The sequence below is a fragment of the Methylobacterium sp. XJLW genome (genome assembly GCF_003254375.1).
Classification (GTDB): domain Bacteria; phylum Pseudomonadota; class Alphaproteobacteria; order Rhizobiales; family Beijerinckiaceae; genus Methylobacterium; species Methylobacterium fujisawaense.
In genome coordinates this window covers 2,106,761-2,163,508 of the sequence record NZ_CP016429.1, presented here as the reverse complement: position 1 = coordinate 2,163,508, position 56,748 = coordinate 2,106,761, and the positions used below count along the sequence as shown (strand labels likewise).

The 56,748-nt window shown below is 70.9% G+C and carries 48 protein-coding genes and 1 pseudogene (2 of these 49 only partly in view); 28 read left to right on the top strand and 21 right to left on the bottom strand.

The window, feature by feature from the left end:
• From A3862_RS09965 to A3862_RS09950, 3 genes are all read right to left on the bottom strand, one after another.
• Positions 1-2,754 carry the 5' portion of an MdtB/MuxB family multidrug efflux RND transporter permease subunit gene (locus A3862_RS09965; protein WP_043759610.1) on the bottom strand. The gene continues 372 nt to the left of window position 1, outside the view, so 2,754 of the gene's 3,126 nt are visible here — the first part of the coding sequence; its start codon is at positions 2,752-2,754; the stop codon falls past the left edge of the window.
• 274 nt (positions 2,755-3,028) lie between these two features.
• Positions 3,029-4,423 (bottom strand): MdtA/MuxA family multidrug efflux RND transporter periplasmic adaptor subunit, encoded by a 1,395-nt coding sequence (locus A3862_RS09955; protein ID WP_111473559.1) that lies wholly within the window; start codon positions 4,421-4,423, stop codon positions 3,029-3,031.
• Between the two features lie 298 nt (positions 4,424-4,721).
• Positions 4,722-4,898: a hypothetical protein gene (locus A3862_RS09950; RefSeq protein ID WP_236952745.1), complete on the bottom strand. Its 177-nt coding sequence runs from the start codon at positions 4,896-4,898 to the stop codon at positions 4,722-4,724.
• A gap of 341 nt (positions 4,899-5,239) precedes the next feature.
• On the opposite strand from A3862_RS09950, the gene A3862_RS09945 reads away from it, so the two are divergent.
• The 4 genes from A3862_RS09945 to A3862_RS09930 all read left to right on the top strand — a co-directional run bounded on the left by A3862_RS09945 (position 5,240) and on the right by A3862_RS09930 (position 9,257).
• Entirely contained in the window at positions 5,240-6,409 is a 1,170-nt protein-coding gene (locus A3862_RS09945) for an aminotransferase (protein WP_236962069.1), read from the top strand.
• Between the two features lie 81 nt (positions 6,410-6,490).
• Positions 6,491-6,979, top strand: a complete 489-nt coding sequence (locus A3862_RS09940; protein WP_043346332.1) for a DUF4112 domain-containing protein — start codon at positions 6,491-6,493, stop codon at positions 6,977-6,979.
• A gap of 130 nt (positions 6,980-7,109) precedes the next feature.
• Positions 7,110-8,324 carry an ABC transporter permease gene (locus A3862_RS09935; RefSeq protein ID WP_043759614.1) on the top strand — a complete coding sequence of 405 codons (1,215 nt, stop codon included), beginning with the start codon at positions 7,110-7,112 and terminating at the stop codon, positions 8,322-8,324.
• Between the two features lie 393 nt (positions 8,325-8,717).
• A complete protein-coding gene (locus tag A3862_RS09930) occupies positions 8,718-9,257 on the top strand; it encodes a MucR family transcriptional regulator (RefSeq protein WP_043346338.1) in 540 nt (179 codons plus the stop codon).
• A gap of 142 nt (positions 9,258-9,399) precedes the next feature.
• Here A3862_RS09930 and A3862_RS09925 read toward each other — a convergent pair whose 3' ends face one another.
• Complete coding sequence (locus A3862_RS09925; RefSeq protein WP_043759615.1) at positions 9,400-10,833, bottom strand: FAD-linked oxidase C-terminal domain-containing protein; 1,434 nt, start codon at positions 10,831-10,833, stop codon at positions 9,400-9,402.
• 228 nt (positions 10,834-11,061) lie between these two features.
• On the opposite strand from A3862_RS09925, the gene A3862_RS09920 reads away from it, so the two are divergent.
• Positions 11,062-12,087, top strand: coding sequence for a KpsF/GutQ family sugar-phosphate isomerase (locus A3862_RS09920; protein ID WP_043759616.1), 1,026 nt, complete (start codon positions 11,062-11,064; stop codon positions 12,085-12,087).
• Positions 12,088-12,210: 123 nt separating this feature from the next.
• Here the strand turns inward: A3862_RS09920 and A3862_RS09915 are convergent, their stop codons facing one another.
• The 3 genes from A3862_RS09915 to A3862_RS09905 all read right to left on the bottom strand — a co-directional run bounded on the left by A3862_RS09915 (position 12,211) and on the right by A3862_RS09905 (position 14,949).
• The gene (locus A3862_RS09915; RefSeq protein ID WP_111473558.1) at positions 12,211-13,032 is read right to left on the bottom strand and encodes an SHOCT domain-containing protein; all 822 of its coding nucleotides are present in this window, start codon (positions 13,030-13,032) and stop codon (positions 12,211-12,213) included.
• Between the two features lie 156 nt (positions 13,033-13,188).
• On the bottom strand, positions 13,189-13,788 hold the full coding sequence (locus tag A3862_RS09910) for a nitroreductase family protein (protein ID WP_043346351.1): 600 nt from the start codon (positions 13,786-13,788) through the stop codon (positions 13,189-13,191).
• A 93-nt stretch (positions 13,789-13,881) separates the two neighbouring features.
• Positions 13,882-14,949: a GSCFA domain-containing protein gene (locus tag A3862_RS09905; RefSeq protein ID WP_043346353.1), complete on the bottom strand. Its 1,068-nt coding sequence runs from the start codon at positions 14,947-14,949 to the stop codon at positions 13,882-13,884.
• 74 nt (positions 14,950-15,023) lie between these two features.
• On the opposite strand from A3862_RS09905, the gene A3862_RS09900 reads away from it, so the two are divergent.
• Positions 15,024-16,058 carry a WcbI family polysaccharide biosynthesis putative acetyltransferase gene (locus A3862_RS09900; RefSeq protein ID WP_111473557.1) on the top strand — a complete coding sequence of 345 codons (1,035 nt, stop codon included), beginning with the start codon at positions 15,024-15,026 and terminating at the stop codon, positions 16,056-16,058.
• A 69-nt stretch (positions 16,059-16,127) separates the two neighbouring features.
• Here the strand turns inward: A3862_RS09900 and A3862_RS09895 are convergent, their stop codons facing one another.
• Entirely contained in the window at positions 16,128-16,532 is a 405-nt protein-coding gene (locus tag A3862_RS09895; RefSeq protein WP_043759618.1) for a response regulator, read from the bottom strand.
• Positions 16,533-16,884: 352 nt separating this feature from the next.
• Here A3862_RS09895 and pal point away from each other — a divergent pair, with 352 nt between their 5' ends.
• The 6 genes from pal to glmM all read left to right on the top strand — a co-directional run bounded on the left by pal (position 16,885) and on the right by glmM (position 24,008).
• Positions 16,885-17,379, top strand: coding sequence for a peptidoglycan-associated lipoprotein Pal (pal, locus tag A3862_RS09890; RefSeq protein ID WP_043346359.1), 495 nt, complete (start codon positions 16,885-16,887; stop codon positions 17,377-17,379).
• A gap of 112 nt (positions 17,380-17,491) precedes the next feature.
• Positions 17,492-18,478, top strand: coding sequence for a tol-pal system protein YbgF (gene ybgF / locus A3862_RS09885; protein ID WP_043346361.1), 987 nt, complete (start codon positions 17,492-17,494; stop codon positions 18,476-18,478).
• On the top strand, positions 18,466-19,638 hold the full coding sequence (gene tilS, locus A3862_RS09880; RefSeq protein ID WP_442919061.1) for a tRNA lysidine(34) synthetase TilS: 1,173 nt from the start codon (positions 18,466-18,468) through the stop codon (positions 19,636-19,638). The genes ybgF and tilS overlap by 13 nt, the downstream gene beginning before the upstream one ends.
• Before the next feature lie 3 nt (positions 19,639-19,641).
• The gene (gene ftsH / locus A3862_RS09875; protein WP_043346363.1) at positions 19,642-21,564 is read left to right on the top strand and encodes an ATP-dependent zinc metalloprotease FtsH; all 1,923 of its coding nucleotides are present in this window, start codon (positions 19,642-19,644) and stop codon (positions 21,562-21,564) included.
• Between the two features lie 223 nt (positions 21,565-21,787).
• Positions 21,788-22,534 (top strand): sulfite exporter TauE/SafE family protein, encoded by a 747-nt coding sequence (locus A3862_RS09870; protein ID WP_043346365.1) that lies wholly within the window; start codon positions 21,788-21,790, stop codon positions 22,532-22,534.
• Positions 22,535-22,667: 133 nt separating this feature from the next.
• Positions 22,668-24,008, top strand: coding sequence for a phosphoglucosamine mutase (glmM, locus tag A3862_RS09865; protein WP_043384857.1), 1,341 nt, complete (start codon positions 22,668-22,670; stop codon positions 24,006-24,008).
• Positions 24,009-24,012: 4 nt separating this feature from the next.
• On the opposite strand, the gene A3862_RS09860 is transcribed toward glmM, so the two are convergent.
• The gene (locus A3862_RS09860) at positions 24,013-24,351 is read right to left on the bottom strand and encodes an MmcQ/YjbR family DNA-binding protein (RefSeq protein WP_043346378.1); all 339 of its coding nucleotides are present in this window, start codon (positions 24,349-24,351) and stop codon (positions 24,013-24,015) included.
• Positions 24,352-24,628: 277 nt separating this feature from the next.
• Between A3862_RS09860 and A3862_RS09855 the strand changes: the two genes are divergently transcribed.
• From A3862_RS09855 to A3862_RS09845, 3 genes are all read left to right on the top strand, one after another.
• Entirely contained in the window at positions 24,629-25,603 is a 975-nt protein-coding gene (locus A3862_RS09855) for an outer membrane protein (protein ID WP_043346381.1), read from the top strand.
• A 252-nt stretch (positions 25,604-25,855) separates the two neighbouring features.
• Positions 25,856-26,800, top strand: a complete 945-nt coding sequence (locus A3862_RS09850) for an outer membrane protein (RefSeq protein WP_043759620.1) — start codon at positions 25,856-25,858, stop codon at positions 26,798-26,800.
• Between the two features lie 31 nt (positions 26,801-26,831).
• Positions 26,832-27,074 (top strand): hypothetical protein, encoded by a 243-nt coding sequence (locus A3862_RS09845; RefSeq protein WP_043759621.1) that lies wholly within the window; start codon positions 26,832-26,834, stop codon positions 27,072-27,074.
• A gap of 16 nt (positions 27,075-27,090) precedes the next feature.
• Here the strand turns inward: A3862_RS09845 and A3862_RS09840 are convergent, their stop codons facing one another.
• On the bottom strand, positions 27,091-27,639 hold the full coding sequence (locus A3862_RS09840; protein ID WP_043346385.1) for an HNH endonuclease: 549 nt from the start codon (positions 27,637-27,639) through the stop codon (positions 27,091-27,093).
• Positions 27,640-28,148: 509 nt separating this feature from the next.
• Here A3862_RS09840 and A3862_RS09835 point away from each other — a divergent pair.
• Entirely contained in the window at positions 28,149-30,896 is a 2,748-nt protein-coding gene (locus A3862_RS09835) for a DUF3772 domain-containing protein (RefSeq protein ID WP_043759622.1), read from the top strand.
• On the opposite strand, the gene A3862_RS09830 is transcribed toward A3862_RS09835, so the two are convergent.
• The gene (locus A3862_RS09830; protein WP_043759623.1) at positions 30,897-31,919 is read right to left on the bottom strand and encodes a diguanylate cyclase domain-containing protein; all 1,023 of its coding nucleotides are present in this window, start codon (positions 31,917-31,919) and stop codon (positions 30,897-30,899) included.
• A 204-nt stretch (positions 31,920-32,123) separates the two neighbouring features.
• On the opposite strand from A3862_RS09830, the gene A3862_RS09825 reads away from it, so the two are divergent.
• Positions 32,124-32,618 carry a CAP domain-containing protein gene (locus tag A3862_RS09825; protein ID WP_043384797.1) on the top strand — a complete coding sequence of 165 codons (495 nt, stop codon included), beginning with the start codon at positions 32,124-32,126 and terminating at the stop codon, positions 32,616-32,618.
• Between the two features lie 36 nt (positions 32,619-32,654).
• On the opposite strand, the gene A3862_RS09820 is transcribed toward A3862_RS09825, so the two are convergent.
• Together A3862_RS09820 and A3862_RS09815 are read right to left on the bottom strand one after the other, a co-directional pair.
• The gene (locus A3862_RS09820) at positions 32,655-33,488 is read right to left on the bottom strand and encodes an OmpA/MotB family protein (protein WP_043759624.1); all 834 of its coding nucleotides are present in this window, start codon (positions 33,486-33,488) and stop codon (positions 32,655-32,657) included.
• 42 nt (positions 33,489-33,530) lie between these two features.
• Positions 33,531-34,304 (bottom strand): motility protein A, encoded by a 774-nt coding sequence (locus A3862_RS09815; protein WP_043384792.1) that lies wholly within the window; start codon positions 34,302-34,304, stop codon positions 33,531-33,533.
• A gap of 283 nt (positions 34,305-34,587) precedes the next feature.
• On the opposite strand from A3862_RS09815, the gene A3862_RS09810 reads away from it, so the two are divergent.
• A complete protein-coding gene (locus A3862_RS09810; protein WP_111473555.1) occupies positions 34,588-36,363 on the top strand; it encodes a glucan ABC transporter ATP-binding protein/ permease in 1,776 nt (591 codons plus the stop codon).
• A 60-nt stretch (positions 36,364-36,423) separates the two neighbouring features.
• Here the strand turns inward: A3862_RS09810 and A3862_RS09805 are convergent, their stop codons facing one another.
• Positions 36,424-37,296, bottom strand: a complete 873-nt coding sequence (locus tag A3862_RS09805) for an alpha/beta fold hydrolase (RefSeq protein WP_043759626.1) — start codon at positions 37,294-37,296, stop codon at positions 36,424-36,426.
• Entirely contained in the window at positions 37,275-38,147 is an 873-nt protein-coding gene (locus A3862_RS09800; RefSeq protein ID WP_043384854.1) for a YihY/virulence factor BrkB family protein, read from the bottom strand. The genes A3862_RS09805 and A3862_RS09800 overlap by 22 nt, the downstream gene beginning before the upstream one ends.
• 254 nt (positions 38,148-38,401) lie before the next feature.
• Between A3862_RS09800 and A3862_RS09795 the strand changes: the two genes are divergently transcribed.
• From A3862_RS09795 to A3862_RS09775, 5 genes are all read left to right on the top strand, one after another.
• Complete coding sequence (locus tag A3862_RS09795; RefSeq protein ID WP_420845335.1) at positions 38,402-39,286, top strand: DMT family transporter; 885 nt, start codon at positions 38,402-38,404, stop codon at positions 39,284-39,286.
• A gap of 85 nt (positions 39,287-39,371) precedes the next feature.
• Complete coding sequence (locus A3862_RS09790; RefSeq protein ID WP_236961925.1) at positions 39,372-40,937, top strand: FAD-dependent oxidoreductase; 1,566 nt, start codon at positions 39,372-39,374, stop codon at positions 40,935-40,937.
• Positions 40,938-41,065: 128 nt separating this feature from the next.
• Positions 41,066-41,272: a hypothetical protein gene (locus tag A3862_RS09785; RefSeq protein WP_043357188.1), complete on the top strand. Its 207-nt coding sequence runs from the start codon at positions 41,066-41,068 to the stop codon at positions 41,270-41,272.
• Positions 41,273-41,505: 233 nt separating this feature from the next.
• Positions 41,506-43,188: an acyl-CoA dehydrogenase family protein gene (locus A3862_RS09780; protein ID WP_043759631.1), complete on the top strand. Its 1,683-nt coding sequence runs from the start codon at positions 41,506-41,508 to the stop codon at positions 43,186-43,188.
• A 94-nt stretch (positions 43,189-43,282) separates the two neighbouring features.
• On the top strand, positions 43,283-45,778 hold the full coding sequence (locus A3862_RS09775) for a putative bifunctional diguanylate cyclase/phosphodiesterase (protein WP_111473554.1): 2,496 nt from the start codon (positions 43,283-43,285) through the stop codon (positions 45,776-45,778).
• A 29-nt stretch (positions 45,779-45,807) separates the two neighbouring features.
• On the opposite strand, the gene A3862_RS09770 is transcribed toward A3862_RS09775, so the two are convergent.
• Both A3862_RS09770 and A3862_RS09765 read right to left on the bottom strand, forming a co-directional pair.
• Positions 45,808-45,987, bottom strand: a complete 180-nt coding sequence (locus A3862_RS09770; protein WP_043357184.1) for a hypothetical protein — start codon at positions 45,985-45,987, stop codon at positions 45,808-45,810.
• Between the two features lie 249 nt (positions 45,988-46,236).
• Complete coding sequence (locus A3862_RS09765) at positions 46,237-47,502, bottom strand: glycosyltransferase family 4 protein (protein WP_111473553.1); 1,266 nt, start codon at positions 47,500-47,502, stop codon at positions 46,237-46,239.
• 124 nt (positions 47,503-47,626) lie between these two features.
• Here A3862_RS09765 and A3862_RS09760 point away from each other — a divergent pair, with 124 nt between their 5' ends.
• The 5 genes and pseudogenes from A3862_RS09760 (at position 47,627) to A3862_RS09740 (ending at position 54,345) form a co-directional block, all read left to right on the top strand.
• Positions 47,627-48,892: a glycosyltransferase gene (locus A3862_RS09760; protein ID WP_111474329.1), complete on the top strand. Its 1,266-nt coding sequence runs from the start codon at positions 47,627-47,629 to the stop codon at positions 48,890-48,892.
• Positions 48,893-49,229: 337 nt separating this feature from the next.
• Positions 49,230-49,586 carry a phasin gene (locus tag A3862_RS09755; RefSeq protein WP_043357179.1) on the top strand — a complete coding sequence of 119 codons (357 nt, stop codon included), beginning with the start codon at positions 49,230-49,232 and terminating at the stop codon, positions 49,584-49,586.
• Between the two features lie 197 nt (positions 49,587-49,783).
• On the top strand, positions 49,784-50,359 hold the full coding sequence (locus A3862_RS09750) for a phasin family protein (RefSeq protein ID WP_111473552.1): 576 nt from the start codon (positions 49,784-49,786) through the stop codon (positions 50,357-50,359).
• Positions 50,360-50,483: 124 nt separating this feature from the next.
• Positions 50,484-51,743: an N-acetylmuramoyl-L-alanine amidase gene (locus A3862_RS09745; RefSeq protein ID WP_043759637.1), complete on the top strand. Its 1,260-nt coding sequence runs from the start codon at positions 50,484-50,486 to the stop codon at positions 51,741-51,743.
• Positions 51,744-51,913: 170 nt separating this feature from the next.
• A pseudogene (locus tag A3862_RS09740) lies at positions 51,914-54,345 on the top strand (penicillin-binding protein 1A).
• Between the two features lie 475 nt (positions 54,346-54,820).
• Here A3862_RS09740 and purQ read toward each other — a convergent pair.
• The 4 genes from purQ to A3862_RS09720 form a co-directional block, all read right to left on the bottom strand.
• Positions 54,821-55,501, bottom strand: coding sequence for a phosphoribosylformylglycinamidine synthase subunit PurQ (gene purQ / locus A3862_RS09735; RefSeq protein WP_043350073.1), 681 nt, complete (start codon positions 55,499-55,501; stop codon positions 54,821-54,823).
• Positions 55,501-55,740, bottom strand: a complete 240-nt coding sequence (gene purS / locus A3862_RS09730; protein WP_043350071.1) for a phosphoribosylformylglycinamidine synthase subunit PurS — start codon at positions 55,738-55,740, stop codon at positions 55,501-55,503. Before purS ends, purQ begins: the two co-directional genes overlap by 1 nt.
• Positions 55,741-55,918: 178 nt before the next feature.
• Positions 55,919-56,152 carry a hypothetical protein gene (locus tag A3862_RS09725; RefSeq protein WP_043350069.1) on the bottom strand — a complete coding sequence of 78 codons (234 nt, stop codon included), beginning with the start codon at positions 56,150-56,152 and terminating at the stop codon, positions 55,919-55,921.
• A 104-nt stretch (positions 56,153-56,256) separates the two neighbouring features.
• Positions 56,257-56,748 carry the 3' portion of an ActR/PrrA/RegA family redox response regulator transcription factor gene (locus A3862_RS09720; protein ID WP_043350065.1) on the bottom strand. Its footprint extends 108 nt past the window's final position, so only the last 492 of its 600 coding nucleotides appear in the window; its start codon lies beyond the right edge, outside the window; its stop codon occupies positions 56,257-56,259.

The window sequence follows — 56,748 nt, the reverse complement described above, 5'->3', positions numbered from 1 at the left end:
CACCGCGATGATGTCGAGCGACAGGCCGAACAGCATCAGGCCGAGCAGGGCCCCGATCCCCGCCGACGGCAGGGTCGACAGGATGGTGATCGGGTGGATGAAGCTCTCGTAGAGCACGCCGAGCACGATGTAGACGGTGACGATCGCCGCCAGCACGAGGAACAGCTCGTTGCCGAGCGCCGACTGGAAGGCGAAGACCGAGCCCTGCGGCACCACCCGGAACGAGGGCGGCAGGCCGATCTCGGCCTTGACCGTGTCGATCGCCTCGACCGCCTGACCGAGGGCGGCGCCCGGGGCGAGGTTGAACGACACGGTGGTGGCCGGGAACTGGCCGAGATGCGAGATCAGGAGCGGCGCCCGCCGCTCGCTGATCCGCGCCACCGCGGAGAGCGGCACCTGCCCGTTGGTCGCCGTGGAGGAGGGCAGGTAGATCGCGTCGAGGCTGCGCAGGGTCGTGTGCAGCTTCGGATCGGCCTCCAGGATCACCCGGTACTGGTTGGACTGGGTGAAGATCGTCGAGATGATGCGCTGGCCGAAGGCGTCGTAGAGGGCGTTGTCGATCGTGGCCGGGGTGATGCCGTAGCGGCCGGCGGTGGGCCGGTCGATGGTCACGTAGGCGGCGAGCCCCTGGCCCTGGTGGTCGCTCGCCACGTCCGCCACCACGGGCGACTTCGCCAGCGCCGCGGTGAAGCGCGGCACCCAGGTCTCGAAATCGTCGATGTTCGGGCTCTCGAGGATGACCTGGTACTGGGTCGCCGAGACCGCCGTGTCGATGGTCAGGTCCTGGACCGGCTGCATGTACAGCCGCATGCCCGGCTCGTTCGCGACCGCCGCCGAGATCCGCCGGATGATCGCGCTGGCCGAGGCCGTGCGCTCATCCCGGGGCTTCAGGTTGATCAGCATCCGGCCGGAATTGAGCGTGACGTTCTGGCCGTCGACCCCGATGAACGAGGACAGGCTGGCCACGTCCGGGTCCTTGAGGACGATCTCGGCCATGCGCTGCTGGCGCTCGGCCATGGCCGCGTAGGAGACGGACTGGTCCGCCTGGGTGATGCCCTGGATCACGCCCGTGTCCTGCACGGGGAAGAAGCCCTTGGGGATCACCACGAACAGGTAGACGGTGAGCCCCAGCGTGCCGAGCGCCACCAGCAGCGTCAGGCCCTGGTGGTCGAGGACCACCCGCAGGGAGCGCCCGTACGACGCGATGGTGGCGTCGATGGCGCGCCGGCCGAGACGGGAGAGCACGCCCTCCCGGCGGCGGGTCTCGGCCTCGGGCACGTGCTTCAGGAGCCGCGCGCACAGCATCGGCACCAGTGTCAGCGAGACCACCGCCGAGATGATGATGGTGGCCGCCAGCGTGATGGCGAATTCGTGGAACAGCCGCCCGACCACGTCGCCCATGAACAGCAGCGGGATCAGCACCGCGATCAGCGAGACGGTGAGCGAGATGATGGTGAAGCCGATCTCGCGGGAGCCCTTGAGCGCCGCCTCCAGGGGCGAGTCGCCCGCCTCCACGTGGCGGGCGATGTTCTCGATCACCACGATGGCGTCGTCGACCACGAAGCCGGTGGCGATGGTCAGTGCCATCAGCGACAGGTTGTCGAGGGAGAAGCCGTAGAGGTCCATGACCGAGAGGGCGCCGATCAGCGACAGGGGCACGGACAGGCTCGGGATCAGGGTCGCCGACAGGCTGCGCAGGAACAGGAAGATCACCAGCACGACGAGCGCGATGGCGAGGCCCAGCTCGAACTGCACGTCCTCCACGGAGGCGCGGATCGTGGTGGTCCGGTCGGTGAGCGGGGCCACCGCCACGGCGGCCGGCAGGCTCGCCTGGAGCTGCGGCAGCAGCGCCTTGATCTTGTCGACGGTGGCGATGACGTTGGCGCCGGGCTGGCGCTGGATGTTGAGGATCACCGCCGGCGTCGCGTCGGCCCAGGCGCCGAGCTTGGTGTTCTCCGGCCCCTCGACCACGTCGGCGACCTCCGAGAGCATCACCGGGGCGCCGTTGCGGTAGGCGATGATCGCCGAATTGTAGGCCTTCGGGTCGCGGATCTGGTCGTTGGCGTTGATCGCGTAGGACTGCGTCGGCCCGTCGATCGTGCCCTTGGGGGTGTTGACGTTGAGGTTGGTGATCGTGGTGCGCAGGTCGTCGATGTTGAGCCCGTAGGCGGCGAGCGCCCGGGCGTTGAACCGCACCCGCACGGCCGGGCGCTGGCCGCCCGAGATGCTCACGAGGCCGACCCCCGCCACCTGGCTGATCTTCTGGGCGAGGCGCGATTCGGCGAGGTCGCGCACCTGGGTGAGCGGCAGGGTCTTCGACGTCAGCGCCAGGGTGAGGACCGGCGCGTCGGCCGGGTTGACCTTGGCGTAGATCGGTGGCGCCGGCAGGTCCGAGGGCAGCAGGTTGCCGGCGGCGTTGATCGCCGCCTGGACCTGCTGCTCGGCGATGTCGAGGGACAGGTCCAGGCTGAACTGCAGGGTGATGACCGAGGCCCCCGCGGAGGATTGCGAGGTCATCTGGTTGAGGTTGGCGAGCTGCCCGAACTGCCGCTCCAGGGGCGCCGTGACCGAGGAGGTCATCACCTCGGGGCTGGCGCCGGGATAGAAGGTCTGGATCTGGATCGTCGGGTAGTCGACGGCCGGCAGCGCCGAGACCGGCAGGTTCAGGTACGACACGCCGCCGACGATCAGGATCGCCAGCATCAGCAGCGTCGTCGCCACCGGGCGCAGGATGAAGAGGCGGGACGGGTTCATGGGCGCGACCCTTCCGCGCCGGACAGCCTGCGCTGCAGGGAGGCTTGAATCGGGGGGCACGGACGTCCCATCCGCGCCCTCATCCTGAGGTGCCGAAGCGCAGCGCAGGCCTCGAAGGAGCCCTCCAGCCGGGCGCGCGATCCCTGAAGCCCTCCTTCGAGGCGGTGTCGCCGCACCTCAGGATGAGGAGGAGACTGGGACTGACCTTCCAGATTCTCCCCGACTCCGCGGAAGGGGGAGGGGAGGCCGCGGGTCCCGCGCGCCAGACCCGTCCTCACTGCGCCTGACGGCGCCGGTGCCGACGACCGCCCTCCGCTGTCCCTTGAACATCCGCCGCCGCGTCGGTCGGCGCGCCGGACTTCACCTCACCCTTGCCGTCGGGTTTGGCCTCCGCGGCCTTCCCGTCCCCTGCCGCCGCCTGTGCGCCCTCCGTGATCCGCACCGGGGCGCCGTCCTTCAGCCGGTCGGTGCCGTCGGTGACGACTCGATCCCCGGGCTTCAGGCCCGAGACCACCACGGTGTTGGTCCCGTCGGTCTCGCCGGTCTTGATCGGCCGGACCGTGACCTTGTTGTCCCCGTCCATCAGGTAGACGTAGGTGCCGGGCGTGCCCTGGAGCAGGCTCGCATTCGGCACGAGCGCCGCGCCCCGCACCGTGTCGACGGTGAGCTTGGCGTTCACGAACTGGTTCGGGAACAGCTCCTCGTCGCCGTTGTCGAACAGCGCGCGCAGCTTCACCGTGCCGGTGGTCGTGTCGATCTGATTGTCGACCGTGTCGAGCCGGCCGGCGGCGATCTCGTGGGCGTCGCCGCGGTCATAGGCCCGCACGGTCAGCTTCGCGCCCGCCCGCACCTGCCGCATCACCCGCGCCACGTCGTCCTCCGGCAGGGTGAAGATCACCGAGATCGGGTGGAGCTGGGTCACCACCACGATCGCCGTGGATGCGGCCGAGATGTAGTTGCCCTGATCGACCTGACGCAGGCCGACCCGCCCGTCCACCGGCGACGTGATGTGCGTGTAGGCGATGTTGAGCTTCTGCTGGTCGACCAGCGCCTGATCGGCCGCGACCGTGCCCTCGTTCTGCTTCACCAGGGCGCCCTGGGTGTCGACGTTCTGCTTCGAGATCGAGTCCTGCCGGTTCAGGGTCTGGTAGCGCTGCAGGTCGAGCTTCGAGTTCTGCAGGAGCGCCTGATCGCGGGCGAGCTGGCCCTGGTACTGGGCGAGCAGCGCCTCGTAGGGCCGGGAATCGATCTGCGCGAGTTCGTCGCCGGCCTTCACGGTCTGGCCCTCGCGGAACTTCACCTGGGTGAGATAGCCGCTGATCTGCGACTTCACCGTCACGGTGGCCAGCGGCGTCACCGTGCCGAGGCCCTGGAGCACCACCGGCATGTCGCCGGTCGTGACCGCCGCGACGCCCACCGCCTGCGGCATGTCGGCGCCGCCGTGCCGGCCGCCGCGGCCGCCGCCCTTGTGCGCCGTCGCGGGCTCCGCGCCCTTGTCGGTGCGCGCCTCGTACCAGCGATGACCGATCGCCCCGGCGCCGGCGAGCAGCATCAGGATCACGAGCCAGCGGATCGGCCGGAAGCGCCGCGTCCGGACCTCCCGCGCGGGCGCCTCGCCGGGCTGGTAAGCCCGGGCCGTGTCGGTCCGGATCGGTGAACTCTCGTTCATGCCTGACTAGAGCACATGCCGGTCGCCTGCGCGACCGGCGGCACCCTATCCCTCGCTGTCGAAGCCCCCACTCCGCCTCCGGAACGCCGCGTCCCGAAGACCTGTCCTGAAGCCGCCCTGTCCCTCGGGAACCGACGGCTCCGATCCCGTGTGCGGGAGCATACGCCCATAAAGCTGTCCGGGCCCCGAACGGCTCCTTACCGCGGCGACATGTTCACCTGCGGGTTCACCTACGGGGTCACCTGTCGGTGCACTTACCGGTGCCCGGCCAATGCGCCGTCACTAGGGCGGCGACGTTTCAGTCGTGTTGCTGGGTCCCGCCGGCTGCATCCGGCGCCGCATAGGCCCGCAGCACCGCGCGGAAGGCGTCATCCACCGGGGTGACGGTCACGGCGCGGCGCAGGCCGATCCCGACGCCGCCGATCAGCAGCGCCAGGATCAGGCAGCCGAGGACCGTGCGTGAGGAAGGCCGCATCGTCGTATCCGGAAGACCCGCCCGACGATCGGAGCGGCCGCCTCCGGACATGCCGAAAGGGCCACCGACCCGCAAGTCGATGGCCCTTCTTGGGGACCGGAGCGGAATCCCGCTGACGGAGCGAGGGGGCGAAGCTCCGTCGGCGTGTGCGCCGCTCCGGCCGTGATCCGAATCTAAGATACGGGTGATGAATGTCAACATTCGTCAGCCGGTGCGTGCGCGTCGGAATCCGGGTCTGTGCGACCGCGCACATTCCGCAACGCGCGGCGCCCATGCTACAGGCCGGCGATGCCGACACCCTCGATGCCCGGCGCCCACAGCCGCGCCCCCTGCCGCGCCGCATGACGCCCGCCTTCATCAACCCCGTCTTCGACGCCCTCCCCACGACGGTGTTCGAGACCATGTCCCGGCTCGCGCGGGTCCACGGCGCGATCAATCTCGGCCAGGGCTTCCCCGACGATCCCGGGCCGGAGGACGTGCGCGAGCGGGGCGCGCGGGCGCTCCGCGACGGCTGGAACCAGTATCCCCCGATGATGGGGCTGCCGGCCCTGCGGGAGGCGGTCGCCGCCCATTACGCGCGGCACCAGGGGCTCGTCCTCGACCCGGAGACCGAGGTGATGGTCACCTCCGGGGCCACGGAGGCGCTGGCCGGCGCGCTCCTGGCGCTGATCGAGCCCGGCGACGAGGTCGTGCTGTTCGCGCCCATGTACGACGCCTACCTGCCCCTCGTGCGGCGGGCGGGCGGCGTGCCGCGGATCGTGGCGCTGCAACCCCCGGCCTTCCGCCTCGACGAGGCCGCGCTGGCGGAGGCCTTCGGGGCGCGGACCCGCGTCGTGGTGCTGAACAATCCCCTCAACCCGAGCGCCACGCTGTTCGCCCCCGAGGATCTCGACCTGCTCGCCCGCTACTGCCAGCGGTTCGACGTGACCGCGCTCTGCGACGAGGTCTGGGAGCACGTGGTGTTCGACGGTGCGCGCCACCGGCCGCTGATGGCGCTGCCCGGGATGCGGGAGCGGACCGTCAAGATCGGCTCGGCCGGCAAGATCTTCTCGCTCACCGGCTGGAAGGTCGGCTTCGTGATGGCCGATGCCCGGCTGATGCGCGGGCTCGCCAAGGCGCACCAGTTCCTCACCTTCACCACGCCCCCAAACCTCCAGGAGGCGGTGGCCTACGGGCTGGGCAAGCCGGCCCCGTGGTTCGAGGCCATGCGCGCCGGCTATGCCCGGTCCCGCGACCGGCTCGCGGACGGCCTGCGCGGCCTCGGCTTCACCGTGCTGCCGGCCCGGGCCACGTGGTTCCTCAACCTCGACGTCGCGAATCTCGGCTACGCCGACGACGCGGCATTCTGCGAGGCGCTCGTCACCCGGCACGGCGTCGCGGCGATCCCCGTGAGCGCCTTCTACCCGGACGCCGCCGTCCGCAACATCGTCCGGCTGTGCTTCGCCAAGGACGACGCCACCCTGGATGCGGCCCTCGACCGCATGAGCGGTCTTGCCGGGAGGGCGGCGTGACCCGTGGCGGCCCCGTCCTTGCGGGGATCCGACCGGGGGGCCACATCGTTGCGGACGATGGCTTCCCGACGGATCCCGACCATGGACTTCACCCAGGCTGCCCAGGCCGGGCGTTTCGCCCGTGCCGAGACGTTCCCCGGGGGCGCGACGCCCTCCAACCCCGCCTTCCTGAAGGCGGATCTCGGCCGGGAGGCGAGCCTCGCCCGGCTGGAGACGCTGGCCCACCTGATGGACACGGCCTTCGTCATCCCGGGCATCAACCGGCGGGTCGGGTTCGACGCGCTGATCGGCCTCGTGCCGGTGATCGGCGACGTGGCCGGCATGGTGATCTCCTCCTTCATCGTCTACGAGGCGAAGCGCCTGGGCGCGCCGCGCTGGCTGCTGGCCCGGATGGGGATGAACGTCGCCTTCGACGGGCTGATCGGTGCGGTGCCGCTGGCGGGCGACCTGTTCGACGCCGCCTTCAAGGCCAACCGCCGCAATGTCCGTCTGCTGCGCCGCTGGATGGAGCGCAGCGGCGGTCTGCGTCCCACCGAGATCGAGGGCACCGCGACCCGGCTCGACGGCTGAGCCCCCTCAGCCGCTCCCCGTCCGGCCGGTCCTGGGGCTGCCCGAATCCCTGGGCGAGTCCCTGGGCAAGTCTCTGGGCAAGCCCCGGGGCAGCGGGATGGCGCGCGGCACGGGCCGGGAGACAGCACGGATGAACGAGGTCACGCGTCCCGGCGAGAGCGAGGTCGTGCCCGCGCCGATGCCCGGCGCCCAGCCGCTGGTCCTGCGGCCGGACGAGGGGGCACCGGTCCCGGTCGTTGCCGCGGGCCGGCGCACCCGCCTGTCGCCGCTCAACCGGCGCCGCCTCGACAATTTCCGCCGCAACCGGCTCGGCTACGGGTCGTTCCTGATTTTCGCGGTCCTGTTCGTCCTCAGCCTGTTCGCGGAATTCATCGCCAACGACCGCCCGATCCTGCTGTCCTACAAGGGCGAGTGGCTGGTCCCGGTGCTGGTCGATTATCCCGAGGAGAAGTTCGGCGGCTTCCTCGCGACGACCGATTACCGGTCCTCGGAGATCCGCAAGGAGATCGTGGCGAACGGCTGGGCGCTCTGGCCGCCGATCCCGTTCTCGTACGACACGATCAACGAGGATCTGCCGACGCCGTCGCCGTCCCCGCCCACCTGGATGCTCACCGACGCGCAATGCCGGCCCGTGGCCGAGAAGCTCGGCGGCACGGGCTGCGCGGACATTCCCTGGCACTGGCTCGGCACCGACAACACCACCCGGGACGTGCTCGCGCGGGTGATCTACGGCTTCCGAATCTCGGTGCTGTTCGGCCTGATCCTGGCCGCGGTCTCCTCGGTGATCGGCGTCGTCGCGGGGGCCGTGCAGGGTTATTTCGGCGGCTGGGTCGATCTCGCCTTCCAGCGCTTCATCGAGGTCTGGGGCGGCATCCCGACCCTCTACCTGATCATCATCATCTCGGCCTTCATTGCCCCGGGCTTCTTCGTCCTGCTCGGGATCATGCTGCTGTTCTCGTGGGTGGCGCTGGTCAGCGTCGTGCGCGCCGAGTTCCTGCGAGCCCGGAATTTTGAATACGTCCGGGCCGCGCGGGCGCTGGGCCTGTCGAACATCCGCATCATGACGGTTCATCTGCTGCCGAATGCCATGGTGGCGACCCTGACCTTCCTGCCGTTCATCCTGAACGGCTCGATCACCACCCTGACGTCCCTGGACTTCCTCGGCTTCGGCCTGCCGCCGGGCTCCCCCTCCCTCGGAGAGCTTCTCGCGCAGGGCAAGGACAATCTCACCGCGCCGTGGCTCGGATTGACCGGCTTCCTGGTCATCGCCGTGATGTTGAGCCTGCTCGTCTTCGCCGGCGAGGCTGTGCGCGACGCCTTCGATCCGCGTAAGACTTTCGTCTAACGTCGCGATCGGCGGGCGAAAATGACGCAGGCGCCCCGCCCGTCTTTCCACAACTGTACGAAGATCGAGCGTTGTCCCGGCATGACCGCAGGGCAATCGTGAGCGATCGTCTAGGTGCGCCCTCGGTCCGGGCGGTAAAGGTCTCTGCCGCCAGCGAAAACCCGGCTCCAGGATCCGGCTAGCATTCGTGGGACCGGCGGGGATAAAGCGCTTCAGAAGTGCGCCTCAAGTGCCATCTATGCAACCATACCCTGTAAGCCCAGCCGCGTGATCGAGGTTTAGACTTCTGCACGATCACAGATAATTGTATGAATCGCCTTGCATTTTCTGGACGCTGTCTTAACTCGCGAAAAGTGAGGATCCAACCAGGCTTTTGCGCCGAGGAAAGAGAGAATGTCAGAAGCTGCGCCGACATCGCAATTGGACTACATCGAACGGACCGTGGACGTCGTCGCGGCCTACGTTTCCAACAACTCGCTACCCTCGGCCGATTTGCCGGCCCTGATCGCGAGCATCCATGAGGCCCTGAACGCGATCGGATCCGGCCCGGTCGCCCCGGCGACCGAGAGCGTCGAGCGGCCGACGCCGGCTCAGATCCGCAAGTCGATCCGCCCTGACGGACTGGTCAGCTTCATCGATGGCAAGTCGTACAAGACGCTGAAGCGCCACCTGACCAAGCACGGGCTCGATCCGCAGAGCTATCGGGAGCGCTACGGCCTGCCGGCCGATTACCCGACCACCTCGGCGAACTACTCGGCCCAGCGCTCGGCTCTCGCGAAGAGCCTCGGTCTCGGCCAGCCGGGCCGGTCTCAGTCCGCCGACAAGGATGCGGAACCCGCTGACGAGGCGGTCTCCGCCCCCGCCCCGAGCCGGCGCAAGGCTTCGGCCGCCGCGACCAAGCCGCGTGCCGGCCGCAAGGTCGAGGCCGCCTGATCGCGGCCGCGGAAGCCGGACGGTCGTAGGCGCGCGATCGGAGACGGTCGCGTCCTCACCGTCCGCAGCTCCTGCAGGGCGCCCTGGCGCGCTGTGGGTTCAGGCCGGCTGCGGTCCGGCCTGACGGTCGCGCGGCCGCCGATCAGGCCGCGAGCCGCCCATCCAGCGGAAAGACCTTGGCGGGGTTCAGCATCCAGTCCGGATCGAACACCGCCTTCACCCGCATCTGCTGCTCGAGATCGACCTGATCGTACTGGAAGCGCATCAGGTCGCGCTTCTCGATGCCGACGCCGTGCTCGCCGGTGAGGCAGCCGCCCACCTCGACGCAGAGCTTCAGGATCTCGTCGCCCGCGGCCTCGGCCTTCTGCAATTCGCCGGGCGTGTTGATGTCGAACAGGATCAGCGGATGCAGGTTGCCGTCGCCCGCGTGGAACACGTTGGCGACCCGCAGGCCCTTCCCGGCGCAGATCGCGCCGATCCGCTCCAGCACCGGACCGAGCTGGCCGGTGGGGATCGTGCCGTCCATGCAGATGTAGTCGGAGATCCGGCCGGTGGCCCCGAAGGCCGATTTCCGGCCCTTCCAGATCGCGGCCGATTCCGCCTCCGAGCGCGAGACCCGCACGCTGGTCGGGCGGAAATCCTTGGCGATCGTCTCGATCCGCGCCAGCATCGCGTCGCACTCGGCATCCGAGCCCTCGACCTCGATGATCAGCATCGCCTCGGCGTCGCGGGGGTAGCCGGCCTGGGCGAAATCCTCGGTGATGAGGATCGCCTCGCGATCCATGTACTCGATCGCCACCGGGATGATGCCGGCCGCGATGATCGCGGCCACGCAGTCGCCCGCATCCTCCACCTTCGAGAAGCCGACCAGCACCGGCCGCGCCCCTTCCGCCGCCCGCAGGATCCGCACGGTGGCCTCGGTGACGATGCCGAGCTGACCCTCCGAGCCGCAGACGAGGCCGAGCAGGTCGTAGCCGCCGCTGTCGAGGTGTTCGCCGCCGATCTCCACCACGGTGCCGTCGTTGAGCACCAGGGTGACGCCGAGCAGGTTGTTGGTGGTCACGCCGTATTTCAGGCAGTGGGCGCCGCCGGAATTCATCGCGATGTTGCCGGCGATCGTGCAGGCGAGCTGGCTCGACGGATCGGGGGCGTAGAAGAAGCCCTCGTGGGAGACCGCCCCCGAGATGGCGAGGTTGGTGATGCCGCTCTGCACCCGGGCGGTGCGGTTGGCGAAGTCGAGGTCGAGGACCTTGGTCATCTTGCCGACGCCCAGGATGATCGCGTCGGCCTGCGCGATGGCGCCGCCCGCGAGCGAGGTGCCGGCGCCCCGGGGGACGACCCGCACGTTGTTGGCGTGGCAATAGGCCATCACGGCGGCCACTTCCGCGGTGGTGGAGGGCAGCACCACGGCGAGCGGCATCTGCCGGTAGGCGGTGAGCCCGTCGGTCTCGAAGGCCCGGCGCTCGTCCTCGCTGACCACCAGCGCCTCCGGCGCGACCAGGGGCGCGAGGCCGGCCAGGATCGCGTCGCGGCGGGCGAGGATCGCGGGATCGGGGTCGGGGAAGCGGATGGTCATGGGGCTTGTGCCCTCCTTGAGCCCGCGGCGCGGGGTGGCATGCGGGATGGCGTGCCGGCAGCATGGACCGCGGCGGCCGCGCCTTCAACCGGCGTGCGGCGCTGCGTCGTCCCCGCGTCACATTTCAACCACGACGGCTGCCTAGCGTCGCCGGACACGCTTCGCTGCGCCGATCCGCGAGCCCGGCCCTCGGTGCCGGATCCGGTCGACGGGTCCAGAACGGAAACGATGAACGCTCCCGCCTCCAGCGCCCTGCGCGACGATCGTTACGACGCGCCGTCGGCGCATCTCGCCACCACCCGTGACCTCGGGATCCGCAGCCTCCAGCTCGGCATCGCGGCCCTGCAGGAGGCGAGCGCGGCCTTCCAGGGCCGGCTCGGCGCGGCCTTCGAGGAGGCGGTGCAGACGATCCTGCAGAGCAAGGGCCGGGTCATCGTCAGCGGCATCGGCAAGAGCGGCCATGTCGGCCGCAAGATCGCCGCGACGCTGGCCTCCACCGGCACGCATGCCTTCTTCGTCCACCCCACCGAGGCGAGCCACGGCGACCTCGGGATGATCGCCCGGGACGACGTCATCATCGCCCTGTCGTGGTCGGGGGAGACCGCGGAGCTGTCCGACCTCGTCGGCTTCAGCCGCCGGTTCTCGATCCCCCTGGTCGCCATCACCCGCAACGGCGAGAGCACGCTGGGCAAGGCCGCCGACGTGCTGCTGGAACTGCCCCGGGTGCGGGAATCCTGCCCGCACGACCTCGCGCCGACCTCCTCCAGCCTGATCCAGCTGGCCCTGGGCGACGCCCTGGCGGTGGCGCTCCTGGAGCGGCGCGGCTTCACCTCGGCGCGCTTCCACACCCTGCATCCCGGCGGCACCCTGGCCGCCCGCCTCAAGACCGTGCAGCAGGTGATGCACGGCCCCCAGGACATGCCGCTGGTCCACGAGACCGCGCTGATGTCCGAGGTGCTGATCGAGATCGCGGCGCGGCGCTACGGCTGCGTCGGCGTCACGGACGCGGCCGGGCGCCTCGTCGGCATCGTCACGGACGGCGACCTGCGCCGCCACATGGGCCCCGCGATCCTCGACACGCCGGTCACGGACATCATGACCCGCGATCCGATCACCGTGGAGCCGCACAAGCTCGCCCAGACCGCGCTGGAACTGATGAACCGCCGGCTGATCACGGCGGTCTTCGCGGTCGCGGATGGACGGCCCGTGGGCATCGTGCACGTCCACGATCTGCTGCGCGTCGGCATCGTCTGAGGCCGTTCGGAACCGGCGGGTCCGATCCTCGCCCCCGTCCTGAGGCCTCCGCCGCGCTGCGGCCCCTCGGGATGAGGACGGAGGGTCGGACGACCGGCGCCGGATCCGCCGGTCGGGCGCCGCTCACAGCCGCGCCAGCAGCTCCGCCTTCTTGGTCGAGAATTCCGCATCGGTGAGCACGCCGCGCGCGTGGAGCGCGGCCAGACGCTCGATGGTGGCGAGCACGTCGTCCGATGACGACCGATCCGGCGCAGGCGCTGCGGCGGGACCCTGGATCCCGGCCGCATCCCCCGGATGCGGATCCGCCGGGTGAGTGCCCGCGGGGTGAGTGTCTCCTGGGCGTGGATCCGCTTGGCGCGGCGCGGCGACCTCCGCCTCGATCCGGCGCAGGCGGTCGAGGGCGACGGCTCCGGCCGGCCCGGTGAAGCCGAGGCTGCCATCCGCCTGCGACACGCCGGTGATGCGGTGCTCACCGGTGTCGTAGAGAGCCACCCCCGCCCCCGATTCGACCGCGAGCCGCCGGCTGTCCGGGAAATAGGCGTAGCGCAGCCCGTTCTGCGCACCGGTGCTCGCCGGGTTCCCGAGACCGGCCGGCCACCACTCGCCGCCGCCCCGGAGGGCCGCAGGGGCCGCATCCGAGAAGCCGCCCGCCGGGAGCGCCCCGGCCAGCTCGGTGCAGAGCGCACCGACCCGCGCCTTCAGCGCGTCGTCGAACATCCGGCCGACCATCACCATGCCGCCGGCGAACCACTGGCCCATGCCGCCGAGATCCGGATGGTCGAACTGCGCCATCGTGCCGTGGCCGCGCTCCAGCGCCTGCACGAGATGGCGCACCGCATCCAGGCTGACCCCGTGGCGCTCGGCCACGCTCTGCAGCCCCGAGGCGTGGTCCAGCGGTCCGTCGTCGAAGAAACCGTCGCGCGGGGCGCTGTCGGACGGGTTCATGAGCCAGCTCCCGATTCGTCGCAGGGCGGACCGGATCGGTGCAGGCCCGGCGATCCGCCACCCGGCGTGCCCGGCCTGCGGCGGTGAGCCCCAGGCCGGCCACGACGTTGCGCTGCGGACACAATCCCTGGTCGAAGGCACCGGTTCCGGCCCGTCTCAGTCCGCGGCGGGCGGGAACGGACCCGCGATGGTGAAGTCGGTGATCGGCCGGCGGCCGTTCGGCGTCTCGCGGGGCCGCTGCTCCTCGGTGAGTTCGGCCTCGGGCGTCTTGCGGCCGACCGCGAAGGCGGCCTCGATCCGGTGGTTCTCGGGCAGGCGCAGGATCTCGGGGGCACGGACATGGTCGAAGCCGACCATGCCGTGGGCGTGCCAGCCCTGGTGGATCGCCTGGAGCTGGAAGGCCAGCGAGGCGGTGCCGGCGTCGAAGGAGTGGCTGTAGGAGGGCTTCAGCTCGTCGCCGACCTTCATGAGCCCGTTCGAGACCAGGAACAGGATCGCGCCGGTGCCGGATACCCATTTCTGGTTGCCGGGCACGAGCAGGCCGAGGAAGGTCTCCCAGTGGGCGTCGCCGCGGAGCGCGTAGAGGAAGCGCCAGGGCTGCGAGTTGTAGGCGGAGGGCGACCAGCGCGCCGCCTCGATCATCCGCATCAGCTCGGCTTCGGGCACGGCCTCGCCCGTGAAGGCGCGGGGCGAGTGCCGCTTCACGAAGACCGGATCGATGTCGTGGTCGGCGCGGCGGGGCGGGGGCAGGCTCAAGGGATTCGTCTCCGAAGGGCGGGGCGCCCGGGCGGCCGAGCTTGCCCGAAACGCCTGCCCGGAGGCAAACCCGATGCCGACCCGATGCCGACCCTAGGCCACGCTGCGCTCGATCTCCTCCTCGTCGCAGATCACGCCGGCATTGCCCTCGAACTCCGCCGCGAGGTCCACGGGGGCGTGGGTCGGCGCCGGCGAGACCCGGTCGCGGGCGAAGGTCGCCAGGAACAGGCGCATCACGTGGCGGACGCCCGCATCGTTGATGGTGCGCTGGTCCTCGTTGTAGTAGCGCCCGGCATTCACGTTGCTCGTGACGATGTCGTAGGCGGGGAAGTAGACCGCCCGCGGGTCGCCGCGGCCGACCACCTCGCCGGCCGCCACCCGCAGCACCGACTTGGAGTAGCTGTTCGACTCCATCACGTGCCGGTCCATGTAGGTGGCGATCATCGGCACCGGCGAGACCGTGAAGATCACCCGCGCCTTCGGGTTCACGCTCCAGAGCCGGTCGAGGAAGCCGTTGAGGTCGCCGAGCACCTCGCCCGCGCCGGCATTGACGCATTCGTAGAGGTCCGGATCGAAGGTCCCGCCCGCGACCCCGGGGGCGAGCGGCAGCGCCGCCCCGTCGGCCCGCCAGCGCCAGCCTTCCGTGAGGCCGAGCGTCAGCACGAACACGTCCAGGGTCTCGAACAGGCGGCGCACCTCGGCGAGATGCGCGTCGCGCGCCGCGACCACCTCGGCCTCGCTGGCGAAGCCCGCCGGCTCGACCGTGGGGCGGAACGGGTCGACGTAGCGGCCGTCGTCCCGCAGCCACGCCTTCAGCTCCGGCTCGAACTTGCCGTAGGCCCGGTCGAACAGCTGCACGAACTGGCGCGTGTAGTAGAGGTTGCCGTAGCGCGCCGAGAACGTGCCGAACTGCCGGGCATTGGCCTCCTCGGCGCTCATGCCGGGGGGCGGCGGCTCGGTCAGGTAATAGTTGAAGCCGGCGCCGCGCACCGCCTCGGCCACCCGCTGCGCGAAGCAGGAGCCGCCGGTGGCGACCTTGTCGGTCGGCCCGATGACGAACGTGTCCTTCGGGTGCGGATTGACCGCGAAGGGCGGCACGTTGGTGACGACCTTGCGCCAGAATCGCTCGGCCGGTAGACCCGTATACGGATTCAACGCCATCTTCGAACCCTCTTCTTCACGACGGCGGCAGGCCCTCGGGGGCGCTGACCCGTCCGCTGACACCGGCACGCGACGTGGCCCTGAACGACCTGCCCCGGCGCGCCCGCAGCGCGTTCACCCTCGCGACACCCAGTTGGGCGCCCACCTGGGCGACACCATGGCGGAACCGCGCCCGCGCCGCCACGACCCGTGACGGGCCGAGCATCGCGGTGCTGGGCAATTGCCAGGCGCGGGGCATCGCCCGGGCCATGCGCCTGCTCGCGCCGAAGAGCCCGGTCCGCTACCTGCCCATGGGCTCGCTGAAGCGCGACCACGGCCATGTCGACGGCTTGATCCGGACCCTGCGCGCCCACGACCACGTCTTCTCGCAGGCCTTCCCGGCCGGGCTGATCCCGGGCGGCGACGTCGCCACTCTGCGCGCGGCCGACCCGCGGCTCAAGCTCTTCCCGTCGATCGTGTTCTCGGCCTTCCACCCGGACATGGTCTATGCCGGCCAGGCCTCGGACCTCGCCGCCCTGAAGCTCGCGCCGTCGCCGATGGGCCAGTACCACTCGGCGATCGTCCTCACCGCCCACCGGCTCGGCCTCGAGCCGCAGCGCACCGCCGGCCTGTTCCGCGAGGACGTGTTCGCCCGCCTGGGCTATCTCGACCATTGGGATCCGGCGGTGCGCGAACTCGTCGGCGCGGCGGATGCCTTGGGCTTCGGGCTGGAGCGGGAGGTGACCCGCTGGGCGCGCCGCGGCGCCTTCATGCACCTGATGAACCATCCCAAGGTCCATGTCCTCGGCGACATCGCCCGGCGGCTGCTGCTGGAGAACGGGCTCACGCCCGAGCCCGTGGAGATCGAGGATTATCTCGGCGACGAGCTGGCTCAGGACGTGGTCTGGCCGCTCTACCCGCCCATCGCCGAGCATTTCGGGCTGACCGGCTCATACCTGTTCAAGGCCAAGCCCCGGGGCGACGACTTCCCGGTGCTCTACGACCTCTCGGGCTTCATCGCGGCGAGTTTTGCCATCTACGACGCGACGTCCCCTGGGGATCTCGCCTGTCCCCGGGTGGACGCTTGGCTCGCCGCGCCGGAGATCGTCGCGCTGTTCCGGCGCGGTTGAGGCCGTCTCCGGCCGCGAAGGGCGTCCGACCGAAGGATGCGGACGGCCCGTGATCCGGGAGGCGGCGTCTCAGCCTGCCGTGCAGAGTTGGCTGTCGCGGTCGGTCGCGCCGAGGCCCTCGACCATCATCCGGACCAGCCGGTTGACCTCCTGCACCTGGAAGGGCTTGCGCAGGAACAGGCTGCCCGGCACGCCGCTGCGGCGGTTCGTGTCCGTCGAGGAGTAGACCACCGGACGGTCCGGATGGATCGCCCGGAAGGCATGGGCCACGGTCCAGCCGTCGATCAGCCCCGGCAGGTGGATGTCGGTGAACAGCCAGTCGATCGCATCGCCCCGGTCGCGCAGGACGGTCAGCGCCGCCTCGCCCGTCGAGGCCTCGATCACCCGGATGCCGTGCGTCTCGCACAGGCTCGCGATGATCTCGAGGAGCAGGTAGCTGTCCTCGACGATGAGGACGCACTGGGCGGGGCGCATGACGGAGGTCCGGTTTTCGGCCCGTCGATTAGTAAGCGTTAGGGTTGAGGATTCCTTAAGGTCCCGGCCGGAACCGTTACGGTGCGGAAGCCCCGCGCCTGTTGCCGCGCCGCAACCGACACGGCCGAAATGGCCCTTCGCCTCCGTCCGCCCCGCCGCCGCCGCATTCCGGGCGTGTCCCGGGTGCGTCAGCGCACGCCATCGCCCGGTGCGGACCGTCACCACGGCCGCCGCGCCGCGCGACGGAACCGTCGCTTAACCATCCCCGCCTACCAACGGCGCCAGGACTATGCGGACCCGCCTCGAAGACCCGCAGCCGGCCTTCGGCACCGCTCGAGGAGTTTTTCAGACCATGCCCCAGCGTTTCCGCGCCGCCGCCCTCGGCCTCGCCCTCGTCGCCGCCCTCGGCCTCGGCGCCTGCAGCAACGACAAGGACCTCGCCGACGCCTCCGCCTTCGGGGCCGGCGCCGCGACCCCGGGCAGCGCGCAGGACTTCGTCGTCAATATCGGCGACCGGGTCTTCTTCGAATCGGATTCCACCGACCTGACGCCCACCGCGACCGCCACCCTCGACAAGCAGGCCGCGTGGCTGCAGCGCTACCCGCGCTACACCTTCATCATCGAGGGCCATGCCGACGAGCGCGGCACCCGCGAGTACAACTTCTCCCTGGGCGCCCGCCGGGCCCAGGCGGTGAACGACTACCTCGCCACCCGCGGCATCGCGGGCAACCGCATGCGGACGGTGTCGTACGGCAAGGAGCGGCCGGTGGCGGTGTGCAACGACATCTCCTGCTGGTCGCAGAACCGCCGGGCGGTGATCGTCCTCGACCGCGGCGCCGGAGCGTAAGCCGTCGCGACGCGTTACCCGGAGGCGGCCCCGGCCGCCGCCGCGCCGCAGTTTTGCCGCGGTGCGGCGCATCTGTTAGGGCCTCGCGCCGCCACCGGATCGCACCCCCACCATGTCCGCCCGTCTTCGCACTCGCCTCGCGCTCACCACGATCCTGGGAGCCGTGCTCCTCGGCCACCCGGCCGTCGCGCAGGATGCCTCCGAGCTGGTGGTGCGCCTCGGCCGCATCGAGAACCAGTCCCGGCTCATGGCCGGCCAGATCGAGACCCTCCAGTACGAGAACCGCCAGCTCAAGGAGCAGCTGCGCAAGTTCCAGGAGGACGTCGAGTTCCGCCTGAACGAGGGCAAGGGCGGCAAGCCCTCGGCCGCTCCCGCGCCGTCGGGCCCCGTCAACGGCGGGAATCCGGGCGCCGGACGCCCCGGCAAGCGCGGCGACGCCTTCGACCCGGCCCAGGCCCCCGGCGCCCCGGGCACCCCGATGCAGCTCGGCAGCACCCAGCCCTCGGCGCCGCTGCCGCCCCGGGAGGCCGTCGAGGCGGCCGAGGCTGCGCCCCGGCCGCAGCGCCTGCCGCAGGGCGCGATCAACGGGGAGGACGAGGACGCGGAGGCCGGTGCCCCCGGCTACGACGAGCCCGTGGACCTGCGGCCGCCGGCCCGGACCGGGGCGATCCCGGCGCGGCCCTCCGAGAGCGTCGCGGCAACGCGGACGGGCGATCCGGCCGCCGATTACGATGCCGCGGTCGAGCTGTACCGGGCCAAGCAGTACGAGCAGGCCGAGATGGGCCTGCGCCAGTTCATCCAGTCGCATCCCCGCGACAACCGCGTCGCCGGCGCGACCTACTGGCTCGGCGAGAGCTACCTCGCCCGCGGCCGCAACCGCGAGGCCGCCGAGCAGTTCCTGAAGGTCTCCACCGACTACGCCCGCTCCTCCCAGGCGCCCGATGCCATGCTGAAGCTCGGCGTCACGCTCAACGCGCTCGGCGCCCGCGAGCAGGCCTGCGCGACCCTGGCCGAGCTCGACCGGAAATTCCCCAATGCCGGCAGCGGCGTCCGTCAGGGCGTCGCCCGCGAACAGAAGCGCGCCCGCTGCGGCGCCTGAGCGACCCGGGCGACCCGGTCCTCGGCGCCCTCCGCCCCTGGCTCGATCCGGCCGCGCGCGGCGGGCGGGGTGTCCTCCTCGCCGTCTCGGGCGGCCCCGATTCGAGCGCCCTGCTGTATGCCGCCGCTGCCCTGCGCGACGCTGGCCCGGTCGCCGTGCAGGTCGCCACCGTGGATCACGGCCTGAGACCGGGCTCGAAAGCCGAGGCCGAGGGCGTCGGCCGTGCCGCCCGGGATCTGGGCCTGCCCCATGCACTCCTGACCTGGGCGGGCGCGAAGCCCGGCACCGGCCTGCAGGATGCGGCCCGCACCGCCCGCTACGCCCTGCTCGCCGCCCAGGCCGCGGCGATCGGCGCCGGTCTCGTGCTCACCGGACATACGCAGGATGACCAGGCCGAGACGGTGCTGATGCGGCTCGCGGCCGGCAGCGGCCTCGCGGGGCTTGCCGGCATGCGCGCGGAGCGGACCTTGGCCGCCGGCCTCAGCCTCGGGCGCCCGTTCCTGCATCTGCCGAAGGCGACCCTGGTGGCGTGGTGCGAGGAGCGCGGCATCGCGTATGTCCGCGATCCCGCCAATGAAAGTCCGCGCTTCGCCCGCGGCCGCCTGCGCGAGGCTTGGCCGGTTCTGGAACGCGAGGGCCTGACCCCGGCGCGTCTCGCCCGGCTCGCCGAGCGCGCCGCCCGCGACGAGGCCGCGCTCCGGAGCGCGGCGGAGCAGGCCCTCGACAGGACGGGGCGGCCCGGACCGGAGACGGGGGCGGGGACGGGTCTGCGCCTCGACGGAGCCGCCCTGGCGGTTCTGCCGGATGCCGTGGTCCTGCGCTGCCTCGATCTCGCCCTGACCCGGGCCGGCGCGGCACCGCGCCGCCTCGAACGCCTCGAGGCCCTGGTCCTCGAATCGCTCCTGCCGGCCCTGCGCCGCCGTGAACCGATCCGGCGCACCCTGGCGGGGTTTCTCGTCTCCGCCGATTCGGGGGGAGCCGTGAGCCTCGCCCCCGCTCCGCCGCGCCGAAGCAGGGGGGCAGGTGCTGCCCTCGCCGCAGGGGCTCCCGAATTACTTGGCAAGGGAGAGCCCCCCGCCTACATTGGTGACGTGTGCACGGATGGACCGGAACAGCCGCGTGGCATGTCCGTCCTGGGGGTCGCACGCGCCAAGGATTGATCGATGAACCCGAATTTTCGCAACTTTGCCTTGTGGGTCGTCATCTTCCTGCTGGTGCTGGCCCTGGTCACTCTGTTCCAGAACCCGGGGCACCGGGGCGGCGGCAGCGAGATCGCCTACAGCCAGCTCCTGAACGACGCCGATGCCGGCAAGATCCAGTCGGTGGTGATCTCCGGGCAGGACGTGTCCGGCACCTATGTCGGCGGCGGCAACTTCACGAGCTACGCGCCCAACGACCCGAGCCTGGTCTCCAAGCTTCAGGGCAAGGGCGTGCAGATCACCGCCCGTCCGCCGTCGGACAACACCCCCTGGTTCATCCAGCTTCTCGTGAGCTGGCTGCCGATCCTGGTCTTCATCGGCGCCTGGATCTTCCTGTCGCGCCAGATGCAGTCCGGCGCCGGACGCGCCATGGGCTTCGGCAAGTCGAAGGCCAAGCTCCTGAACGAGGCCCATGGCCGCGTGTCGTTCGACGATGTGGCGGGCGTCGAGGAGGCCAAGGAAGACCTCCAGGAGATCGTGGAATTCCTCCGCGACCCCCAAAAATTCCAGCGGCTCGGCGGCCGGATCCCGCGCGGCGTGCTGCTCGTCGGCCCGCCCGGCACCGGTAAGACCCTGATCGCCCGGGCGGTCGCGGGCGAGGCCAACGTGCCGTTCTTCACCATCTCGGGCTCGGACTTCGTCGAGATGTTCGTGGGCGTCGGCGCCAGCCGCGTGCGCGACATGTTCGAGCAGGCCAAGAAGAATGCCCCCTGCATCATCTTCATCGACGAGATCGACGCGGTCGGCCGCCACCGCGGCGCCGGCCTCGGCGGCGGCAACGACGAGCGCGAGCAGACCCTGAACCAGCTCCTCGTGGAGATGGACGGGTTCGAGGCCAACGAGGGCGTCATCATCATCGCGGCGACCAACCGCCCCGACGTCCTCGACCCGGCCCTGCTGCGGCCCGGCCGGTTCGACCGCCAGATCATGGTGCCGAACCCGGACGTCACCGGCCGCGAGCGCATCCTGCGCGTCCACGTCCGCAAGGTGCCGCTGGCCCCCGACGTCGACCTGAAGACCATCGCGCGCGGCACCCCGGGCTTCTCGGGCGCCGACCTGATGAACCTCGTCAACGAATCGGCCCTGCTGGCGGCCCGCCGCGGCAAGCGCATCGTCACGATGCACGAGTTCGAGGACGCCAAGGACAAGGTCATGATGGGCGCCGAGCGGCGCACCCTGGTGATGACCGAGGACGAGAAGCGGCTCACCGCCTATCACGAGGGCGGCCACGCCATCGTCGCCCTCAACGTCCCGGCCACCGACCCGGTGCACAAGGCGACGATCATCCCCCGCGGCCGGGCGCTCGGCATGGTCATGCAGCTGCCCGAGCGCGACAAGCTCTCCATGAGCTTCGAGCAGATGACCTCGCGGCTGGCGATCATGATGGGCGGGCGCATCGCCGAGGAGATGATCTTCGGTCAGGACAAGGTCACCTCGGGCGCCCAGTCGGACATCGAGCAGGCGACCCGCCTCGCCAAGATGATGGTGACCCGCTGGGGCTTCTCGCCGGAGCTCGGCACCGTCGCGTACGGCGACAACAACGACGAGGTCTTCCTCGGCATGTCGATGGGCCGGCAGCAATCGGTCTCCGAATCGACCGCCCAGAAGATCGACGCCGAGGTCCGCCGCCTCGTGGAGACCGGTCTGGAGGAGGCGCGCCGCATCCTGGCCGAGCACAAGGACGACCTGGAAGCCCTGGCGCAGGGTCTCCTCGAATACGAGACCCTCTCGGGCGAGGAGATCCGCAACCTGCTCAAGGGCCAGCCCCCGATCCGCGACGGCGGCGACGTGCCGCCGACCCCGGCCCGGGGCTCCTCGGTCCCCTCGGCGGGCCGCGGCCGGCCGAAGGAGAGCGACGGCGGCCTGGAGCCGCAGCCGCAGGCCTGAGGCACGAACAACAGCACGACCACCGGAAAGGGCGCCCCGCGGCGCCCTTTTTCGTGCCGGCGCCGGATGCGACGGGCGCACGGACCGCGTCGGCAGCCGCCTGTGACAATCCGGGCGGCTCGTTTATGACTCGGCCGCGCCAACACGGCCGAAGCTTCGGTGCCGCCCACCCGGGGGTTGGGCCGGACTGGCCAAACCCTCACCCCGTCGCAGAAACGCTTCCATGCCGGTCTCGACCTATCTCGTCGTCGCCCTGGGCGCCGGCGTCGCCGGCTTCGTGCAGGGTCTGTCGGGCTTCGCCTTCGGCCTCGTGGCCCTGTCGTTCTGGGCCTGGGTGATCGATCCGAAGCTCGCCGCCATCCTCTCGGTGGCCGGGGGGCTCGCCGGCCAGATCGTCGCCGCCGTCTCGGTGCGGCGTGGCGTCGATCTCAAGAGCCTCGCGCCCTTCGTGCTCGGCGGCCTCGCCGGTATCCCGCTCGGCGTCCTGCTGCTGCCCAGCCTCGACGCCGACCGGTTCAAGGCCCTGCTCGGCCTCCTGCTGATGGTCTGGTGCCCGGTGATGCTATTCGCCCGGGACCTCCCGCGGGTCACGGCGGGCGGTCGGATCGCCGACGCCGCGGTCGGCCTTGCCGGCGGTGTCATGGGCGCCCTCGGCGGCTTCACGGGCGTGCTGCCGACCCTCTGGTGCACCCTGCGCCGCTACGAGCGCGACGTGCAGCGCACGATCGTCCAGAACTTCAACCTCGCGATGCTCGCGGTGACGATGATCACCTATCTCGCCTCGGGGATCATCACCCCGCCGGTCCTGCCGATGCTGGCCGTGGTCCTGCTGGCCATGCTGATCCCCACGCTCCTCGGGACCCGGGCCTATGGCGGCATCAGCGAAGTGGCGTTCCGCAGGCTCGTGCTGAGCCTGCTCACGCTCTCGGGCCTCACCCTCTTGGCGTCGGCGCTGCCCCGGCTCCTGTAAACGCCGCGCCGCCCCATTTCGAACGCCTTTGTCGGGAAGCAACCGATTCACCGTCGGGGAGCGTCCGGCTCCGGATTTCACCGAAATCTGCTAGGCTCTGCCCGGCCCGCCCTCGGGTCTCGGAGACGTCATGGTGCGCAAGTATTTCGGAACCGACGGGATCCGGGGCCGGGCCAACGGCGTGATCACGCCGGAGCTCGCCCTCAAGGTCGGGCAGGCCGCGGGCCTCGTGTTCCAGCGCGGCGACCACCGGCACCGGGTGGTGATCGGCAAGGACACCCGCCTTTCCGGCTACATGATCGAGACCGCGCTGGTGGCCGGCTTCACCTCGGTGGGCATGGACGTGCTGCTGCTCGGGCCGGTACCGACGCCGGCCGTGGCGATGCTGACCCGCTCCATGCGGGCCGATCTCGGCGTGATGATCTCGGCCTCGCACAACCCGTTCGAGGACAACGGCATCAAGCTGTTCGGGCCCGACGGGTTCAAGCTCAACGACGCGATCGAGCACGAGATCGAGGGGCTGATCGACGCCGACATGCACAAGCGCCTGTCCGGCTCCAACGATCTCGGCCGGGCCAAGCGCATCGAGAGCGTGCATGCCCGCTACATCGAGTTCGCCAAGCGGACCCTGCCGCGGCAGGTGACCCTGGACGGGTTGCGGGTGGTGGTCGACTGCGCCAACGGCGCGGCCTACCGGGTCGCCCCCGAGACCCTGTGGGAGCTCGGCGCCGAGGTCATCGCCATCGGCACCGAGCCGGACGGCTTCAACATCAACCGGGATGTCGGCTCGACCGCGCCCGCGGCGCTGATCGACAAGGTGCGCGAGCGCCGGGCCGATATCGGCATCGCGCTGGACGGCGATGCCGACCGGGTGCTGATCGTCGACGAGAAGGGGCATGTGGTCGACGGCGACCAGCTCATGGCGGTCGTGGCGCGCTCCTGGCAGGAGGACGAGCGCCTCACGCAGCCGGGTGTGGTCGCGACGATCATGTCGAATCTCGGCCTGGAGCGCTATCTCGGCGGCCTCGGTCTCACCCTGGCCCGCACGGCGGTGGGGGACCGCTACGTCCTCGAGCACATGCGCGCCCACGGCTACAATCTCGGGGGCGAGCAGTCCGGGCACATCATCATGTCGGACTACACGACCACGGGTGACGGCCTCGTGGCGGCCCTGCAGTTGCTGAGCGTGGTGCAGCGGCAGAACCGGCCCGTGAGCGAGGTCTGCCACTGCTTCGACCCGCTGCCGCAGATCCTCAAGAACGTCCGCTACCGGAGCGGCGAGCCGCTCCGCCAGGACAGCGTCGTCAGCGCCATCGAGCATGCCCGCGAGCGGCTCGGCAATGCCGGCCGCCTGGTGATCCGCCCCTCGGGCACCGAGCCGGTGATCCGCGTCATGGCCGAGGGCGACGACCGCGGCCTCGTCAACGCGGTGGTCGACGAGGTGGTCGACGCCGTGACCCGCGCCGCGGCCTGACCGGTCAGGCCGCGGCGTAGGCGGCGCGCAACTCGGGCGGCGCGGTCACGCGCCACGCCCCCAGCAGCGCCGTCCGCAGGGTCTCCTCGTCGCAGAGATCGAGGTCGAGATTGGTCCAGCCCCGGCGTCCCCAGGCGCCGTCCAGGGGCGTGAACAGATCGGGCTCGGCCGCGCACAGGGCGGCCTGATCCGCGGGCGCGAGGCGCAGCACCACCCGGGCCTCCTCGACCCAGAGGGTCGCGAAGACCCGGCCGCCGACCCGGAAATCCGGGTTGCCGCTGTGCGCGCCCGTCACCGTCTCGGGCAGCATCGGGGCCAGGATGCGTACGTCCTCGGGACCCATGGGGATGTCAGCCGGTGCGGAGCCCGGGCAGCCGGGCGGCGATGGTCGGGGGGCGCATGGGTCCCATCCAAGACAGATGAACCGGACCAACCTGGGGATCCCCGGCGGCAGAGGCAAGCAAGTCGCGTCCGGATGACGGTTTCGACAGGCCGGCAACGGATGCGCAAGCCTAACATTTAACGTTAAGCCGGATTTAAGACGTTGCTTCCATCCTTCGCTGCGTACCCCGGGACCGCGCGCCGCGCGTCCGGCTCACGAGTCCAGTGAAGGAATCTCCATGGCCCGCTCCAAGCTGAACGCTTTGGTGCGTAGCCTGACGCTCGCGGCGAGCGTCGGCGCGCCCTGCCTCGCCGCGGCCGCGGATCTGCTGCTTCCGCCGCCGCCTCCGCCCCCGCCCCCGCCGATCGAGGTCGGCGGCGGCTGGTACCTGCGCGGCGACGTGGGCGCGAGCATCTACACCCGTCCGCGCTACAGCGACGCCTACGACTACACCGGCTATCCGGACGCCAACCGCGCCTTCGGCAACACGATCGGCGGCGGCGGCTTTGCCGGCGTCGGCGTCGGCTACCAGTTCACCCCGTTCCTGCGCGGCGACATCACCGGCGAGTACCGCTACTCGACCGGCCTGCGCGGCAGCGAGTATTACAAGGGCCCCGATTTCGACAACGGGCTCGGGTCGTACGGCGTGAACAAGTCGAGCGGAAACTTCGACTCCGCGGTGGTGCTCGCCAACGCCTATTTCGACCTCGGCACGTGGTACGGCATCACGCCGTTCATCGGCGGCGGCGTCGGCTACGCCTTCAACCACGTCTCGAGCTACTCGACGAACCAGCAGTTCACGAGCCCGACCTACGCCTACGATTACACCAATGCCGGCTGCGGCTGCATCCCGTACGCCCCGGTCTACGACCCGAACGGCAACGCGGTGTACAACACCAACAGCGGCAGCAAGTTCTACAAGGACAAGACGACCGGCAGCTTCGCCTGGGCGCTCCATGCCGGTCTCGCCTACAACGTGACCGACGCGCTGAAGATCGAACTGGCCTACCGCTACCTGAACCTCGGCAAGGCCGAGACGGGACCGGGCTTCGTGCCGTGCTGCACCGGCAGCCTGCAGGCGATCAAGGTGAAGGACATCGAGGCGCACGATGTGAAGATCGGCCTGCGCTACTACCTCGGCGGCCTCGTGGCGGCCCCGCTGCCGCCGCTGATGCCGGAGCCGATCCCCGGCCCGCTGGTGCGCAAGTACTGATCGGGCCTCGGTCCCGATCCCACCGACAGGCGATGACGGCGCGGAGGCTCTCCGCGCCGTTTCGCGTTTCCACGCCCCGTTCCGGTCGATCCGGGCCTGAACGCCGCCGATACCCGACGCGTCACGCCGGGATTGCGATCTCCGGATTGGAAATCCGTCATCGTGTTCAGCAACGGAGAATTAAGGTTACCGACGTATCACCGGGGTGAGGCTCGATCCGCTGCCGTCTCTTGCTGTCCCAGGACGATCCCGATGCGTACCGTCACCTTTCCGCTGCTGGCGGTTCTCGGTCTCTGCGGCGTGAACACCGCCCGCGCCGCCGATCTGGACTACGATTACCTGCGCGGCGCCGATTACGATCCGGTCCCGGCTCCGGTGGTCGACTGGAGCGGCGTGTATCTGGGCGGCCACGGGGGGTATACCTCGGGTGGATTAGCACAGCGCGACGCGATGCAGTCCACGCTGGCGAATTACTTCAGTTATCGCGATATCGAAAACGAATTCAGCGTCTCGAAATTCCTGTCGCTGCCAGGCACCCGGACGCACGGTGCCAGCTTCGGCGCCTTCGCCGGGTTCAACGTGCAGTTCGACGACATCGTCCTCGGTATCGAGGCCGACTACACGCACACGAATCAGAACAGCTGGTCGACCAACAGCATCAGCCGCATCATGACCACATCCGGAGGCAACTCTGAAACCGTGAATCTGTCCGGAACGTCGAACACACGCATCGACGATTACGGCAGCATCAGAGCCCGGGCCGGCTACGCGTTCGGCAACCTGCTCCCCTACGTCACAGCCGGCGCCGCGATCGGGCAGGTGACGATCAACGACACGGTGGCGGTCCAGAATTACGGTTACAGCGCCACGACCTATGCGGCGAATCAGGCCCTGACGACCGGGCTTCCCGCGGCGGTCTACAATCACGGCTACGCGAGCTTCAATCCGAATTTCCCCCTCAACCGCTCGACGCCGGCCGGGCAGGGTATCCAGACCATCCCGTACGCGCCGACGACGCTGACGGCGAATGCGCGGACCAAGACCATCGGCGGCGTCGCCCTCGGCTTCGGCCTGGAATACGCCATCACGCCCAACATCCTGGTGCGCGGCGAGTACCAGTACGTGCAGTTCCAGGACTTCAACGGCCACAAGGCAGAGTTGAACACCGTCCGGGGCGGCGCGGCCGTGAAGTTCTGATCACGCCTCCCGCAACGGCCGGATCCTGACCATGACTGACCGTCCCTTGAGGCTGTGGCCCCTGACGTCGCGCGCCGCGCTGCTCGCCGGTCTCGTGCTCGTCCATGGGCCGGCCTTCGCGGAGCGCCGCGGGGCGCATCACCCGACGCGCCGCGTCGTGCGGGTCCGGCCGGTGCCGGCCGTCCCGCCGCCGGTGCTGATACGGGACTACCTGCCGCGCAACCCCAACGTCCCGATGTACAACGAGCCGCCCCGCCGCGAGCCCGTCTGGTAAGGGCCGCGGGCCGCGCTCAGTTCTCCAGCTCGCTGTCCCAGTACAGGTAATCGAGCCAGGTGTGATGGTACTGGCGGTGGTCGAACTCGGGCTGCCGGTGGTGCAGCTCGTAGCGCGTCGGCCGCCGGGGTTCGGTCATCAGCGGCATGTCCGCCTCGGCCGGCGTGCGGTTGGCCTTCCGCAGGTTGCAGGGCGAGCAGGCCGCCACGACGTTCTCCCAGCTCGACAGCCCGCCCCGGGAGCGCGGCACCACGTGGTCGAAGGTCAGGCCCCCCGAGGGCAGCCGCAGGCCGCAATACTGGCAGCTGAACCCGTCGCGCAGGTAGATGTTGTAGCGGGTGAAGGCCGGGCTGCGGGCCAGCGCCACGTAGTTCTTCAGCGCCACCACGCTCGGAACCCGCAGGGAGCGCGAGGGCGACCGTGCCTCGACATCGTAGCTCGCCACCAGGGTGACGCGGTCGAGGAACAGGGCCGTGAAGGCGTCCTTCCACGACCAGAGGGAGAGCGGATTGTACGAGAGCGGCCGATAATCCGCGTTGAGGACGAGGGTTTGGAGATCCATCATCGGCGCGACTCTTCGGACTAGCTCTGGCGCGGAGAACGCGCGGGACCAGGCCGCCGCCCCGCCGGCCCGTCCGAACCGGCCCGCGGCCGATGCAGGACGAGCCGGCGCGCGGAGCGACGGCTTGACGGGAGAGGCGGAGGGAACAACAGGGCGGCGGGCCGGCGCGCGGGGGCGCCGGTCGATGCGGTAGCATCCGGAACGCGGCCGGGCCGGGCCGGCATCGCCACCGGCCGCGCCCTTTCGCGTAGCGACGAAAAGGCCCTGTCCATCAGGTGTTCATCTAATCCCAGCGTGACACCCTTGTGAAGCTTTTCCGGATGGGCCGCGGGGACGCACCCACAGCGGCCGTCCGGCCCCGGATCCGGCGCCGGGGTGGGCAGGGGCACGCTTTCGCCCTATTGCTCGCCCAGAGCGCCCGGCCGCCAGGAGGCCCGCCCGGTCCCCGATCGCCGCCGATTCGCCGATGCCGGACCCCGGCCGGCCGCCGTGCGCCCGACGAGAGGTTGCTCATGCATCATATCCCAGCGCGGATCCGGAAGCCGGAAGGCGCGTCGCGCCTGTCCCGCCTGCTCGTTCTGTTCGCCGTGCTGGTGTTCGCAACCCCGGCGGCCCTGACCCTGCCGGCCTTCGCCCAGGATCCGGCGCCCGCCGCCAAGCCCGCGGATCACAAGCCCGCGGACGGCAAGCCCGCGCCCGAGGCCAAGCCCGCGGACGGCAAGGCGCCGGACACGAAGGCGCCCGAAACGAAGGCGCCCGACGCGCAGGCGACCGGCGCGAAGCCGTCCGACGCGAAGCCGTCCGACGCGAAGCCCGCAGCCCCGCCGGCCGCCAAGGCCGAGATCCCCGAGCAGTTCAAGAAGGTCCGGGCCAAGCTCGACGCCGCCAAGGCCGAGCTCGATGCCCGCGAGAAGCAGCTCGGGCATACGGACCTGACGGTGGCCGACCTCACGGCCATCCGCGACAGCGCCGTCACGGTCACCGACGAGATCCGCACCCTGGTCACCCGGCTCGACGCGCCGCTGGAGGCCGCGCGCGAGCGCCTCGCCCAGCTCGGTCCGAAGCCGAAGGACACCCAGGAGAGCGCCGATGTCGCCGCCGAGCGCGGCGAGCGCGAGGCCGCCGTCACCCGCATCGACGAGACCCAGCGCCTCGCCCGCGCCCTGGTGGTGCAGGGCGATCAGATCGTCGACAGGGTCTCGAACCGCCGCCGCGAATCCTTCACCCGCGACCTGCTCCAGCGCTCCCAGCCCCTGGTCGGCCCCGGCCTCTGGACCAAGGTGATGGGCGACGTGCCCCGGGACACGCGCGCCCTGCAGAGCGCCGTCTCGGATATCGGGCTGCTGTTCTCGCGCAACGGCAGCCTCACCAATCTGCTGTTCCTGGGGCTCGCCTTCGGGATCTCGGTGGCGCTGTATTTCGGCCGGCGCAACATCGCCCCCAAGGGCGCCCGCCGGGACGCCGCCCGGACCGATCCGTCGCGGCGCGCCGTGATGCTCGCCGCCTGGCGGGTGATCCTGCTCGGCACGGTACCGGCGGTGGCCGGGTCCTACGCGGTCTACTACGCGCTGGACGCCACCAACCTGCTGCCGTCCCGGCTCCTGCCGGTGGCCGCCGCGATCCTCGGGGGGCTCGCCTTCATCGCCTTCGTGGAGGCCCTCTGCGACGGGCTGCTCAGCCCCGAGAAGCCGGCGTGGCGGCCGGCCCCGGTGAGCGACGCGGCGGCCACGCGCCTGACCCGGCTCGCGGTCGGCATCGCCACGGTGATCACCGTGGTGAAGTCCGTGGAGGCCCTGAATTCCGGGATCTCGGCGGCCCTGCCGATCTCCATCGCCACGCGGGGCATTGGGGCGGTCGCCACGGCCCTGATCCTGGCTGTCGGCCTCCACCGCTTCGCCGATACCGAGCAGGAGGAGGAAGCCTGCTTCGGCCCCTACGTGCCGACCAAGACCACCACGGGCATCGGCGGGCCGGCGCGGCTGCTCGGCTGGGCCGCGGTGGCGCTGATCGGGCTCGGCGCGCTGGTCGGCTACGTCGCCTTCGCGGCGTTCCTGATCGACCAGCTGATCTGGGACGCCAGCGTCCTGGTCCTGCTTTACCTGCTGGTCCAGAGCGTCGACATCTTCGTCGGCCGCGCGCTCAGCGACGAGACCCGGCTCGCCACCACGCTCCAGGCCAATACGGGCCTGCGCAAGCGCTCGCTGAACCAGATCTCTGTCCTGGCGACCGGCGCCGCCCGGCTCGTCCTGTTCCTCGCGGCCGCGATCCTCGTGCTGGCGCCCTGGGGCCTGGATTCCACCGACATCGTCTCCTCGGTCCGGCAGGCCTTCTTCGGCTTCAAGGTCGGCGACGTCACGATCTCGCTCTCCAGCATCGCCTTCGGGATCGGCATCCTGGTGGTCGGCGTGTTCATCACCCGCGGCGTGCAGCGCTGGCTGGAGAACACCTACCTGCCGGCCACGGACCTCGATGCGGGCCTGCGCAACTCGATCACCACGGTGGCGGGCTATTGCGGCTTCCTGATCGCGCTGGCGCTCGCCTTCTCGTATCTGGGCCTGAGCCTGGAGAAGCTCACCATCGTGGCCGGCGCCCTGTCGGTGGGTATCGGTTTCGGCCTGCAGTCGATCGTCAACAACTTCGTCTCCGGGCTGCTGCTCCTGTGGGAGCGCCCGATCCGGGTCGGCGACCAGGTGGTGATCGGCGATCAGGAGGGCATCGTGAAGCGGATCTCGGTCCGCTCCACCGAGATCCAGACCTTCGACCGCTCGGCCGTGATCGTGCCGAACTCGAACCTGATCTCCGGGGTGGTGAAGAACCGGGTGCGGGGCGACCGGACGGGGCGCGTCAGCATCACGGTCAGCGTCCTGCGCAACCAGGACCCGGTCCGTGCGGCCGAGATGATCGCGGCCTGCGCGCAGGGCCATTCCGACGTCCTGAAGGAGCCCGCGCCCCGGGTGGTGTTCAAGAAGATCGGCGATCCCTTCCTGGAATTCGAGCTGCTCGTCTGGATCGTGGACGTGAGCCTCGGCCAGAAGGTGGTGACCGACCTGAACTTCTCCGTGTTCTCGACCCTCTCGGAGGCGGGCTTCATCCCGCCGCTCGGGCCCGGCTCCAGCATCGTCACCGTGCAGGGCCTCGACACGATGCAGAGCGCCATGGGCGAGATCGCCAGCCGCTTCATCCAGCCGACGGATGTCCCGGAGGGGGGCGACTCGGCCCGGGTTCCGCGCGACCGCAGCCTGCGGAGCGCAGGCGGCTGACTAGCCGCTCCCGACGGCGATGCGGACGGCGTTCCCGCCCGCATCCTTGGCGGCGTAGAGCGCCGCATCCGCCCGCTCGAACAGCCGGGTCCGGCTGCCGCCCGTCGCGATGCCGGTCTTGACCTCCAGGGCGATGCCCACGGAGGCGCCGATCCGCACCATCTGTCCGCGATACGGAATCGGCCGGCTCAGGGCGGCGACGATGCGCCGGCCGCACTCCGCCAGCGCGCGGAGATCCACGGGCGCCCGCAGGAGCACGGCGAATTCGTCGCCGCCGATGCGCGCCACGAGGGCCGCGTCCCGGCAGATGGCGGCGAGCCGCGCGGCGGAGCGCCGGATGCACTGGTCACCGGCGATATGGCCATGGAGGTCGTTGACCGGCTTGAACCCGTCGAGGTCGATGAGGATCAGGGCACCGAGGGGATCCGGTCCGGCGCCGGACGATCCGGCGTCGAACTGCGCCTCGAAGGCGTGGCGGTTCGCCAGTCCGGTGAGAGGGTCGCGGTCGGCGCGCCGGCTCAGCTCGGCCAGCCGGGCGATCTCCTCGGTGACGTCCTGCTTGGTTCCGAAGAGCCGGGCTGGCCGTCCGCCCTCGGTCTCGACCGCCGCGCGGATCCGGATCCAACGCGGCCGGCCGCAGGCGGTGCGGATCTCGGCATCGAGCCGGAAGCTCGCGTGCCCGGCGATGGCCCGGCGGCGGATCGACTCCAGCAGCCGCCGCGAGGCCGGCTCGTAGAATTCCAGGATCCGCGGGCGGTGCAGCGCCGCGCCCCGGGGGATGCCGAACAGATCGTGGACTCCCCCGGACCAATCGAGGGCGCCGTCATCCAGGCGGCACGACCACAGCCATGTCCCGGCGGCGGCCAGGGAACGCTCCTGACGCGCCAGCAGGCCGGCCTGCGCACGGATGATCGCCTGCTGCAACGCGAGCGTCGCCGCGGCGTCGGGATCGGTGGCCGATTCGGCCTGGGCCGACGGGCCGGCAGGCCCATCGACGGCGCGATCGCGGGGCGTCTCCAGCATGGTCAGGGAACGCTCGGTCGTGAGGTCGGTGCACGTTTAGACGACAGGTCTTTGAGGAAGCCCTAATCGTCCGATGCGCGACGGCCCGGCAGCGCCTATATGCCGCCGGGGCGGCTCGACCGTCGCAGGGATGGGTAAGTCGTGACGAGACGCGATCGGGACGGTCGGCATGCGGGGCGCGGGCTCGGCCGGATCACGGGCAGGATGCTGGGGCGCGCGACGGGCTCGGCGGCGCTGACCGCGGCAGCCCTGCTCGGCGGCTGCGCCACCCAGGCGCCGAGCACCGCGGCGTTGCCGAGCATCTACCTGCCCCTCGCCAGCAACAGCGCGCAGATCGACGTCGCGGCGGCCCGCGACATGATCTCGTCCTACCGCCGCAACCGCGGCGCGCCGCCCCTGACGGTCGATCCCGAATTGCAGCGTCTGGCCGAGGCCGAGGCGGCCGCGATGGCCCTGGCCGACCGGCCGAGCCGGGCGCAGACCGTCAAGGCCGCCGTGGAACGGCTCGGCTACGCCAACGTGAACGCCAACCTCTCGGCCGGCTACCACACCCTGGCCGAAGCCTTCTCCGGCTGGCGCGAGAGCCCGCCCCACGACGCCACCATGCTGGCGCCCGAAGCGACCCGGATGGGAATCGCCACCGCCTACGCCCCGGGCTCGAAGTACAAGGTCTACTGGGCGCTGCTCACCGCCCGATAGAAGCGGTTGACCGGCGGGCCCGGCGCCGCGGCGTCCTCACGGCAATCCCTTCACGTTCGGGACCGGCGGGGCCTCCTTGAGCAGCGTCACCGTCACGCGCCGGTTGGCGGGCATGTAGGGGTTATCGGGGAACATCGGCTCGGTGTCGGCCTTGCCGGCGACCGTGGCGAACCGGTCGTCCGGAACGCCGGCGCCGGCCAGGATCTCCCGGACGCTGACCGCGCGGCCCGCCGACAAGTCCCACGGGGGCGCGGCGGGACGCCGGCCGGGGCGGTCCGTGGCGGTGTGGCCCGTGACGGCGATCCGGTTCGGCATCTGGCGCAGGGCCGGGCCGAGCTTCTCCAGCAGGCGCCGGGTGCGGTCGTTGGGCCGGGTCGAGCCTTCCGGGAACATCGAGCGCCCGTCCTGGTCGACGATCGACACGTCGAGCCCCTGCTCGGTCCGGGCGATCACGACGTTCTTCGACACTTCGGCGAAGTCCGGCAGGCTCTGCAGGGCCTGCCGCAGGGAGGCGGCCGCGAGGCCGAAATTCTCCGGCTCGCCGGTGTCGGTCAGGCCGAATTCGCTGCTCTTGTCGAGCCGCGGCGGCGTGGTCCGGTCGGTGGCCTGCTCGGGAGGGATGTCGCGCAGGTGCTTCACGTGGTCGGCGGCCGGTAGGCCGTCGGTCTCGATGATGCCGGCGAACTTGGACTCCGTGTTCACGCCGAAGGCGTCGCGCATGGAGCCCGCCACCATCTGCATCTTCTTCTGGTCCTGCGTCGAATACGCGGCGATCATCACGAAGAAGCTCATCAGCAGCGCCATCAGGTCGGCGAAGGTGACGAACCAGCCGTGGCCGCCATGCGCGCCGCCGCGCTTCTTCCTGGCCATGTCATGCCATCCGCGGGCGCTCCGCCGGGGCTGTCCGGGCGGTCACGCGGCCGCCTCCTCGAACGACCCACGGTGGTGGTGCGGCAGGTAGGCGACGAGCATCTCGCGGACGAGGGTCGGGCTCCTCTGGTCGCGGATCATCAGGATGCCGTCGATGATGAGCGAGCGGGAGACGTCCTCCTCTTCCAGCTTCACGTGCAGCTTGTCGGCGATCGGCAGGGCCACGAGGTTGGCGATGAGCGCGCCGTAGAGCGTGGCCAGAAGCGCGGTCGCCATGGCAGGGCCGAGCTTCGAGGGATCGGACATGTTGGCGAACATCGTCACCATGCCGAGGATCGTGCCGATCATGCCCCAGGCCGGGGCGCAGTCGCCGAAGGCGCGGTAGATCTTCGAGCCTTCGTCGAGGTGCATGAGGAAGTTGTCGCGGTCGCGCTCCATCGTGTCGCGGATGAACTCGCGGTCGTAGCCGTCGGCGACGTAGCGGGCCCCCTGCGCCAGGAAGGGGTCGGAGATCTCTACGTTCTCCAGGGCCATGGGCCCGCTCTTGCGGACCACCTCGGCGATCGTGGTGATCTCCTCGATGAGGTCGTGCGGCCTCACCGCGCGCATGGTGAAGGCGTAGCGCAGGCCCATCGGCAGGCCGTGGGCGATGGTGGCGAAGGGGAAGCGGATGATCGTCGCCATGACCGATCCGCCGAAGATGACGATGACCGCATGCTTGTCGAAATAGGCGGCGAAGTTGCCGCCATCGATCATGATCAGCGTGAACACCACGCCGACGCCGCCCAGCAGTCCGACACCGGTTGCGAGATCCATGGGACGATGACCCGACGGGCTTTCCGGACAGAGCTGCACCGCGCTCGCATCCGCGACGCAGGCGGCCCGCGCCGAGCCTAGGGCATCGGGCTGAACGGACCGTAAAGGCGACTGTTTCGAACCTGTATCAGTCCGTCATCGCCCGTTCAGGCGGGCGCTGGCATACCCGTTTCCCAAGAGGGGTTTGACCCGGATTCGGCGCTGAAGCCGGCCGTGCGAACCCGTCAAAGACGGCGTGAGACCCGGGTCACACGGGCCGCGCCAGGGGTGGCGGAGCGGTACGATGGTTCGTCTGTACGGGCGGGTCCTGGGTTTCCTGAAGGCGGAGCGTCGGCTGGCCATAGGCTTGGCCGCAACCAACGTCGTCCTGGCGATCGCGGCCTTCGCCGAGCCCCTGCTGATGGGGCGGATCATCGACCAGCTGACCCATCTCAAGCGCGGCGGCGACGCCATGGGCACCATGCTGCCGCTGCTCGCCGCCTGGGTGGCGTTCGGCTTCTTCACCATCGCGGCGGGCGTGTTCATCGCGCTCCACGCCGACCGGCTCGCCCACCGCAACCGGCTGTCGTCGATGGCGAGCTACTTCGAGCACGTCCTCGACCTGCCGCTCGCCTTCCACTCGGCCAACCATTCCGGCCGGGTGCTCAAGGCGATGCTGGAGGGCACCAACGGCATGGCGTGGCTGTGGCTCGGCTTCTTCCGCGACCACCTCGTCGCCCTGGTCTCGCTCGGCGTGCTCCTGCCGATGACCCTCCTGATCAACTGGCAGCTCGGCTCGATCCTGGTGGTGCTGGTGCTGGCCTTCACGGCGCTCACCACCTTCGTGATGCGCCGGACCGAGGCGCTCCAGGGGCAGGTCGAGGAATTCAATTCGGGGCTGGCCGCCCACGCGTCCGACGCGCTCGGCAACGTCGCGGTGATCCAGTCCTTCACCCGCGCCAAGGCCGAGAAGGACGCGATGCGCGGCATCATCACCAACCTGCTCGCCGCGCAGATCCCGGTCCTGTCCTGGTGGGCGCTCGCCAACGTGGCGACCCGCGCCTCGGCGACCATCACCATGACGGCGATCTTCGTCACCGGCATCTGGCTCTATCAGGCCAACACCACCACGGTGGGCGAGGTCGTGGCCTTCATGAGCCTCGCCACCGCCTTCGTGGCGCGCCTCGACCACGTGGTCGGCTTCGTCAACGGCCTGTTCCAGCAGGCGCCCAAGATCGCCGAGTTCTTCGAGATCTACGACACCGTCCCGGCGGTGGCCGACCGGCCGCAGGCCCGGCAGGTGGCGCGCTTTGCCGGCGAGGTCACCTTCGAGGACGTCGCCTTCTCGTACGATGGCCGGCGTCAGGCGCTCGACGGCGTCTCGTTCTCGGCGAAGCCCGGCGAGACGATCGCGCTGGTGGGCACCACCGGATCGGGCAAGTCGACGACGCTCGGCCTCCTGCACCGCAGCTTCGACCCGGCCGCCGGCGCGATCCGCATCGACGGGATGGACATCCGCGACGTCGGCCTGTCGTCCCTCCGCCACAACATCGGCGTAGTGTTCCAGGAGCCGATGCTGTTCGCCCGCTCGATCCGCGAGAACCTGCAGGTCGGCTGCCCCGACGCCACGGATGACGAGATGCTCGATGCCCTGGAGCGCGCCCAGGCCAGCGCCTTCATGGCGCGCCAGCCCGCCGGGCTCGACACGGTGATCGGCGAGCGCGGCCGGTCGCTCTCGGGGGGCGAGCGCCAGCGGCTCTCGATCGCCCGGGCGCTCCTGAAGAACCCGCCGATCCTGATCCTCGACGAGGCGACCTCGGCGCTGGACGCGGCCACCGAGCGCAAGCTCCAGGGCGCGCTGGAGACCGTGATGGAGGGCCGCACCACCTTCGTGATCGCCCACCGCCTCGCGACGATCCGCGACGCCGACCGCATCCTGGTGTTCCACGAGGGCCGGATCGTCGAGGCCGGCACCTTCGACCAGCTGGTGGGGCAGAATGGGCGCTTCGCCGAGCTCGCCCGGGCCCAGTTCATGGCGGCGGAGGCGGAGGAAGACGAGGGGCTGGCGCTGGCCGCGTGAGGCTGCCCGGGCGCCGCTGCGCGCACGCCGTCCGCCTCCCCTCGCGGGGAGGGGACGCCCTCACGCCCACCCGATCCGCGCGAAGAACCCCGCGATCTCCGCGGCGGCCCGGTCGGGATCCTCCCGGTGGGGGAAGTGCCCCACCCCCGGGAACAGCGCCAGATCGAGATCCGAGAAGGTCTCGCCCAGGCGGTCGGTCCAGGCGAAGGGAAAGATCGGGTCGTGCTCGGCCCAGCGCACGCAGGTCGGCACGCCGATCGGCGGCAGGGCCGGGGCCTCGCCCTTGAGCATCGCGATCCGCCCGGCATGGGCGGCCCGGTAATGCGCGAAGCCGCCCGCGAGGTTTCCGGGCTTCAGGAAATTGTCCACGAAGGCGTCCAGCACCGGGTCGAACGCGTCCGTCCGGTGCGACCAGTGGCGCAGGAAGTGGCCGATATAGGCGGCGCAGCTCTCCCGGCTGGCGCCCACCAGCGTCACCGCCAGGTCCATCTGGTTGAAGGACTGGTACCAGATCTCGGTGAGGCGGTCCGGCGCCCCGAGCCGGGGGCCGATCCCCGGATAGACGAAGTCGAACAGGAACAGGCCGGCGCACCGCTCCGGGTGAGACCGGGCGAGGGCCTGGATCACCGCTCCGCCGACATCGTGGCCGACGATGCCGGCGCGGTCGATCCCGAGGGCGTCGAGGAGCGCCACCATGTCGGCGGCCTGCTCCGGCGGGCCGAAGGCGCCCGCGGGCTTGTCGCTGTCGCCGAAGCCGCGCAGATCCGGGGCGATCAGGGTGTGGCGGGCGGCCAGGCGCGCCATCACGGGTTCCCAGGTCAGCCAGAATTCCGGCCAGCCGTGGAGCAGCAGCAGCGGCGTGCCCGTGCCGCAGCGCGCCACATGCAGATCGGCGCCGTTCGCGCGGATCGTCAGGTGCTCGATCCGGTCCATCGTCCCTCCCTCTCGGCCCGGCGGGCCAGCATCTTCGCCTGCAGGCGGCTGCGGCGGGCGGCGATCACCGTGCCGTTGATCTCGCCGCCGAACAGGAACATGGCGGCGAGCCAGTAGAGGAACACCAGGAACACCATCGCGGTGGCCAGACCCCCATAGGTCGACGCGTAGGCGTTGGAGAACCGGTCGAGGTAGTAGCCGAAGCCGAGGCCGGCGAAGAACCACAGGACCAGCGTCACCCCGATCCCCGGCAGCACCGACAGGATCGAGCGCCGTCCGGCCGCCACGAACTTGTGGGCGATGACCAGGACGACGGTCAGCAGCAGGGCCGTCACGGCGATCCGCCCGATCGCCACGGTGAGGCTCAGGGGCTCCAGCCCCGGCGCCACCAGGACGACGTTGCGCCAGATCAGCGGCCCCAGCACCACGAGCAGCGCGAAGGCCAGCATCGCGAACGCCCCGCAGATCACGTAGCCGATCGATTCGAGGCGGGTCAGCCACCAGGGCCGGCTCTCGCGCAGCCCGTAGGCCCGGTTCAGCCCGACCCGCAGGCTCTCGACCCCCGAGGAGGAGAAGTACAGGGCGAACAGCGCGCCGAGCGTCAGCACGCCGCTGCGCTGCTCGGTGAGCACCCGGTGGACCTCGCCGACGATCGGCTTGGCGATCTCCCGGGGCCAGGCGTCGAAGATCAGCACCCCGGCCTCGTCGGCGAGCGACTGCGTGCCGAACAGGCCGGCCAGCGCCGCCAGCAGGATCAGGAACGGGAACAGCGAGGTCAGGCTCGAGAGCGCGATGTGGCTCGCGATCGCCCAGCCGTCATGGGAGACGAAGCGCTGCGCGGCGACGCCCATGATCTGCAATCCGCTGCGGAGAGGTTTCACGGGTGTCCAACGATCCTCGATCTCGTGATCCTCCCCGGGGAGAGGCCCGCCGATGAACGGTGCCGGCACCCGCGCGTCAACGCCGCCGGCCGGATCCGGTCCCGATCGCCGCCCGGTGACGCGTCCGCGCCACGCCGGCCCCCGGTGGCGGCCGCGCTCCGGCGGGCGGACGCGATCACCGTTGCGCCCGGCGCGCCGGCATGCTCCGTCCGGCGGACATGCCTATGCTCTCACGCCCGTCGCCGCTCGCGGCCGGCGCCCTTCCGGCGCTGTTCATCCCGATCTGGGCCACGGGTTTCATCTCCGCCCGGGCGGTGGTGCCGCACGTGGATCCGCTGGCCTTCACGGCAATCCGTTTCACGGCCGTCGCCCTGGTGCTGGCGCTGATCGCCACGGCCTCCCGGGTGCGCTGGCCCGGGGACCGGGCGGGCTGGCGCGACCCCGTCATCGCGGGCTTCCTGATGCAGGGGGTCTACCTGTCGGGGGTCTTCTGGGCGGTGAGCCACGGGCTGCCGGCCGGCATCGCCGCCCTCGTCGGCAGCCTCCAGCCGCTGCTCACCGCACTCCTGGCGCAGCCGCTGCTGGGCGAGCGCGTCAGCGGGCGGCGGGCCCTGGGCATAATGATGGGCTTTGTCGGCACGGGCCTCGTGCTCGCCCCGAAGCTCGGGGCCACGGACCCGTCCGGGATCCCGCCGCTGGCGCTCGCCGTCAGCCTCCTGGCGGTGCTGGCGCTGACCCTCGGCACGCTCTGGCAGAAGCGCACCGGCGGCCGGGTCGATCTGCTGGCCGGCGCGACCCTCCAGTTCGTCGGCGGCATGGCCTGCGCCATCCCGCTGGCGCTCGCCTTCGGCAGCACCGCGTTCGACCCCGCCCCCGCCCTGTGGCTCGGCCTCGGCTGGGCGGTCCTGGTCAACTCGGTCGCGGGGATCCTGCTGCTGTTGGTGCTGATCCGGCGGGGGGCGGTGGCGGGCGTCGCCGCCCTGTTCTTCCTGGTGCCCCCGGTCGCGGCCGTGCTCGGCTACCTGCTGTTCGGCGAGGTGCTGACCCCGCTGCAGGGCGCCGGCATGGCGCTCGCCGCCCTCGGCGTGGCGGTGGCGAGCCGGGGCTGAGGCGCCGGGCCTGCGACGGAAGGCGCGGAAACCCTTCGGGGCTTCGCGGTTTGGTGCGCACGGGCCGGCACCGGGCGAGGCGAGGATGGACCAAGAACACCTGGATTCGGGCAAGCCCCGCGAGATCCGCCTCGCCCTCGACGCGATCCCGCTCGGCGGCAAGGCCGAGGGCAAGGCGGGCGACGACGCGGTGCTGTTCGTGCGCGACGCCGACGGCGTGCGCGCCTTCCAGGCCAAGTGCCCGCATCTCGGGGCGCCGCTCGCCAAGGGCGAGATCTGCGGCGGCCGGCTCTACTGCCCCTGGCACAAGGCGGCCTTCGCCCTCGCCGACGGCAGCCTGGAGGAGCCGCCGGCGCTTGAGGCGCTGACCCGCTATCCCGTCCGGATCGAGGGCGGCGAGGCGGTGGCGACGCTGACCCCCGAGCCCGCTCCGGCCCGGCACGCCCGGACGCCCCTCGGACAGGTCCTGATCGTCGGCACCGGGGCGGCGGCGGCGGCCTGCATCACCACGCTCCGGCGCGAGGGTTTTGCGGGCGCGATCACGATGGTCGGCCGCGAGGGGCACCCGCCCTACGACCGGACCAAGCTGTCCAAGCAGTTCCTGGCCAAGCCCACCCCGGCGGAGAAGACCCTGCTGGAGCCGGATTTCTCCGCTGCCCACCAAGTCGAGCGGATCGAGGCCGAGGCGGTCCGGATCGATCCGGCGCGCCTCAGCGTCACCCTGGCGGACGGCCGGGTGCTCACCGGCGACGCGCTGCTGATCGCCACCGGCAGCCGTGCGGTGGTGCCGGACTTCGACGGCCGCGATCTCGACGGCGTGATGACGCTCCGCAGCCTCGACGATGCGGTGCGGCTCAGCGCCGCGGCGGAGCAGGCCAAGCGCGTGGTGGTGATCGGCGCGGGTTTCATCGGCCTGGAGGCCGCGGCCTTCCTGACCAAGCGCGGCCTGTCGGTGACGGTGCTGGCGCGGGAGGAGATCCCCTTCGCCAAGCGCTTCGGCGAGGCCGTGGGCGCGGCGCTGAAGCGCTACCACGCCGGCAACGGCGTGACCTTCGTGACCGGCAAGGTCGCGCGGATCGCCGGCACCGGCTCCGTCGAGGCCGTCGAGACCGCGGACGGCACGCGGCTGCCGGCCGATCTCGTGCTGATCGGCGCCGGCGCCGCGCCGGAGACCGGGATCGTCGCCGGGGTGGAGCCGGACGAGACCGGCGGCCTCCCGGTCGGCGCCGATCTGAAGCTCGCCGACAACGTCTGGATCGCCGGCGACATCGCGGCCTTCCCGGAGCGCGGCAGCGGCGTCACCGCCCGGATCGAGCACTGGCGTCTGGCGCAGCAGCACGGCACCCACGTCGCCCGGGCGATGCTGGGCGCCAGCGGCGCCTTCGCGGGCGCGCCGTTCTTCTGGAGCAACCAGGGCGACAAGCGCCTGGATTACGGCGGCTACGCGCCGGATTTCGATCGGATCATCCTGCAGGGCGATCCGGCGGCGCTGGACTTCATCGCCTATTATGTCCGCCAAGACCGGGCCGTGGCCGCCTGCAGCATCGGCCGCAACCCGGCCTTCACGGCGTTCCTGCACCTGCTGGGCGAGGGACGCGTGCCCAGCCCGGAGGCAATCGAGTCGGGTGCGGATCTCACCGCGCTGGTGTGACCCGCTCCGTCATCGCTATGCTCCGCTCGCGAGGACGGGCGTCCGGGCCGATGGAACCAGTTCCGGCGGCCCATCTTTCGGTAGACGCCGCCCGCCGTCTTGAGAGTCGGGCCCATACGGGAGGCCCCATGAACCAGATCATCGTCGTCGCGCTCATCTGCGCCGCCTCCGTCCAGGCCCCGGACTGCTCCCGCGAGACCGCCCTCGACGTGGTCACCGGGCCGGCCCACACGCTCCAGGAATGCCTCGTTCAGGGCCCGGTGCTGGCAGCCAGTACAGGCTTCAAGGGCGAGGACGGGGCCTACGTGAAGACGCGCTGCGAGCAGAGGCGCTGAGCCGGGCACGGTCTGGCGAACAGCTTTCGGCAGGGCGGCGGACGGATCATCAGTGTCGGGACCGACGCGTATCGCCGCACCGGCCCGGCCTTGACTTTCATGGGCTGCGCATCGGCCCGTGAGCTCCGGCATTCAACTTGAGTTCAAGGCGAGCCAAACGAAATCTGCTTCGGCTCCGGCCCGCGACAGGTTAAAAGACCCGATCCAAGAAGACGCCACGCGAGCAGGAAACCATGTCCGCATCCCCCGCCATCCAGACCGAGCCGCAGGATATCGCCACCCTCGCCAGGGCCGCCGGCGAGAGCGTCAAGGCCCTCGTCGCGGAGGCGACCCGCCGGGTCCGCACGCGGATCCTCGGAACGGACGGGCGGATCGACGCGGCCAAGCTCGAGGGCGAGCAGCACGCCGCCCACGGGCTCGCATGGCTCGCGACCTACGCGGAGGCGGTCGCCGAGCTCGGCGGCTACGCCGAGCGCCTCCAGGCCGAGGGCCGGTTCGGCGAGACCGAGTCGCTCCTCGTCCGCATCGGCGCCGGCGAGTATCTCGACCAGCTGTTCTCCGGCATCCCGATGAGCCAGGGCGAGATGGTCCGCCTCACCGGCTCGCTCGGCCTCTCCGCCAAGGAGGTGGCGCAGTACCGCACCGAGGCGGTCGAGACCCTGATCGCCGAGGGGAACACCCCCGAGAACCGCGCCGCCCTGGTGGCGCGGATGCGCGACGGCAGCGGCTCGGCCACGGTCGGCGCCTCGGGCCTCGACGAGGACATGGAGGCGATCCGCTCCGAGATGCGCCGCTTCGGCAAGGCCGAGGTGGTCGATCAGGCGCACGAGTGGCACCTGAAGAACGCCTACATCCCGATGGAGATCGTCACCAAGATGGCCGAGCTCGGCGTCTTCGGCCTGACGATCCCGGAGGAATACGGCGGCATGGGCCTGCCGAAGACCGCCATGTGCGTGGTCTCGGAGGAGCTGTCGCGCGCCTATATCGGCGTCGGCTCGCTCGGCACCCGTTCGGAGATCGCCGCTGAGCTGATCCTGTGCGGCGGCACCGAGGAGCAGAAGCAGCGCTTCCTGCCCAAGATCGCCAGCGGCGACATCCTGCCCACGGCCGTCTTCACCGAGCCGAATACCGGCTCCGACCTCGCCTCGCTCCGCACGCGGGCGGTGAAGGACGGTGACACCTGGAAGATCACCGGCAACAAGACCTGGATCACCCACCCGGTCCGCGCCGACATCATGACGGTGCTCGTCCGCACCAAGCCCGAGGAGAAGGGCCACAAGGGCCTCTCCATGCTGATCGCCGAGAAGCCCCGCGGCACCGACGCGGAGCCGTTCCCGGTCCAGGGCCTGTCGGGCGGCGAGATCGAGGTGCTCGGCTACCGGGGCATGAAGGAGTACGAGCTCGCCTTCGAGGGATTCGAGGTGCCCGCCGGCAACCTGCTGGGCGAGGTCGAGGGCAAGGGCTTCGCCCAGCTGATGCAGACCTTCGAATCGGCCCGCATCCAGACCGCGGCCCGGGCCATCGGCGTCGCCCAGTCGGCCCTCGACGTCGGCCTGCGCTACGCCGAGGAGCGGGTCCAGTTCGGCAAGGCGCTGGTCAACTTCCCGCGGGTCGCCGACAAGCTCGCCATGATGGCGGTGGAGATCAACATCGCCCGCCAGCTCACCTATTTCTCGGCCCGCGAGAAGGATGCCGGCAAGCGCTGCGACCTGGAGGCCGGCATGGCGAAGCTGCTGGGCGCCCGCGTCGCCTGGGCGGCGGCCGACAACGCCCTGCAGATCCACGGCGGCAACGGCTTCGCGCTGGAATACCCGGTGAGCCGGATCCTGTGCGACGCCCGCATCCTCTCGATCTTCGAGGGCGCCGCGGAGATCCAGGCCCAGGTGATCGCCCGCCGGTTGCTCGAGGCGGCCTGAAAATCGAGATCAAACTGGGGAATAGTACGTATCATGGGATTATAAGTCGGCTCATGAACCCGGCTTAAACGAAGTCCCAGCTTCCTGGCCCCCGGTGAACAACTGGGGCGGCTCGGTGACCGCGCACGACGACGACGGACAGACGGGCCGCAACATCCTTCGGCGCTGGCAGGATTGCCGGACGCCGGGGGCGCCGATCCCGTCCTACGAGGCCGTCGTGCTCGGGAGCCTCGGCCGCCTCGCCGACCGGGCCGCCCTGGTGACCACCCGGAACGGCCAGGCCGCCCGGATCCTCTGGGCGGGCCAGGAATTCGGCGCCTGGCTCGCGCAAGGGTCGGAAGGTCCGTCGGCGGAACCCTGTCCCAGCGAGACCGTCCCGGTCGACGCGCTCCCGATCGAGCTGCGCGAGCCCGTCGGCGAGATGGTCGCGGCCGCCCTCGGATCCGGCCAGCCCGCCTACAGCCGGTGCGATCGCCTGGATGCCGGCGTCGTGACCTCGACCCGCCTCGTCGGTGTGCCCCTCGACAACCGCTGGGGCGAGCCGTTCGTGCTGATCGGGTTCGACGGGGCGAGCGTCCGGACCGAACTCGTCCAGGCGATGTTCACCGCCACCGACCAGGGGATCCTGGCCCTCAGCACGATCCGTGACGCGGCGGGCCACCCGATCGATTTCAAGATCGTCGCCCTCAACCGCGGCGCCGAGCGCCTCCTGGAGCGGCCCGCCGCGGTCCTGCAATGGCAGCGCATCGGCCAGCTCTTCCCGGGGGCGATCACCGCGCGGACGATCGCGACGCTCGCCGCCATGGTCGAGCGGGGCGGGCGCTCCGCCTTCGAGCTGAGCCGCCCCCGGTCCGACGGCGGCACGCTCTACCTCAAGGTCGAGGCGGGCTGCGTCGGCGATCTCCTCTCGGTCACCATGACGGATGTCGGCGACATCAAGGCCCGGGAGGCCTCGTTCCGGCTCCTGTTCGAGAACAACCCGGTCCCGATGTGGGTCGTGGCCGACGCGCGCGACCGCTTCCTGGCGGTCAACGACGCGGCCGTCGCCCATTACGGCTACAGCCGCGAGCAGTTCCTGAGCCGGGCGCCGGCCGATCTCGCCATGCCCCCCGACGCGGCGCCGGGGCTCGGCCTGCCGCCCACCGGCGCCCTCCACCGGCGCGCCGACGGCTCGGCGATCGAGGTCTCCCTGTTCCAGCGGGCGATGCCGTTCGAGGGGCGGCAGGCCGTGCTCGAAGCCGCCATCGACATGACGGAACGCCGGAGGGCCGAGGCCCGCATCGCCCACATGGCGCACCACGACGCGCTCACCGGGCTGCCGAACCGCGTGCTGTTCCGGGACCGCCTCGCCGAGGCGATCTCCCGCCACGCCCGGGACGGGGAGGCGGCGGTGCTGCTCTGCCTCGACCTCGACAAGTTCAAGATCGTCAACGACACGCTGGGCCATCCGGTCGGCGACGCGCTCCTGCGCGAGGCGGCCGAGCGGATCGCCGGCTGCCTGCGCAAGGACGACCTCGTGGCCCGGCTCGGCGGCGACGAGTTCGCCATCCTGGTAGGGGGGATGGATCTCCCGGCCCTGGCCGACGGGCTGATCGCCCGGGTGATCGCCGAACTCGGCCGGCCCTTCCGCCTGGACGGCCAGGATTGCCATATGGGCACCAGCATCGGGGTCGCCTGCCTGCCGCGGGACGGCACCGATCCCGAAACCCTGATGAAGAACGCCGACCTCGCCCTGTACCGGGCGAAGGCCGAGGGCGGCGGCACCTTCCGGTGCTTCGAGCCGGAGATGGATGCCTGGGTGCAGGCGCGGCGGCGGCGCGAGAACGAGCTGCGCGAGGCCTTCGCCCGCGGCCAGTTCTCGCTGGTCTACCAGCCGCTGATGGATGCCCGTTCCGACCGGATCCTGGCCTTCGAGGCGCTGCTGCGCTGGTCCCATCCGGACCACGGCCCGGTTTCGCCGGCCGAGTTCGTGCCGCTGGCCGAGGAGACCGGCCTGATCGTCCCGATCGGCGCCTGGGTGATGCAGACCGCCTTCGCGGAGGCGGCGACCTGGCCGGAGGCGATCCGCCTCGCCGTGAACCTCTCCCCGATCCAGTTCCGCAACCGCAGCCTGGTCGAGACCGTGCGCGGCGCCCTCGCGACCTCGGGCCTCGACCCGCGGCGCCTCGAGCTGGAGATCACCGAATCGGTCCTGCTCGCCGACAGCGCCGCCAATCTCGCGACCCTGCATGAGCTGCGGGCCCTGGGCATCCGGATCGCGATGGACGATTTCGGCACCGGCTATTCGAGCCTCGGCTACCTGCGCAGCTTCCCGTTCGACAAGATCAAGCTCGACCGCTCCTTCGTGAGCCAGGTCGGCGAGAACACCCATTGCACGGCGATCGTGCGGGCGGTGGCGAGCCTGGGCGCCAGCCTCGGCATCGCCACCACCGCTGAAGGGGTGGAGACCGTCGAGCAGCTCGCGATGCTCCGCGCGGAGGGCTACGACGAGGTCCAGGGCTTCCTGTTCAGCCGTGCGGTCCCGGGGCCCGAGGCCCGCCGCCTGATCGACCGCGGGCGGGAGCCGGTCCCGGACGACCGGGCGGCCTGACGGCCGCCCGGCCGGTGCAGGCCCGGGGCCTACTTGGTGATCTTCACCGACACCGGATCGCTCGACGGGAAGGTCTCCTCCAGGGCCTCGTCCAGGCGCTCGTTCAGCTTCTCCTGCTTGTTGTCGGGGTTCTTGGCGTCGCCCGGCTTGGCGCTGCCCTGCTGGAAGCCCGGCTTGGCTTCGTTCGGCTTGTTTTGGGTCTCGGCCATGTCGCTCACTCGTCCGTGACGGAGGCACGCAAGGGTGCTGGTGGGCATCAACGCGAGGGACGGCGGGTGTATCCGATCTTTCCGGCGGCCGCATGGGCTTTCCGGTCGAAGCGTCCGGCCCATGGCCTCGCCGGCGTCACCCGCGCGGCGTCGGGATCCGCGGCAGCGCGACGGGCAGCGCGACGGGCGGCGCGGCGCCGACGGGCTGGCTCCGCGTCCCGCGCACGGACGGCCGAACCGGCGGCAGGGTCAGGCGGTCGCGAGCGGCCGATCGACCGGGCTCAGGCCCCTCCTGCGGGCGGTGGCCCCGCGCATCACCGTCTCGTAGACGCCCTCGAGGCGGTCGAGATGGGCGTCGAGGCTCAGGGGCGCCGTCCAGTAGCGGTCGTGGGCGGCCCGGCCCATCCGGGCGGCGAGGCCGTCGTCGGTCAGGCGGCGCAGATGGGCGGCGAGCGCCTCCGGATCGCCGGAGCGGAACCAGAACCCGGTCTCGCCATCGATCACCGCCTCCCGCCCCGCGCAGGCATCGCTGACGATCACCGGCGCCCCGCAGGCCAGGGCCTCGTAGACGGTGAGCGGCTGGCCCTCGTACCAGACGCTCGGGAAGACCAGCGCCCGGGCTTGGCGCATCAGCGCCTGTACGCCGGCGGCGTCGCGCCAGCCGAGCATGACGGCCTCGGGATGGCGCGCCGCGAGATCGGCCCGCTGGGGGCCGTCGCCGACGAAGACCGCCCGCACCCCCGCGCGCTTGGCCGCGTCCGCGAAGATCGGCGCGCCCTTCTCGGTGGAGATCCGCCCGACGAACAGGAAGTCGCCCGGCGCGCCCTCCCGCAGGGGCGCCTGCACCACCGCGATCGGGTTGTCGACCCGGTGGAACACGGTGCCGGGGGGCATCAGCGGCCGGACGACGCTTTCCTGCAGATCGCTGATCGTGACGACGTGGGCGAACAGATCCGGCAGCCGGGCCACGTGGGCGAGGCCGGCATGGCGGACCATCCGGGCCACCTTGCGCGGGTAGCTGCGTGCGTCGCAATGCGCCGCGATGCAGGCGGCCGACATCGGGGTCCGATGGCAGATCCGCTGCTCCGGATAGGCGTAGAAGCCGCCGGTGGGGCAGACGAGGAAGAACTCGTGCATCGTGTAGAGGCACGGCAGCCCGGAGGCCCGGATCGCCGGGCCGATCGACGGCGACAGCGCCTTGGCGAAGGCGTGGACGTGGACGAGGGTGTCCCGGGGGTCGCAGGCGGCGAGTTCCCGCGCGAGGGCGCGGCGTGCCGCGCCGTTCCAGATCGCCTGGGCGGCGAAGGCCAGTTTGCTGCGCGCCGTGGTGACGTCGTCCTGCTCCAGGCAGACCACCCGGATTCCGGCGGGCTCCAGCCGGGGGTCCACCGGGCCGACCGCGGCGAACAGGCTGACGCGGATCCCCCGGGCGGCGAGCCCCAGGGCGGATTCGATCGCGACCTTGGCCTGGCCGCCGTTGATCGCGGCGTGGTCTGCGACGAAGACGACGTGCACGTCAGGAATTCCGCCGCTCTGATCCGGGGCAAAGATCTGTATCCGGCCGCGGTTGATCCCCCGTAAACCGCTCTCCTTCATCCTCCCGGCTCCCGAGACCGACGCGATCCCCGGGAGGGACACCGTGCATGTCGTGATCCTGGCCGAGTTCGCGGCCGCCAGCGGCGGGGCCGAGAAGGTGGCGCTGGAATCGGCCCGCGGGCTCGCCGAGGCCGGTCTCGCCGTCACCTACATCCAGGCGATCTCGGGGGCCGTCGATCCGCTCCTCGACCATGCCGGGATCCAGCGGATCGATCTCGGCCTGCCCGACATCTGGTCGCTCGGTGCCGCGCGGGCGGCTGCCGCCGGGATCTGGCACGCCGCCGCCGCCCGCCGCCTCACCGCGGCTCTCGCGGGCCTCGCCGCGCCGCCGGACTGTATCCACCTGCACCAATGGACCCGGACCCTGTCGCCGGCGATCGTTCCGGTCCTGTCGAAGACCGGGGTGCCGCTGGTCGTCACGCTGCACGACTACGCCCTGGCCTGCCCGAACGGCGTCTATTACCGCTTCGACCGGGCCGAGCCCTGCGGGCTCGCCCCCCTGTCGGCCGCCTGCCTTGCGGCGCCCTGCGATCCCCGCAGCCGGGGGCACAAGCTCGTGCGGGTCGCCCGTGCCGCGGCGCTGCGGCAGGTCGTCGGTCGGGCCAGCCGGCACCATCCGCTGCACGTCGTCCATGTCTGCGACGCCAGCCGGCAGCGGCTGGGCGCTCTGCTCGGCGGCTACGCCCTCACACATCATCGGATCGACAACCCCGTCCGGCTTCCGGAGGGGCCCGCGGCCGCGCCCGCCCGCGGCGACGCGATCGCCTATGTGGGGCGCCTGACCCGCGAGAAGGGCGCCGACCTCGTGGCCGACGCCGCGCGGAGGGCCGGACTTCCGGCCCTGTTCATCGGCGCCGGCCCCCTGGAGGCGGAGCTGCGTGCCCGGGACGGCGTGGAGGTGATCGGATGGCAGAGGCCCGAGGCGGTCTGGGCTACGCTCCGGACCCGCGCCCGGGCGCTGGCGGCGCCGTCGCGCTGGTACGAAACCGGCCCGCTCACCGTCTACGAGGCGCTGGCGGCCGGCATCCCGGTCGTGGCCTCCGACCGCTCCGGCGCCGCCGAGAAGGTCCGGCACGGCCGGACCGGATTCGTGCTCGCACCGGAGGTCGGGCCCCTCGCCGAGGCCTTCACGGCGCTCCGGGACGACGCCCTGGCGGCGTCGCTCGGAGCGGAGGCCCGCAGGCTCTTCCGCACCGCGCCGATGGGCCTGGACGCCCATGCGGCGGCGCTCCGGGGGCTCTACGCCCGTCTGTCCGGAGCCGCGGCTGGTGCGATGCAGCATCCGGATTCGCTGGCCCAGCCGCGATGATCCGAGGCGGCCCGGCCCGTCTGGTATACCACAAGCATTCACGATCCGTTCGTGCCCCTCTGGACAGGCAGATCGTTTTTTGCGAAGCGGCCTCTTGCCGGGATCGGCAATCTTGGCCGATCGGATAAATGGCGCAGCTTGCACGCAATCTGCTATCGGGGCTGCAGCCGCGATGCGATGACTGTGCGAGATCATCGGATCTGCATTTTATCGGGCTTCCGGGTCCTGCATGGCCCCCGAAGCATGCACTTGACTTCTTGTTGCGGTGCAACATATAGAAGCGCGTCAACGCGGACGCATCCGGCGTCCCGCTCCATGAACGTTGCTGGAGACATCGATGCAGACCCCGAACTTCGAGATCCCGACCGAGATGCGCGACTTCGCCGAGAAGAGCGTCGATCAGGCTCGGACCGCTGTCGGCACCATGATGACGAACGCCGTGAAGGTCGCCGAGCAGGTCCAGACCTCGGGTCAGACCTTCCAGTCGACCCTGACCGCCGCGGTCGCGAAGGGGTTTGATCACGCGCAGGCCAACGCCAACGCGACCTTCGACTTCGCCCAGAAGCTGGTGCGCACGAAGGATCTCCGCGAGGCGTTCGAGCTCCAGTCCGAGTTCGTCCGCAGCCAGTTCGCCGCGCTCCAGGCCCAGGCCAAGGATTACGGCGCCCTCGCCCAGAACGCCGCCGCCCGCTGAGGCCGGCGCGCCGTCCCCGATCCTCGATCGGGGACACGATACGGGATCCGGAGGGCGCGCGGCGCCGACCGGATCCGAGGCTCTGACACCCGGGCGTCACGGGTCCGAGGCCGACACCGCGGGCGAGCCGGCTGCGCACGACCCTCCGGCCACCGCTCCGTCAGGACGGCCTGACGCCGACAGGAGGAGATCGCGCGATGGGAAAGCCGCGTCGACCGAGGGGAGGCCGCCCCGCCGGATTACCCCAACCGCTCCGGAAGGCGCTGGCCCCGGCCGAGTTCCGCCCTGCGCCGATCGCCGAGGACGCACCCGCGCCGGCGAGCGACGTTTCCGTCGAGACCCACGAGCCGCAGGCCGAGCCGGCCCAGGCGGCGCCCGCGGCGACCACCCCGGTCCTGCCCGAGACCGCCTCTGAGGTGCAGACCGAGGTGCCGGCCGATGGGCCGACCGAGACGGCCGCGCAGCCGGTCCCCGAAGCCGGTGCCGCGGCGGATATCGCCCTCCCGCCGGTGCCGGACGCCGTCGACGTCCCACACCGGATCGTCTTCACCCCCGACCGCTTCGATGTCGTCGAGATCGGCTCGACCATCGCCCGCTACGTGCGCTGCGAGGGCGAGGCGGCCCTGGCGCATCTGCGGGCGCTCTCGGGCGCCCGGTCGCCGGCCGAGGTGATTCGCCTGCAGGTCGGCGAGGTCCAGCGGGCCGCCGACGCGTCCCTGACCTGCTGGGTCACGGTCATCGGTCAGACGAGCCGCGTGGTCGCGTACCGCTGAAGCGGCGCGGGACTTGTCGCATCCCGGCAACACGGGCCCCCGGATCGAACCGGCGGCGGCAACCGTCCGTTAACCAAGTCGGTCCCATGCCGTAACGGAGGGCACGGGAAACGACACCGGACCGATGCCGAACTGCGCGCGCCTGATCCGTACCGCATGGCTTCGCCTGGCCGTGGCGCTTCTGCCGGCCCTGGCGGGAGCGCCGGTTGCCGCGCAGAACGGCGAGAAGCCCGCCGTCGCCATCGGGGCCGACCTCGCGAGCCAGGCCGGCGGCACGCGCCTGACCCTGACCCTGTCCCGGGCCGTCGAGGCCCGCGGCTTCGTGATGGAGCGGCCGGACCGGGCGGTGATCGACTTGCCCGAGGTCAACTTCCAGCTCGAATCCGGGACCGGCAGCCGCCGCGACGGGCTCGTCCAATCCTTCCGCTACGGCCTGTTCGCCCCAGGCCGCTCCCGCATCGTGATCGACCTCACCGCCCCCGCCACCGTCGGCAGGATCGAGTCGGTGACGCGGGCCCGCGACGGCGCGGTGCTGCTCACGATCCCGCTCCAGCGCGCCGACCGCGACGCCTTCCGCAAGGCCGCGGCCGCCGCGGATCCCGCCCCCGCCCAGGCCCGCAGCGCCCCGCCGGAACCGACCGACCAGCGCCCGCTGATCATGGTCGATGCCGGCCACGGCGGCACCGATCCCGGCGCCATCGCGGTGGGCGGCGTGTTCGAGAAGGATATCGTGTTCGGCTTCGCCCAGGCGCTGGTGGAGAAGCTGGAGGCGGCCGGGCGCTACCGGGTCCGGATGACCCGCGACCGGGACGTGTTCGTGCCCCTCGCCGACCGGGTGCGCCTCGCCCGCGAGGCCAAGGCCGACCTGTTCGTGTCGATCCACGCGGATTCGATCTCGGCGGCCCCCCAGGTGCGGGGCGCCACGATCTACACCAATGCTGAGAAGGCCACGGACGCCGAATCCGCCAAGCTCGCGGAGCGCGAGAACCGGGCCGACGCCGCCGCGGGCGCCGACGCCGCCGAGGCGCCGCCGGACATCGCCGACATCCTGCAGGAGCTGACCCTGCGCGAGACCCGCGGCTTCTCGTCGGGCTTCGCCCGCACGCTGATGGGCCAGCTCGCCCCCGTGATCGAGATGAGCGCCAAGCCCCACCGCGAGGCGCGCTTCGTGGTGCTGCGCTCCCCCGACGTGCCGAGCGTGCTGGTGGAGCTGGGCTATCTCTCCAGCAAGCGCGACCTGGAGATGCTGCAATCGCCGGAGTGGCGGGCGGGCGTCACCGGCTCCATGGCCAAGGCGATCGATCTGTTCTTCACCAACCGCGCCACCCTGGGGCGTCCGACGGTCATGCGCCGCTCGGCCGCTGTCGCCCCAGTTTCACCATAGAATGCGTGTCGATACGGGACGTCCGAACGCCCCGTCGCACCGCCGTCGAAACCGGCATTCCGAAGGGGCCTGACGGGAGCATCCGGGGGCTGACCGCATCGAGAGCGGACGCACGCGCCGGATGAGCCGATTCCGGCATTCGGCCGGGCCAGCGACGAGCGGAACACCGGATGCGTCTGATCCTTCGTTTCTTCGGGATCCTGTTCAGCGCTGGCGCGGTGCTGTTCGTGGTCGGCGCGGCGGTGGGCGGGTACTTCTACTGGAAGTACAGCCAGGACCTGCCCGACCACGCGGCGCTCGCCAATTACGAGCCGCCGGTGATGACCCGCGTCCACGCGGCGGACGGTTCGCTGCTCGCCGAATATGCCCGCGAGCGCCGGCTGTACCTGCCGATCCAGGCGATGCCCAAGATCGTCGTCGCGGCCTTCCTGTCGGCCGAGGACAAGAATTTCTACAAGCACGGCGGCATCGACCCCGAGGGGATCGTGCGCGCCTTCCTGACCAACGCCAAGTCGGGCAAGCGGCAGGGCGCCTCGACCATCACCCAGCAGGTCGCCAAGAACTTCCTGCTCTCCTCCGAGCAGACCTACGACCGCAAGATCAAGGAGGCGCTGCTGGCCCTCCGGATCGAGGCGGCCTACTCGAAGGACAAGATCCTCGAGCTGTACCTCAACGAGATCTTCCTCGGCACGATCGTCCCGGGCCGCAACCTCCACGGCGTGGCGGCAGCGGCGTTGGATTACTTCGGAAAATCGGTCCACGAGCTGACCATCAACGAGGCGGCCTACCTCGCCGCCCTGCCGAAGGGGCCGAACAACTACCACCCCTACCGCAAGACCCAGGCGGCGCTGGACCGCCGCAACGAGATCATCCGCCTGATGGCGGAGAACGGCTACATCACCAAGGAGGAAGCGGATTCCGCCAAGAAGATGCCGCTCGGCGTCAACCCGCGCGTCGCCTTCCCGAACGCCGCCAACGCCAACTACTTCACCGAGGAGGTCCGCCGCGAGATCTCCGAGCGCTACGGCGAGAAGAAGCTCTACGAGGGCGGCCTCTCGGTGCGCACGACCCTCGATCCGAAGATGCAGGGCTGGGCCCGCAAGGCGCTGGTCGACGGCCTCGTGCGCTACGATCAGGCCCATGGCTGGCGCGGGCCGGTCACCAAGGTCGACCTGACCGGGCGCGACTGGGGCATGGCGGCGGCCGAGGTTCCGGCGCTGGGCGACGTGGCACCGTGGCGCCTCGCCGTGGTGCTGGGCAATGGCGGCGGCGGCGTGCAGATCGGCCTGCAGCCCAAGCGCGAGGCCTCCGGCCAGGTGGTCAAGGACCGCGAGACCGGCGTGATCACGCCCGAGGGCATGCGCTGGGCCGGCCGCGCCAACCTCCAGCCCGGCGACATGGTCTATGTCGAGGCGATGGATGGCGGCCGCGGCCAGTTCCGCCTGCGCCAGAAGCCCGAGGTCTCCGGCGCCATCGTGGCCATGGACCCGAATACGGGCCGGGTGCACGCGATGGTCGGCGGCTTCTCGTACGACGAATCCGAGTTCAACCGCGCCACCCAGGCGATGCGCCAGCCCGGCTCCTCGTTCAAGCCGATCGTCTACTCGGCGGCGCTGGACAACGGCTACACGCCCGCCTCGATCATCCAGGACACCCCGATCACCATCGAGGCCGGCCCCGGCCAGGAGGCCTGGACGCCCTCGAACTACGACGGCAAGTCCGGCGGCCCCCACACCCTGCGCTACGGCATCGAGCACTCGAAGAACCTGATGACGGTGCGGCTCGCCAAGGATGTCGGCATGCCGCTCATCGCCGAGTACGCCCGCCGCTTCGGCGTCTACGACGACATGCTGCCGGTTCTTCCGATGTCGCTGGGCGCGGGCGAGACCACGGTGATGCGCATGGTCACCGCCTACTCGATGCTGGCCAATGGCGGCCGGCGCATTAGGCCGACCCTGATCGACCGGATCCAGGACCGTATCGGCGAGACCATCTACCGCCACGACAACCGCAAATGCATCGGCTGCGACGCCGAGAAGTGGTCCGGCCAGGACGAGCCGAAGCTGGTGGACGATTCCGAGCAGGTGCTCGACCCGCTGACCGCCTACCAGATGGTCTCGATCATGGAGGGCGTGGTCCAGCGCGGGACCGCGACGATCCTGAAGCAGATCGGCAAGCCGCTCGCCGGCAAGACCGGCACGACCAACGACGCCAAGGACGCGTGGTTCGTGGGCTTCTCGCCGGATCTGGCGGTCGGCATCTATATCGGCTTCGACAAGCCGCGCTCGCTCGGCGACCGCGCCACCGGCGGCGGGCTGGCGGCGCCGATCGCCCTGGAGTTCCTCAAGACCGCCCTCAAGGACAAGCCGCCGACGCCGTTCCGCGTGCCCCCGGGATCAAGCTGATCCGCATCAATCTCGCCAGCGGCACCCGTGCGGGGTCCGGCGAGGGCGCCGGGACCATCCTGGAGGCGTTCAAGCCCGGTACCGCACCGGCGGATTCCTACGTGGCGCCGTCGTCCTCGGGCGGCGGCCAGGCCGCCGCCCCCGCGGCGGTCCCGGCCGATCCCGACCGGGCCGCGCAGGCCGGCGGATTGTACTGAGGCGACCGGTCCCGGCTCGCGCTCCGCTCAAGTCGGGTCTGCCCGAGTCGAGTCTGCCCAGGTCGGGTCCGCCCGGCCTGGGCTTTCTGTTGCGGATCCCGAGCGTGCGCAGCGCCGACGCCGGAGCGGCGTTCTGAAACCGCGGCATGGCCTCGACGAGGGTCACGGATCCGGCCTCATCCTGTCCCCCTCCCGCGTGGGATCAGGGTGCCTGCCCTGGACGATTCAGGGTTCTTGCCGTCGTTCCGGGGCGCGGCAGCGGCCCTGCGCGGTCCGGAAGACGTGGCTCGCGCGATCCGCGCTCCGGCATCCGCGCAGAAAAAAGCCGCCCCGGATGGAGCGGCTCGAAGAGTCATCAGGGAGGCATCAAAACAGAGCGGACGAACATGTCCAACTCGACATCCAGATCACTGGATGCCTCTTTATGCCCCGGAAACCTTAATCGGCAGTTAATACAAATCTTCGGCCGGTGATCTCAGGCCGCCAGACTGTCGAACAGGCCGCGCCCGTCGGTTCCGCCGATCAGGTCTTCGACGAAGTTCTCCGGGTGCGGCATCATCCCGAGCACGTTCCCGGTCTCCGACAGGACGCCCGCGATGGCGTTGAGGGAGCCGTTGCGGTTGGCCTCCACGGTGATGGCGCCGGTGGCGTCGCAGTACCGGAAGGCGACCCGGCCCTCGCCTTCGATCCGCGCCAGCGTCTCGGGATCGGCGAAGTAATTGCCTTCCCCGTGGGCGACGCAGACGTCGATGACCTGACCCGGGGCGTAGGCGCTGGTGAAGCGGGTGTCGGTGCGCTCGACCCGGAGCGTCTGGCGGTGGCAGATGAAACGCCGGTCGACGTTGCGCATCAGCACGCCTGGCAGGAGGCCGGATTCGCACAGGATCTGGAAGCCGTTGCAGATGCCGAGCACGAGTCCGCCGCGCGCCGCGTGGGCCCGCACCGCATCCATGGCGGCGGCCCGGCCGGCGATGGCGCCGCAGCGCAGGTAGTCGCCGTACGAGAAGCCGCCGGGCAGCACGGCGAGGTCGGTGCCGGCGGGCAGTTCGTGGTCCGCGTGCCAGACGAGGCTCACCTGCGCGCCGGATCGCCGCAGGGCCCGGACGACGTCCGATTCGCGGTTGGAACCCGGGAAGACGACGACCGCGGCGTGCATCAGAGGATCTCGATCGCGTAATTCTCGACGACGGTGTTGGCCAGGAGCTTCTCGCAGGCCGTGCGCAACGTCGCCTCCGCGGCGGCGCTGTCGACCGCCGAGACCTCGATGTCGAAGACCTTGCCCTGCCGGACGCCGTCGACGCCCTCGATGCCGAGGGATCTGAGTGCGGCCTCGATCGCCTTACCCTGCGGGTCCAGCACACCGGTCTTCAGGGTGACGATGATACGGGCTTTCATGGATCTTCGGGTCTCACGCGTGTCCGGGACGGGAGTGTGACCTGCGACATCGTCACACAGACCGCCGCGGACCGCTTCTAGCAGGAAGGCCGCCGAACTGTCGAACACCCCGCACGCATGGGGATAATTCCGGTATTCGGTGCAACTTGACGAATATTTCTAGAGCAGGCGCACTCGCTCAGCGATGCGTGGCCGGGCTCCGCAGCGGCTCGATGCTGGTGGCCCGGCGCCAGAGCTGGAGCATGACCCAGGCCGCGAACAGGCTGAACACGCCCATCAGGACGTGTCCCACCCGCTCGCCGAGATCGAAGATGCCCGCGATGGCCCAGCCCGCCGCGATGGCCACGGCGAACACCTCGGTGCCGACGAGGACCATCATGCTGATGATGGTGATGGCGTTGCGCCCGTTCACGAGATCCGCCCTCGAATAGATTTCGCGTCCCGGACGCGCCGTCCGGGACGCGCGCAGCTAGCCCGGAGCGGCCGCGTGATGCAACCGACGGGACGGATCCCGTGTCAGCGCGGCGCGCGCTTGGCCAGGATCCGCTGCAGGGTCCGCCGGTGCATGTTGAGGCGCCGGGCGGTCTCGCTCACGTTGCGGCTGCACAGCTCGTAGACGCGCTGGATGTGCTCCCAGCGGACCCGGTCCGCCGACATCGGGTTCTCCGGCGGGTCGGCCCGCTCGCCCGGCTGCGCCATCAGCGTGCCGTGGATCTCGTCGGCATCGGCGGGTTTGGCGAGGTAGTCGAAGGCGCCGAGCTTCACCGCGGTCACCGCCGTGGCGATGTTGCCGTAGCCGGTCAGGATCACGCCCCGGGCCTCGGGACGGCGCTCCTTGAGGCGGGCGATCACGTCCAGGCCGTTGCCGTCGCCCAGGCGCATGTCGATCACCGCGAAGGCGGGGGCGCGCGCCTCGACGGCCGAGACGCCGTCCGCGACGCTGTCGGCCACCTGCACGTGGTAGCCGCGGCTCTCCATGGCGCGGGCGAGGCGGGTCTGGAAGGGCTT

What these genes read in the sequence shown, in the direction of transcription:
- A3862_RS09815 (WP_043384792.1), bottom strand. Translation starts at nt 34,304, where the DNA reads ATGGATCTCGCAACCGGTGTCGGACTGCTGGGCGGCGTCGGCGTGGTG.
- A3862_RS09770 (WP_043357184.1), bottom strand. Translation starts at nt 45,987, where the DNA reads ATGGCCGAGACCCAAAACAAGCCGAACGAAGCCAAGCCGGGCTTCCAG.
- A3862_RS09930 (WP_043346338.1), top strand. Translation starts at nt 8,718, where the DNA reads ATGTCAGAAGCTGCGCCGACATCGCAATTGGACTACATCGAACGGACC.
- A3862_RS09745 (WP_043759637.1), top strand. Translation starts at nt 50,484, where the DNA reads ATGCCGAACTGCGCGCGCCTGATCCGTACCGCATGGCTTCGCCTGGCC.
- A3862_RS09795 (WP_420845335.1), top strand. Translation starts at nt 38,402, where the DNA reads ATGCTCTCACGCCCGTCGCCGCTCGCGGCCGGCGCCCTTCCGGCGCTG.
- A3862_RS09780 (WP_043759631.1), top strand. Translation starts at nt 41,506, where the DNA reads ATGTCCGCATCCCCCGCCATCCAGACCGAGCCGCAGGATATCGCCACC.
- pal (WP_043346359.1), top strand. Translation starts at nt 16,885, where the DNA reads ATGCCCCAGCGTTTCCGCGCCGCCGCCCTCGGCCTCGCCCTCGTCGCC.
- ftsH (WP_043346363.1), top strand. Translation starts at nt 19,642, where the DNA reads ATGAACCCGAATTTTCGCAACTTTGCCTTGTGGGTCGTCATCTTCCTG.
- A3862_RS09785 (WP_043357188.1), top strand. Translation starts at nt 41,066, where the DNA reads ATGAACCAGATCATCGTCGTCGCGCTCATCTGCGCCGCCTCCGTCCAG.
- A3862_RS09750 (WP_111473552.1), top strand. Translation starts at nt 49,784, where the DNA reads ATGGGAAAGCCGCGTCGACCGAGGGGAGGCCGCCCCGCCGGATTACCC.
- A3862_RS09840 (WP_043346385.1), bottom strand. Translation starts at nt 27,639, where the DNA reads ATGATGGATCTCCAAACCCTCGTCCTCAACGCGGATTATCGGCCGCTC.
- A3862_RS09805 (WP_043759626.1), bottom strand. Translation starts at nt 37,296, where the DNA reads ATGGACCGGATCGAGCACCTGACGATCCGCGCGAACGGCGCCGATCTG.
- A3862_RS09830 (WP_043759623.1), bottom strand. Translation starts at nt 31,919, where the DNA reads ATGCTGGAGACGCCCCGCGATCGCGCCGTCGATGGGCCTGCCGGCCCG.
- A3862_RS09925 (WP_043759615.1), bottom strand. Translation starts at nt 10,833, where the DNA reads ATGACCATCCGCTTCCCCGACCCCGATCCCGCGATCCTCGCCCGCCGC.
- A3862_RS09935 (WP_043759614.1), top strand. Translation starts at nt 7,110, where the DNA reads ATGAACGAGGTCACGCGTCCCGGCGAGAGCGAGGTCGTGCCCGCGCCG.
- A3862_RS09950 (WP_236952745.1), bottom strand. Translation starts at nt 4,898, where the DNA reads ATGCGGCCTTCCTCACGCACGGTCCTCGGCTGCCTGATCCTGGCGCTG.
- A3862_RS09820 (WP_043759624.1), bottom strand. Translation starts at nt 33,488, where the DNA reads ATGGCCAGGAAGAAGCGCGGCGGCGCGCATGGCGGCCACGGCTGGTTC.
- A3862_RS09945 (WP_236962069.1), top strand. Translation starts at nt 5,240, where the DNA reads ATGACGCCCGCCTTCATCAACCCCGTCTTCGACGCCCTCCCCACGACG.
- A3862_RS09905 (WP_043346353.1), bottom strand. Translation starts at nt 14,949, where the DNA reads ATGGCGTTGAATCCGTATACGGGTCTACCGGCCGAGCGATTCTGGCGC.
- A3862_RS09915 (WP_111473558.1), bottom strand. Translation starts at nt 13,032, where the DNA reads ATGAACCCGTCCGACAGCGCCCCGCGCGACGGTTTCTTCGACGACGGA.
- A3862_RS09855 (WP_043346381.1), top strand. Translation starts at nt 24,629, where the DNA reads ATGGCCCGCTCCAAGCTGAACGCTTTGGTGCGTAGCCTGACGCTCGCG.
- A3862_RS09940 (WP_043346332.1), top strand. Translation starts at nt 6,491, where the DNA reads ATGGACTTCACCCAGGCTGCCCAGGCCGGGCGTTTCGCCCGTGCCGAG.
- ybgF (WP_043346361.1), top strand. Translation starts at nt 17,492, where the DNA reads ATGTCCGCCCGTCTTCGCACTCGCCTCGCGCTCACCACGATCCTGGGA.
- A3862_RS09860 (WP_043346378.1), bottom strand. Translation starts at nt 24,351, where the DNA reads ATGGGTCCCGAGGACGTACGCATCCTGGCCCCGATGCTGCCCGAGACG.
- A3862_RS09755 (WP_043357179.1), top strand. Translation starts at nt 49,230, where the DNA reads ATGCAGACCCCGAACTTCGAGATCCCGACCGAGATGCGCGACTTCGCC.
- A3862_RS09825 (WP_043384797.1), top strand. Translation starts at nt 32,124, where the DNA reads ATGCTGGGGCGCGCGACGGGCTCGGCGGCGCTGACCGCGGCAGCCCTG.
- A3862_RS09870 (WP_043346365.1), top strand. Translation starts at nt 21,788, where the DNA reads ATGCCGGTCTCGACCTATCTCGTCGTCGCCCTGGGCGCCGGCGTCGCC.
- A3862_RS09835 (WP_043759622.1), top strand. Translation starts at nt 28,149, where the DNA reads ATGCATCATATCCCAGCGCGGATCCGGAAGCCGGAAGGCGCGTCGCGC.
- purS (WP_043350071.1), bottom strand. Translation starts at nt 55,740, where the DNA reads ATGAAAGCCCGTATCATCGTCACCCTGAAGACCGGTGTGCTGGACCCG.
- A3862_RS09845 (WP_043759621.1), top strand. Translation starts at nt 26,832, where the DNA reads ATGACTGACCGTCCCTTGAGGCTGTGGCCCCTGACGTCGCGCGCCGCG.
- A3862_RS09790 (WP_236961925.1), top strand. Translation starts at nt 39,372, where the DNA reads ATGGACCAAGAACACCTGGATTCGGGCAAGCCCCGCGAGATCCGCCTC.
- A3862_RS09810 (WP_111473555.1), top strand. Translation starts at nt 34,588, where the DNA reads ATGGTTCGTCTGTACGGGCGGGTCCTGGGTTTCCTGAAGGCGGAGCGT.
- A3862_RS09955 (WP_111473559.1), bottom strand. Translation starts at nt 4,423, where the DNA reads ATGAACGAGAGTTCACCGATCCGGACCGACACGGCCCGGGCTTACCAG.
- A3862_RS09920 (WP_043759616.1), top strand. Translation starts at nt 11,062, where the DNA reads ATGAACGCTCCCGCCTCCAGCGCCCTGCGCGACGATCGTTACGACGCG.
- A3862_RS09850 (WP_043759620.1), top strand. Translation starts at nt 25,856, where the DNA reads ATGCGTACCGTCACCTTTCCGCTGCTGGCGGTTCTCGGTCTCTGCGGC.
- purQ (WP_043350073.1), bottom strand. Translation starts at nt 55,501, where the DNA reads ATGCACGCCGCGGTCGTCGTCTTCCCGGGTTCCAACCGCGAATCGGAC.
- A3862_RS09800 (WP_043384854.1), bottom strand. Translation starts at nt 38,147, where the DNA reads ATGGGCGTCGCCGCGCAGCGCTTCGTCTCCCATGACGGCTGGGCGATC.
- A3862_RS09895 (WP_043759618.1), bottom strand. Translation starts at nt 16,532, where the DNA reads ATGCGCCCCGCCCAGTGCGTCCTCATCGTCGAGGACAGCTACCTGCTC.